The organism is Bacillus sp. JK62 (assembly GCF_053663455.1).
In genome coordinates this window covers 568,252-625,922 of record NZ_JBSJQA010000006.1, presented here as the reverse complement: position 1 = coordinate 625,922, position 57,671 = coordinate 568,252, and the positions used below count along the sequence as shown (strand labels likewise).

General features: G+C 48.5%; 56 protein-coding genes and 1 riboswitch (2 of these 57 only partly in view). Of the genes, 54 read left to right on the top strand and 2 right to left on the bottom strand.

What is annotated here, in order from left to right:
- The 21 genes from ileS to ACWJJ4_RS16280 all read left to right on the top strand — a co-directional run.
- Window positions 1-317: the final stretch of an isoleucine--tRNA ligase gene (gene ileS, locus ACWJJ4_RS16380; RefSeq protein WP_024085284.1), read on the top strand. It extends 2,449 nt beyond the left edge of the window; 317 of the gene's 2,766 nt are visible here — the last part of the coding sequence; the start codon falls outside the window, past its left edge; it ends in the stop codon at window positions 315-317.
- A 149-nt stretch (window positions 318-466) separates the two neighbouring features.
- Entirely contained in the window at window positions 467-838 is a 372-nt protein-coding gene (locus tag ACWJJ4_RS16375) for a TraR/DksA family transcriptional regulator (RefSeq protein WP_042635176.1), read from the top strand.
- Between the two features lie 101 nt (window positions 839-939).
- Window positions 940-1,401, top strand: a complete 462-nt coding sequence (gene lspA / locus ACWJJ4_RS16370; protein ID WP_003154398.1) for a signal peptidase II — start codon at window positions 940-942, stop codon at window positions 1,399-1,401.
- Between the two features lies 1 nt (window position 1,402).
- A complete protein-coding gene (locus tag ACWJJ4_RS16365) occupies window positions 1,403-2,317 on the top strand; it encodes an RluA family pseudouridine synthase (protein WP_003154395.1) in 915 nt (304 codons plus the stop codon).
- A 188-nt stretch (window positions 2,318-2,505) separates the two neighbouring features.
- Window positions 2,506-3,051 (top strand): bifunctional pyrimidine operon transcriptional regulator/uracil phosphoribosyltransferase, encoded by a 546-nt coding sequence (pyrR, locus tag ACWJJ4_RS16360; RefSeq protein ID WP_003154392.1) that lies wholly within the window; start codon window positions 2,506-2,508, stop codon window positions 3,049-3,051.
- A 154-nt stretch (window positions 3,052-3,205) separates the two neighbouring features.
- Entirely contained in the window at window positions 3,206-4,516 is a 1,311-nt protein-coding gene (pyrP, locus tag ACWJJ4_RS16355; protein ID WP_007409727.1) for a uracil permease PyrP, read from the top strand.
- A 141-nt stretch (window positions 4,517-4,657) separates the two neighbouring features.
- Window positions 4,658-5,572, top strand: coding sequence for an aspartate carbamoyltransferase catalytic subunit (locus tag ACWJJ4_RS16350; RefSeq protein WP_070081798.1), 915 nt, complete (start codon window positions 4,658-4,660; stop codon window positions 5,570-5,572).
- Entirely contained in the window at window positions 5,556-6,842 is a 1,287-nt protein-coding gene (locus ACWJJ4_RS16345; protein ID WP_367069894.1) for a dihydroorotase, read from the top strand. Before ACWJJ4_RS16350 ends, ACWJJ4_RS16345 begins: the two co-directional genes overlap by 17 nt.
- A complete protein-coding gene (locus ACWJJ4_RS16340; protein WP_007409730.1) occupies window positions 6,839-7,933 on the top strand; it encodes a carbamoyl phosphate synthase small subunit in 1,095 nt (364 codons plus the stop codon). Before ACWJJ4_RS16345 ends, ACWJJ4_RS16340 begins: the two co-directional genes overlap by 4 nt.
- Window positions 7,918-11,133 carry a carbamoyl-phosphate synthase (glutamine-hydrolyzing) large subunit gene (gene carB, locus ACWJJ4_RS16335; RefSeq protein ID WP_107994398.1) on the top strand — a complete coding sequence of 1,072 codons (3,216 nt, stop codon included), beginning with the start codon at window positions 7,918-7,920 and terminating at the stop codon, window positions 11,131-11,133. Before ACWJJ4_RS16340 ends, carB begins: the two co-directional genes overlap by 16 nt.
- Entirely contained in the window at window positions 11,130-11,900 is a 771-nt protein-coding gene (locus ACWJJ4_RS16330) for a dihydroorotate dehydrogenase electron transfer subunit (RefSeq protein WP_102422460.1), read from the top strand. The genes carB and ACWJJ4_RS16330 overlap by 4 nt, the downstream gene beginning before the upstream one ends.
- Window positions 11,900-12,835, top strand: a complete 936-nt coding sequence (locus ACWJJ4_RS16325; protein WP_003154377.1) for a dihydroorotate dehydrogenase — start codon at window positions 11,900-11,902, stop codon at window positions 12,833-12,835. The genes ACWJJ4_RS16330 and ACWJJ4_RS16325 overlap by 1 nt, the downstream gene beginning before the upstream one ends.
- The gene (gene pyrF, locus ACWJJ4_RS16320) at window positions 12,804-13,523 is read left to right on the top strand and encodes an orotidine-5'-phosphate decarboxylase (RefSeq protein ID WP_102422461.1); all 720 of its coding nucleotides are present in this window, start codon (window positions 12,804-12,806) and stop codon (window positions 13,521-13,523) included. Before ACWJJ4_RS16325 ends, pyrF begins: the two co-directional genes overlap by 32 nt.
- On the top strand, window positions 13,520-14,152 hold the full coding sequence (pyrE, locus tag ACWJJ4_RS16315; RefSeq protein ID WP_454021810.1) for an orotate phosphoribosyltransferase: 633 nt from the start codon (window positions 13,520-13,522) through the stop codon (window positions 14,150-14,152). Before pyrF ends, pyrE begins: the two co-directional genes overlap by 4 nt.
- 101 nt (window positions 14,153-14,253) lie before the next feature.
- Window positions 14,254-14,358: riboswitch (SAM riboswitch) on the top strand.
- Between the two features lie 126 nt (window positions 14,359-14,484).
- Entirely contained in the window at window positions 14,485-15,186 is a 702-nt protein-coding gene (locus ACWJJ4_RS16310; RefSeq protein WP_003154369.1) for a phosphoadenylyl-sulfate reductase, read from the top strand.
- A 12-nt stretch (window positions 15,187-15,198) separates the two neighbouring features.
- Window positions 15,199-16,263, top strand: coding sequence for an inorganic phosphate transporter (locus ACWJJ4_RS16305; RefSeq protein ID WP_003154367.1), 1,065 nt, complete (start codon window positions 15,199-15,201; stop codon window positions 16,261-16,263).
- A gap of 48 nt (window positions 16,264-16,311) precedes the next feature.
- Window positions 16,312-17,460 carry a sulfate adenylyltransferase gene (gene sat, locus ACWJJ4_RS16300; protein ID WP_024085289.1) on the top strand — a complete coding sequence of 383 codons (1,149 nt, stop codon included), beginning with the start codon at window positions 16,312-16,314 and terminating at the stop codon, window positions 17,458-17,460.
- Window positions 17,461-17,473: 13 nt separating this feature from the next.
- Window positions 17,474-18,067: an adenylyl-sulfate kinase gene (gene cysC / locus ACWJJ4_RS16295; RefSeq protein ID WP_003154363.1), complete on the top strand. Its 594-nt coding sequence runs from the start codon at window positions 17,474-17,476 to the stop codon at window positions 18,065-18,067.
- A gap of 124 nt (window positions 18,068-18,191) precedes the next feature.
- Complete coding sequence (gene cobA / locus ACWJJ4_RS16290; protein ID WP_070081802.1) at window positions 18,192-18,965, top strand: uroporphyrinogen-III C-methyltransferase; 774 nt, start codon at window positions 18,192-18,194, stop codon at window positions 18,963-18,965.
- Window positions 18,966-19,751: a sirohydrochlorin chelatase gene (locus tag ACWJJ4_RS16285; RefSeq protein ID WP_171463503.1), complete on the top strand. Its 786-nt coding sequence runs from the start codon at window positions 18,966-18,968 to the stop codon at window positions 19,749-19,751.
- Window positions 19,732-20,220, top strand: coding sequence for a precorrin-2 dehydrogenase/sirohydrochlorin ferrochelatase family protein (locus ACWJJ4_RS16280; RefSeq protein WP_156735063.1), 489 nt, complete (start codon window positions 19,732-19,734; stop codon window positions 20,218-20,220). The genes ACWJJ4_RS16285 and ACWJJ4_RS16280 overlap by 20 nt, the downstream gene beginning before the upstream one ends.
- A 422-nt stretch (window positions 20,221-20,642) precedes the next feature.
- Here the strand turns inward: ACWJJ4_RS16280 and ACWJJ4_RS16275 are convergent, their stop codons facing one another.
- Complete coding sequence (locus ACWJJ4_RS16275; protein ID WP_146283538.1) at window positions 20,643-22,349, bottom strand: Rqc2 family fibronectin-binding protein; 1,707 nt, start codon at window positions 22,347-22,349, stop codon at window positions 20,643-20,645.
- Window positions 22,350-22,468: 119 nt separating this feature from the next.
- Between ACWJJ4_RS16275 and ACWJJ4_RS16270 the strand changes: the two genes are divergently transcribed.
- From ACWJJ4_RS16270 to spoVM, 17 genes are all read left to right on the top strand, one after another.
- Entirely contained in the window at window positions 22,469-25,141 is a 2,673-nt protein-coding gene (locus tag ACWJJ4_RS16270; RefSeq protein WP_353574944.1) for a calcium-translocating P-type ATPase, SERCA-type, read from the top strand.
- A gap of 81 nt (window positions 25,142-25,222) precedes the next feature.
- On the top strand, window positions 25,223-26,098 hold the full coding sequence (locus ACWJJ4_RS16265; protein ID WP_025851329.1) for a YicC/YloC family endoribonuclease: 876 nt from the start codon (window positions 25,223-25,225) through the stop codon (window positions 26,096-26,098).
- A 76-nt stretch (window positions 26,099-26,174) separates the two neighbouring features.
- Entirely contained in the window at window positions 26,175-26,444 is a 270-nt protein-coding gene (gene remA / locus ACWJJ4_RS16260; RefSeq protein WP_003154355.1) for an extracellular matrix/biofilm regulator RemA, read from the top strand.
- Between the two features lie 7 nt (window positions 26,445-26,451).
- Window positions 26,452-27,066 (top strand): guanylate kinase, encoded by a 615-nt coding sequence (gmk, locus tag ACWJJ4_RS16255; protein ID WP_025851320.1) that lies wholly within the window; start codon window positions 26,452-26,454, stop codon window positions 27,064-27,066.
- Window positions 27,067-27,069: 3 nt separating this feature from the next.
- On the top strand, window positions 27,070-27,273 hold the full coding sequence (rpoZ, locus tag ACWJJ4_RS16250; RefSeq protein WP_003154346.1) for a DNA-directed RNA polymerase subunit omega: 204 nt from the start codon (window positions 27,070-27,072) through the stop codon (window positions 27,271-27,273).
- A gap of 90 nt (window positions 27,274-27,363) precedes the next feature.
- Entirely contained in the window at window positions 27,364-28,584 is a 1,221-nt protein-coding gene (gene coaBC, locus ACWJJ4_RS16245) for a bifunctional phosphopantothenoylcysteine decarboxylase/phosphopantothenate--cysteine ligase CoaBC (RefSeq protein WP_326998316.1), read from the top strand.
- Entirely contained in the window at window positions 28,581-30,992 is a 2,412-nt protein-coding gene (gene priA / locus ACWJJ4_RS16240; protein ID WP_014304990.1) for a primosomal protein N', read from the top strand. The genes coaBC and priA overlap by 4 nt, the downstream gene beginning before the upstream one ends.
- A gap of 24 nt (window positions 30,993-31,016) precedes the next feature.
- Entirely contained in the window at window positions 31,017-31,499 is a 483-nt protein-coding gene (gene def, locus ACWJJ4_RS16235; RefSeq protein ID WP_003154343.1) for a peptide deformylase, read from the top strand.
- 4 nt (window positions 31,500-31,503) lie between these two features.
- Window positions 31,504-32,457, top strand: a complete 954-nt coding sequence (fmt, locus tag ACWJJ4_RS16230; RefSeq protein WP_094246950.1) for a methionyl-tRNA formyltransferase — start codon at window positions 31,504-31,506, stop codon at window positions 32,455-32,457.
- A complete protein-coding gene (gene rsmB / locus ACWJJ4_RS16225) occupies window positions 32,444-33,787 on the top strand; it encodes a 16S rRNA (cytosine(967)-C(5))-methyltransferase RsmB (protein WP_128574591.1) in 1,344 nt (447 codons plus the stop codon). The genes fmt and rsmB overlap by 14 nt, the downstream gene beginning before the upstream one ends.
- A gap of 3 nt (window positions 33,788-33,790) precedes the next feature.
- Window positions 33,791-34,882 carry a 23S rRNA (adenine(2503)-C(2))-methyltransferase RlmN gene (gene rlmN, locus ACWJJ4_RS16220; RefSeq protein WP_003154339.1) on the top strand — a complete coding sequence of 364 codons (1,092 nt, stop codon included), beginning with the start codon at window positions 33,791-33,793 and terminating at the stop codon, window positions 34,880-34,882.
- A gap of 5 nt (window positions 34,883-34,887) precedes the next feature.
- The gene (locus tag ACWJJ4_RS16215) at window positions 34,888-35,649 is read left to right on the top strand and encodes a Stp1/IreP family PP2C-type Ser/Thr phosphatase (RefSeq protein WP_071391846.1); all 762 of its coding nucleotides are present in this window, start codon (window positions 34,888-34,890) and stop codon (window positions 35,647-35,649) included.
- Window positions 35,643-37,586 carry a Stk1 family PASTA domain-containing Ser/Thr kinase gene (gene pknB / locus ACWJJ4_RS16210; RefSeq protein ID WP_077722187.1) on the top strand — a complete coding sequence of 648 codons (1,944 nt, stop codon included), beginning with the start codon at window positions 35,643-35,645 and terminating at the stop codon, window positions 37,584-37,586. The genes ACWJJ4_RS16215 and pknB overlap by 7 nt, the downstream gene beginning before the upstream one ends.
- A gap of 14 nt (window positions 37,587-37,600) precedes the next feature.
- Window positions 37,601-38,491, top strand: coding sequence for a ribosome small subunit-dependent GTPase A (gene rsgA / locus ACWJJ4_RS16205; protein ID WP_007409752.1), 891 nt, complete (start codon window positions 37,601-37,603; stop codon window positions 38,489-38,491).
- Window position 38,492: 1 nt separating this feature from the next.
- The gene (gene rpe, locus ACWJJ4_RS16200) at window positions 38,493-39,146 is read left to right on the top strand and encodes a ribulose-phosphate 3-epimerase (RefSeq protein WP_003154331.1); all 654 of its coding nucleotides are present in this window, start codon (window positions 38,493-38,495) and stop codon (window positions 39,144-39,146) included.
- A 65-nt stretch (window positions 39,147-39,211) separates the two neighbouring features.
- The gene (locus tag ACWJJ4_RS16195; protein WP_031378749.1) at window positions 39,212-39,856 is read left to right on the top strand and encodes a thiamine diphosphokinase; all 645 of its coding nucleotides are present in this window, start codon (window positions 39,212-39,214) and stop codon (window positions 39,854-39,856) included.
- 86 nt (window positions 39,857-39,942) lie between these two features.
- Window positions 39,943-40,023, top strand: coding sequence for a stage V sporulation protein SpoVM (spoVM, locus tag ACWJJ4_RS16190; protein ID WP_003154329.1), 81 nt, complete (start codon window positions 39,943-39,945; stop codon window positions 40,021-40,023).
- Between the two features lie 77 nt (window positions 40,024-40,100).
- Here spoVM and rpmB read toward each other — a convergent pair whose 3' ends face one another.
- A complete protein-coding gene (rpmB, locus tag ACWJJ4_RS16185; protein ID WP_003154328.1) occupies window positions 40,101-40,289 on the bottom strand; it encodes a 50S ribosomal protein L28 in 189 nt (62 codons plus the stop codon).
- A 258-nt stretch (window positions 40,290-40,547) separates the two neighbouring features.
- Between rpmB and ACWJJ4_RS16180 the strand changes: the two genes are divergently transcribed.
- The 16 genes from ACWJJ4_RS16180 to ffh all read left to right on the top strand — a co-directional run.
- Window positions 40,548-40,910: an Asp23/Gls24 family envelope stress response protein gene (locus ACWJJ4_RS16180; RefSeq protein ID WP_003154327.1), complete on the top strand. Its 363-nt coding sequence runs from the start codon at window positions 40,548-40,550 to the stop codon at window positions 40,908-40,910.
- Between the two features lie 15 nt (window positions 40,911-40,925).
- Window positions 40,926-42,593 carry a DAK2 domain-containing protein gene (locus tag ACWJJ4_RS16175; RefSeq protein WP_070081813.1) on the top strand — a complete coding sequence of 556 codons (1,668 nt, stop codon included), beginning with the start codon at window positions 40,926-40,928 and terminating at the stop codon, window positions 42,591-42,593.
- 142 nt (window positions 42,594-42,735) lie between these two features.
- Window positions 42,736-43,398, top strand: coding sequence for an L-serine ammonia-lyase, iron-sulfur-dependent subunit beta (sdaAB, locus tag ACWJJ4_RS16170; protein ID WP_003154325.1), 663 nt, complete (start codon window positions 42,736-42,738; stop codon window positions 43,396-43,398).
- Window positions 43,399-43,418: 20 nt separating this feature from the next.
- A complete protein-coding gene (gene sdaAA / locus ACWJJ4_RS16165) occupies window positions 43,419-44,321 on the top strand; it encodes an L-serine ammonia-lyase, iron-sulfur-dependent, subunit alpha (protein ID WP_003154324.1) in 903 nt (300 codons plus the stop codon).
- Window positions 44,299-46,347: an ATP-dependent DNA helicase RecG gene (recG, locus tag ACWJJ4_RS16160; RefSeq protein WP_063636633.1), complete on the top strand. Its 2,049-nt coding sequence runs from the start codon at window positions 44,299-44,301 to the stop codon at window positions 46,345-46,347. The genes sdaAA and recG overlap by 23 nt, the downstream gene beginning before the upstream one ends.
- Window positions 46,348-46,453: 106 nt before the next feature.
- Window positions 46,454-47,020 carry a transcription factor FapR gene (gene fapR / locus ACWJJ4_RS16155; RefSeq protein ID WP_003154320.1) on the top strand — a complete coding sequence of 189 codons (567 nt, stop codon included), beginning with the start codon at window positions 46,454-46,456 and terminating at the stop codon, window positions 47,018-47,020.
- 13 nt (window positions 47,021-47,033) lie between these two features.
- Window positions 47,034-48,032, top strand: coding sequence for a phosphate acyltransferase PlsX (gene plsX, locus ACWJJ4_RS16150; protein WP_003154319.1), 999 nt, complete (start codon window positions 47,034-47,036; stop codon window positions 48,030-48,032).
- A gap of 18 nt (window positions 48,033-48,050) precedes the next feature.
- Window positions 48,051-49,004 carry an ACP S-malonyltransferase gene (fabD, locus tag ACWJJ4_RS16145; protein WP_003154316.1) on the top strand — a complete coding sequence of 318 codons (954 nt, stop codon included), beginning with the start codon at window positions 48,051-48,053 and terminating at the stop codon, window positions 49,002-49,004.
- Window positions 48,997-49,737 carry a 3-oxoacyl-[acyl-carrier-protein] reductase gene (gene fabG, locus ACWJJ4_RS16140; protein WP_003154312.1) on the top strand — a complete coding sequence of 247 codons (741 nt, stop codon included), beginning with the start codon at window positions 48,997-48,999 and terminating at the stop codon, window positions 49,735-49,737. Before fabD ends, fabG begins: the two co-directional genes overlap by 8 nt.
- 84 nt (window positions 49,738-49,821) lie before the next feature.
- Window positions 49,822-50,055: an acyl carrier protein gene (gene acpP / locus ACWJJ4_RS16135; protein WP_003154310.1), complete on the top strand. Its 234-nt coding sequence runs from the start codon at window positions 49,822-49,824 to the stop codon at window positions 50,053-50,055.
- Window positions 50,056-50,193: 138 nt separating this feature from the next.
- Entirely contained in the window at window positions 50,194-50,943 is a 750-nt protein-coding gene (gene rncS / locus ACWJJ4_RS16130; RefSeq protein ID WP_003154303.1) for a ribonuclease III, read from the top strand.
- 101 nt (window positions 50,944-51,044) lie between these two features.
- Complete coding sequence (smc, locus tag ACWJJ4_RS16125; RefSeq protein ID WP_454021809.1) at window positions 51,045-54,605, top strand: chromosome segregation protein SMC; 3,561 nt, start codon at window positions 51,045-51,047, stop codon at window positions 54,603-54,605.
- 19 nt (window positions 54,606-54,624) lie between these two features.
- Complete coding sequence (ftsY, locus tag ACWJJ4_RS16120) at window positions 54,625-55,614, top strand: signal recognition particle-docking protein FtsY (RefSeq protein WP_003154301.1); 990 nt, start codon at window positions 54,625-54,627, stop codon at window positions 55,612-55,614.
- An 84-nt stretch (window positions 55,615-55,698) separates the two neighbouring features.
- Complete coding sequence (locus ACWJJ4_RS16115; protein WP_025851293.1) at window positions 55,699-56,469, top strand: phosphotransferase family protein; 771 nt, start codon at window positions 55,699-55,701, stop codon at window positions 56,467-56,469.
- 121 nt (window positions 56,470-56,590) lie between these two features.
- On the top strand, window positions 56,591-56,923 hold the full coding sequence (locus ACWJJ4_RS16110) for a putative DNA-binding protein (protein ID WP_003154299.1): 333 nt from the start codon (window positions 56,591-56,593) through the stop codon (window positions 56,921-56,923).
- Window positions 56,924-56,936: 13 nt separating this feature from the next.
- A protein-coding gene (gene ffh / locus ACWJJ4_RS16105) for a signal recognition particle protein (protein WP_014417759.1) crosses the window boundary here: on the top strand, window positions 56,937-57,671 show its 5' portion. It continues 606 nt past the right edge of the window; only the first 735 of its 1,341 coding nucleotides appear in the window; its start codon is at window positions 56,937-56,939; the stop codon falls past the right edge of the window.

Genomic DNA, 57,671 nt, shown 5'->3' with positions numbered 1-57,671 from the left:
GTAACGAAAAAATTATCGGAAGATCATTGGAAGCGAGCCTGACTTTGTATCCGAACAAAGAAAACCGCGACCTCTTGTCATCCATTAAAGAAAACATCGCGCAGCTGTTTATCGTCTCAGAACTGACAGTAAAAGACGAAAGTGAAGCGCCGGAAAACGCGCAAAGCTTCACAACAGGAAAAATGACCGTAGAAAAAGCGGAAGGCCAGATGTGTGAGCGTTCCCGCGTAATTTCTAAAGATGTCGGAGCCAATCCGAAATATCCGACATTATCACTGCGCAATGCGGAAATCGTTGAAAAATATTATCAAAAATAATAAATGAGAAAGCGCCCGGTGTCAGCCGGGCGCTTTTTTACATGCCAGCAATGTCATCGATTAGAACGGCAGGAAAATTCTTATGGGCTTCAAATGGCGCTCTGAGGGCAACAATAAAGCTATAACATCAAGAGCAGGAGTTGTGATGAATGAATGATCAACTGACCGCAATCCACACGGAGCTTCTCATGATGAAAGAAGAACTTCAATCAAGATTATTCGAATATTCTTGCTTTCAAATGTCAGCATCTGTTGAACCTTCAATGAACGACCAAGAAGCAACTCTGATCTATCATATAAAAGAAGAACTTCAGGATGTTCTTCTTGCCCTGTCTAAGTTTGAAAACAATACGTACGGTTATTGTGAAAAAACAGGCGCCCCCATTCCGATTGAAAAACTTGCGGTGCTGCCGACGGCCAGAACCGCTGATGATTTTTATTATCCCGCTCAATTTGAAAAGAAAACCCTTCCATACTGGGTACCCGGAGATTATGCATATGATCAGGCGCTGTATGAGTGACAGCGTCTGTTTGCATACGCTTATGATCTGCCTTTACTCTGGCATCTTTTACTGATAAAATTCATAAAGGATAAAAGTAACTGTATACTGGAGGAACGTGTGTGCTTTATTATCTTATCGCTCTTTTTATTATTATTGCCGACCAATTGACCAAATGGCTTGTCGTCAGCCATATGGAATTGGGACAAAGCATACCTGTCATCGACCAGGTGCTTTATATCACATCTCATCGCAACACGGGAGCGGCGTGGGGGATTTTAGCCGGCCAAATGTGGTTTTTCTACGTCATTACCATCGCCGTGATTATCGGAATCGTTTATTACATACAGCGTTATGCAAAAGGGCAGATGTTACTCGGAATTTCTCTCGGCTTAATGCTGGGAGGTGCGGCCGGAAACTTTATTGACCGGGCGGCGCGCCAGGAAGTGGTGGATTTTATTCATGTCATCATCGTGGATTATCACTATCCGATTTTTAATATCGCGGACTCCTCACTGTGCGTCGGTGTAATACTTTTATTTATTCATATGCTGTTTGACAGCGGGAAAAAGAAGGAGCAATAACATGAATCAATTTGAGATAACCGTTCAGCCTGAACAAAAGAGCGAACGGATTGATAAATTTTTGGCTTCAACGGGAGAAAACTGGTCACGCACTCAAGTGCAGCAATGGGTAAAAGAGGGACTGGTATCCGTTAACGGCAAATCCGTAAAAGCGAATTATAAAATGCAGCCCGGCGATCAGGTAAACGTCACTATTCCTGAACCGGAAGAATTGGACGTGCTTGCAGAGCCGATGGATTTGGACATTTACTATGAAGACCAGGATGTCTTGGTTGTGAACAAACCGCGGGGCATGGTCGTACACCCGGCGCCCGGCCATGTGACAGGGACGCTCGTAAACGGACTGATGGCTCACTGCAACGATCTTTCAGGCATTAACGGCGTCATGCGCCCGGGAATCGTCCACCGGATTGATAAAGATACCTCCGGCCTGTTAATGGTCGCCAAAAATGATATGGCGCATGAATCACTCGTTAATCAGCTCGTCAATAAAACCGTGACGAGAAAGTACACAGCGGTTGTCCACGGGTTGATTTCACATGATGACGGAACGATTGACGCTCCGATCGGGAGAGATAAGAAAGACCGTCAAAGCATGACCGTAACAAGAGAAAGCAGCAAAAACGCCGTCACGCATTTCCACGTGCTTGAGCGGTTTCAAGACTTCACGCTCGTAGAGTGCCGTCTTGAAACCGGAAGAACGCATCAGATCCGTGTTCATATGAAATATATCGGATTTCCTTTGGCAGGCGACCCGAAGTACGGACCGAGAAAAACCATTGATTTCAACGGTCAGGCGCTTCATGCCGGAATATTAGGTTTTGACCATCCGCGGACGGGCGAATACATGGAGTTTGAAGCGCCCCTTCCTGAAGATATGAAAAAACTCATTGAACATTTGAGAAATAGCCATTGACAGCGAGTTTCTTTTCTGGAATAATAAAAACAAGCTGAATAGATTCTTTAACACAGTCCAGAGAGGCTGAGAAGGATAACGGATAGGACAGAAAAGATACATGTGTGTCTTCGTCCTGGAAAGGAACCCCTCTATGCTCTGGCAGGAGGGGTTTTTTCTTCTTATATACGAATGGAGAGGTGTCACGAGTGAATCAAAAAGCTGTTATTCTCGACGAACAGGCGATCAGGCGGGCGCTGACAAGGATAGCCCATGAAATGATCGAACGGAATAAAGGAATGAATGACTGCATTCTTGTAGGGATTAAAACAAGAGGTATTTATTTAGCGAAGCGGCTGGCCGAGCGGATCGAACAGATTGAAGGAAATCCGGTCACCGTCGGGGAAATCGATATCACCCTTTACCGTGACGATCTCACAAAAAAAACGAGCAATGAAGAGCCGCTTGTAAAAGGCGCGGACATTCCGGCCGATATCACAGACCAAAAGGTCATTGTGGTTGATGATGTGCTTTATACCGGCCGGACGGTGAGAGCTGCGATGGATGCTCTCGTTGATGTCGGGCGGCCGTCATCGATACAGCTTGCCGTGCTTGTCGACAGAGGACACCGGGAGCTGCCGATCAGAGCGGACTATATCGGGAAAAACATTCCGACCTCAAAAGCTGAAAAAGTGATGGTTCAGCTGAGCGAAGTTGATCAGACTGATATGGTCGCCATTTACGAAAATGAATAATCACCCTTTTTAAATGCATTCCAGAGAGTTTGCAAAGAGGATTTTAAAACACAAAGCCGGGCGGATCGACGCGGCCGGGCTTTGTATGCCTCTTTGCGCAAAAAGCAAAGAGGTTTTTTTATACCATTTGAAAGTCAACCGGGAGGAAAACGCCATGAGTAAGAAAAAAGTAAACCTGGGAGTCAGGGACGTCCCCAATCCATTGTCCTGGCTGTCATTCAGCCTGCAGCATTTATTCGCCATGTTCGGTTCAACCATACTCGTGCCGAAACTGGTCGGAATGAGCCCGGCAGTGGCGCTTGTCACGAGCGGAATCGGGACACTCGCCTATCTCTTGGTGACAAAAGGCCAGATTCCCGCTTATCTCGGCTCATCATTCGCCTTTATATCACCGATTATCTTGGTGAAGGCGACGGGAGGGCCGGGGGCTGCCATGGTCGGCGCTTTCCTGGCGGGGATTGTGTACGGCCTGATCGCACTGCTCATCAGGCAGCTTGGAACGGGGTGGCTGATGAAGCTGCTGCCCCCCGTGGTCGTCGGGCCGGTCATCATCGTCATCGGCCTCGGACTGGCAAGCACAGCCGTCAATATGGCAATGTATGCTGATCCGAATGCGAAGGAACTCGTCTACAGCCTGAAACATTTCAGTGTAGCCGGCGTCACTTTGGCCATCACCATTATCTGCGCCATCTTTTTACGGGGATTTTTAAGCTTGATTCCGGTATTGATCGGCATTATAGGCGGATATCTGTTTGCGCTGACACAGGGCATCGTCAATTTTCAGCCGGTCATTGATGCAAAATGGTTCGCCGTTCCTGAATTTATCATCCCTTTCAAAGACTACACGCCGTCAGTGACATTGGGCATTGCCGCTGCGATGGTGCCGGTCGCTTTCGTGACGATGTCAGAACATATCGGCCACCAAATGGTGCTGAGTAAAGTTGTCGGACAGGATTTCATTAAAAAGCCGGGACTGCACCGCTCCATAATGGGGGACAGCGTAGCGACGATCATCGCTTCGTTAATCGGCGGCCCGCCGACGACAACATACGGCGAAAACATCGGTGTCCTGGCAATTACGAGAGTTTTCAGCGTCTTTGTCATCGGCGGCGCGGGAGTGATTGCGCTGTGCTTCGGATTTATCGGCAAAGTTTCAGCGCTGATCAGCTCTGTTCCGTCCGCGGTTATGGGAGGCGTTTCCTTCCTGCTCTTCGGAATTATCGCCTCCAGCGGCTTAAGAATGCTGATTGACAACAACATTGATTATGAAAACAAGCGGAATTTAATTATCACATCCGTCATCCTCGTGATCGGCGTCGGAGGGGCTTTTATTCAAGTATCAAAAGGCGGGTTCCAAATATCCGGCATGGCGCTTGCGGCAATCGTCGGAGTCATCCTGAACCTTATCCTGCCGCATGCAAATGAAGAAGACGCGATTGCATCAGAAAAACAAAATCATATGTAAACCTTTTAAAGAAAGTCCAGAGAGGCTTGGAAGGGTTATAACGGGAAGAAGCTGTACGGCTCTTCTCTCTTTAACCGCACCCCGAGTCTATAGACCGGGGTGTTTTTTACGGCCTTCAAGCGGAAACGGAGGAGAAAAAACATGAATCATTTAACGGCGATGTCTGAACTGAGCGCGGCTGAAATTACAGAACTGCTGCGAGAGGCAAAAGCGATAAAAGAGGGTGCAGTCCGTCCCGATCTCGCGGGAAAATTCGTTGCGAATCTGTTTTTTGAACCGAGCACGAGAACGCGGTTCAGCTTTGAAGTGGCGGAAAAGAAACTCGGGATGAACGTGCTCAGCTTAGACGGCACGAGCACAAGCGTTCAAAAAGGCGAGTCCTTATACGACACGGTCAAAACACTGGAATCAATCGGAGCGGATGCCTGCGTCATCAGGCACAGCACGGATGAATATTACAAAGATCTGACCGGCAGAGTCAATATTCCGATCTTAAACGCCGGCGACGGCTGCGGCCAGCACCCGACTCAGTCATTGCTCGATTTAATGACGATTCAAGAGGAATTTGAGACCTTTCAGGGCCTGACGGTTTCCATTCATGGCGATATCAAACACAGCAGGGTGGCAAGGTCAAATGCCGAGGTGCTGACAAGGCTCGGCGCACGTGTGCTGTTTTCCGGGCCGCCGCAGTGGCAGGATGAGAAAAACGCCTTCGGCACCTGTGTTCAGACGGATGAAGCCATACAAGCTTCAGATGTCGTCATGCTGCTCCGCATCCAAAATGAAAGGCATCAGACAGAAGCCGACCAAAAAGGCTACCTGGAAGCATACGGGCTGACCGCAAAGCGGGCGGAGAGCATGAAGCGGCATGCCATCATCATGCATCCCGCACCGGTGAACAGAGGAGTCGAAATTGACACAACATTAGTGGAATGCGGAAAATCAAGAATCTTTAAACAAATGGAAAATGGTGTGTATATCAGAATGGCAGTCTTAAAAAGAGCACTGCAAACCAATGTGAAAAGGGGAGAAGCGGCTTATGTCTTATCTCATTAAAAACGGCTGGATATTAAATGAACAGGGAGAAAAAGCGGTACAGGATATCCGGGTAACGGGTGAATTCATTTCGGAAACCGGGCTTCTGACAGCGAAAGACGGAGAAACGGTGATCGACGCTGAGGGACTGTTCGTTTCACCTGGGCTCGTAGACCTTCATGTCCACTTCAGAGAACCGGGCGGGGAGAAAAAAGAAACCATTGAGACGGGCTCTAAAGCCGCGGCGCGCGGCGGTTTTACCACAGTCGCCGCCATGCCGAATACAAGGCCCGTGCCGGATACGAAAGAGCAGATGGAATGGCTGCAAAACAGGATCAAAGAAACCTCATCTGTCAGGGTCCTTCCTTACGCATCGATTACGATCAGACAAACCGGGGAAGAAATGACAGATTTTGAGGCGCTTCATGAAGCGGGCGCATTCGCCTTCACCGATGACGGCGTCGGCGTTCAGACGGCCGGAATGATGTATGAAGCCATGAAACGGGCGGCTTCAATAAATAAAGCGATTGTCGCTCATTGTGAGGATAACTCGCTTATTTACGGCGGAAGCGTGCATGAAGGATCTTTTTCAAAAGCGAACGGCCTGAACGGCATACCTTCCATTTGTGAAGCGGTACATATTGCCCGTGACGTCCTGCTGGCGGAAGCGGCGGGCTGCCATTACCACGTGTGTCATATCAGCACGAAAGAATCCGTCAGAGCCGTAAGAGACGCAAAAAAAGCGGGAATCCGCGTGACGGCGGAAGTATCGCCGCACCACCTGCTGCTTTGTGACGAAGATATCCCGGGACTTGATACCAATTTTAAGATGAATCCGCCGCTTCGCAGCAAAGAGGACAGAGAGGCGCTGATCGAAGGGCTTTTAGACGGCACGATTGATTTCATCGCCACTGACCATGCGCCGCATACAGAAGAAGAGAAAAACACGGACATGAAGCTTGCGCCTTTCGGTATTGTCGGGTTAGAAACTGCCTTTCCCCTTCTGTACACACATTTTGTGAAAAACGGGGCGTGGACGCTGAAGCAGCTGGTTGATTTCATAACGGTAAAACCTTGCGAGGCATTCGGTCTTCCGTACGGAACGCTTGCACCGGGGGCGCCGGCTGACATCACCCTGATTGATCTGGAAAAAGAAGCGGCCATTGACAAAGATACATTTTTATCTAAAGGAAAAAATACGCCATTCAACAAGATGAAGTGCTTCGGCTGGCCTGTTGCAACGATGGCTGCCGGTAAGCTTGCATATGAAGAAGGGAGACTCGTCAAATGAAAAGAAGACTAGTGCTGGAAAATGGAGCGGTATTTGAGGGTGAAGCATTCGGGAGCTTGGAGCATACCGCAGGTGAAGTCGTATTCAACACGGGAATGACCGGTTATCAGGAAATTTTATCAGACCCGTCTTACTGCGGGCAGATCGTGACGCTGACGTATCCTCTGATCGGCAACTACGGAATTAACAGAGATGACTTTGAATCTATCACTCCTTTTGTAAAAGGGCTGATCGTAAAAGAACTGTGCGAGCTGCCTTCCAACTGGCGCTCGGCTTACACGCTTGACGAGTATCTGAAAATGAAAAATATCCCCGGCTTACAAGGGATCGACACGCGAAAACTCACCAGAATGATCCGCACGGCCGGGGCATTAAAAGGAACGTTTGCTTCAAGTGAGGAGAATGTCGGAGAGGTTCTTGCAAGGCTGAAAGAAACGGAACTGCCGAGAAATCAAGTCGCTCAAGTATCGGCGAAAACGGCATATCCGAGTCCGGGCCGCGGCAAACGCATCGTGCTCGTCGATTTCGGTATGAAGCACGGCATCTTAAGAGAGTTAAACAAAAGAAAATGCGATGTCATCGTTGTACCGTACAATGTAACGGCGGAAGAAGTGCTTCAGCTCAAGCCGGACGGCATCATGCTTTCTAACGGACCCGGAGATCCGAAAGATGTGCCGGAAGCCATTGAAATGATAAAAGGCATACTCGGGAAGGTGCCGTTATTCGGAATCTGTCTCGGCCATCAATTATTTGCGCTGGCATCGGGAGCGGAAACGGAAAAAATGAAATTCGGACACAGGGGTTCCAATCATCCGGTTAAAGAGCTTGCGACAGGGAAAGTCGCTTTAACAGCCCAAAACCACGGATATACGGTTTCTTCAATAGATGAGACAGAGCTTGAAGTGACGCACATTGCGATCAATGATCAAACGATCGAAGGACTCAAGCATAAAACATTGCCGGCATTTACGGTTCAGTACCACCCTGAAGCTTCACCGGGACCGGAAGACGCCAATCACTTATTTGACAGATTCATTGACTTGATCGAAACAACTGAGAAAGAAGGGGAAGCGGTATGCCAAAACGCGTAGATATTAAAAAGATTTTAGTGATCGGATCAGGCCCGATTATTATCGGACAGGCGGCGGAATTTGATTATGCGGGCACACAGGCGTGTCTCGCTTTAAAGGAAGAAGGCTATGAAGTCATTCTCGTCAACTCGAATCCGGCAACGATTATGACGGATACGGAAATGGCTGATCGGGTATACATAGAACCGCTGACGCCGGAGTTTCTCACGCGTATTATCAGAAAAGAACGGCCGGACGCCATCCTGCCGACTCTGGGAGGACAGACCGGACTGAATCTTGCCGTCGAGCTGTCTGAACTCGGGGTTCTTGAGGAATGCGGAGTGGAAGTGCTCGGCACAAAGCTGTCCGCCATCCAGCAGGCGGAAGACCGCGACTTATTCCGTACGCTGATGAATGAGCTGAATGAACCGGTGCCGGAAAGTGAGATCATCCGCACTTTACAGGAAGCCGAGGAATTTGTCGGCCGGATCGGGTTTCCGGTTATCGTGCGCCCCGCTTACACATTAGGCGGAACGGGCGGCGGCATCTGCTCGAATGAAGCGGAACTGAAAGAGATCGTCGAAAACGGATTAAAGCTCAGTCCCGTCCATCAGTGCCTTCTGGAAAAAAGCATCGCCGGTTACAAAGAGATCGAATATGAAGTCATGAGAGACAGCAGAGATCACGCGATCGTCGTCTGCAACATGGAAAATATCGATCCGGTCGGCATCCATACGGGCGACAGCATCGTCGTTGCCCCGAGCCAGACTTTGAGCGACCGGGAATATCAGCTTTTGCGCAATGTTTCATTAAAGCTGATCCGCGCGCTCGGCATTGAAGGCGGCTGTAATGTTCAGCTCGCGCTCGATCCCGACAGCTTCCAATATTACATTATCGAAGTGAATCCGCGGGTGAGCCGCTCATCCGCCCTCGCTTCAAAAGCGACGGGTTACCCGATCGCAAAGCTTGCGGCGAAAATCGCAGTCGGGCTTTCTCTTGATGAAATGATGAACCCCGTAACGGGAAAAACATATGCGGCTTTTGAGCCCGCGCTTGACTATGTCGTTTCTAAAATCCCGCGCTGGCCGTTCGACAAATTTGAGTCGGCAAACCGCAGGCTCGGGACGCAAATGAAAGCCACCGGAGAGGTCATGGCCATCGGACGCACCCTTGAAGAATCGCTGTTAAAGGCGGTCCGCTCACTGGAAGCCGATGTCTATCACCTGGAACTGAAGGATGCGGAAGAGATTTCTGACGGGCTTTTGGAAAAACGGATCAGAAAGGCCGGAGATGAACGGCTGTTTTATCTCGCAGAAGCGTTCAGAAGAGGCTACACAGTGGAGCAGCTTCATGAGTTTTCCGCAATTGACGTATTCTTTTTGCACAAGCTCTGTAAGCTGGTCGCTTTTGAAACCGAGCTGAAAGCGGAAAAAGGCAGCCTCGCCGTCCTGCAGACAGCGAAGGAACTCGGTTTCTCCGACAAATATATCAGCCGGGAATGGAATATGCCGGAACAAGAGCTGTATCAAATGCGAAAAGAAGCAGCCATCAAGCCTGTATATAAAATGGTGGATACATGCGCGGCGGAATTCGAATCAGAAACCCCGTATTTCTACAGCACATATGAGGAAGAAAACGAGTCTGAGGTAACATCAAGAAAAAGCGTCGTCGTCCTCGGCTCCGGCCCGATCCGCATCGGACAGGGCGTCGAATTTGACTATGCGACCGTTCATTCTGTCTGGGCCATCAAGCAGGCAGGCTATGAAGCGATTATTATCAACAACAACCCTGAGACGGTGTCCACTGATTTCAGCATATCAGACAAACTGTATTTTGAACCGCTGACGGTAGAAGATGTCATGCACATCATCGATTTGGAACAGCCGGAAGGCGTTGTTGTCCAATTCGGCGGCCAGACGGCGATCAACCTTGCGGAAGAATTGAGCGCCCGCGGCGTCAAAATTCTCGGTACATCACTTGAAGATTTAGACCGTGCGGAAGACCGGGATAAGTTCGAGCAGGCGCTTGAGGCGCTGAATGTGCCGCAGCCGCTCGGAAAAACCGCCGTGTCGGTGAACGAAGCGGTCAAAATCGCTGCATCCATCGGCTATCCGGTACTTGTCCGCCCTTCGTATGTGCTCGGCGGCCGGGCGATGGAAATCGTCTATCACGAAGAAGAGCTGCTTCACTATATGAAAAATGCGGTCAAAATCAACCCGCAGCACCCGGTGTTAATCGACCGTTATCTGACGGGGAAAGAAATCGAAGTCGATGCCGTATCCGACGGCGAAACAGTCGTTATTCCGGGGATTATGGAGCATATCGAGCGGGCCGGCGTCCATTCAGGGGATTCAATCGCCGTCTATCCGCCTCAGTCTTTAAGCGGAGACATTAAGAAAAAAATCGAACAATACACTGTAGCCTTGGCAAAAGGCCTTAACATCATCGGATTGCTGAACATCCAGTTCGTACTGTCGCAAGGTGAGGTGTATGTGCTTGAGGTAAATCCGCGGTCAAGCAGAACCGTGCCGTTCTTAAGCAAAATCACTAAGATTCCGATGGCGAATCTGGCGACAAAGGTCATTCTCGGCCAAAAGCTTGCTGATTTCGGCTATCAAGAGGGGCTGCAGCCAGAACAGCAGGGGGTATTCGTGAAAGCGCCTGTCTTCTCATTCGCGAAGCTGAGAAGAGTGGATATTACGTTAGGCCCTGAAATGAAGTCGACGGGAGAGGTCATGGGCAAAGATTCAACCTTGGAAAAAGCGCTCTATAAAGCGCTGATTGCCTCTGGCATTCAAATCCCGAACTACGGCTCAGTGCTGTTGACCGTTGCTGATAAAGATAAAGAAGAAGGACTGCTGATCGCCAAGCGGTTCCACGCCATCGGCTATAAAATCTTGGCGACGGCAGGAACGGCGGCTTATTTGAAAGACGCTCAGATTCCGGCTCAAGTCGTCGGGAAAATCGGCGAAGAAGGGAAAAATCTGCTCGATGTGATCAGAAACGGCGAAGCGCAATTTGTCATCAATACGCTGACAAAGGGCAAACAGCCGGCCAGAGACGGCTTCAGAATCCGCCGCGAATCTGTTGAGAACGGAGTCGCCTGCCTGACATCTTTAGATACGGCCGAAGCCATTTTGCGGGTATTGGAAAGCATGACATTCCGGGCGGATCATATGCCTGCATCCGAAACCAATCAAAAGGCGGCAGTCACGATATGAAAAAAGCGCATTTGACTGTTCAATCCAACTTAGAAATTGCCGACCGGATTTATAAAATGGTGCTGAAAGGAGAGCTTGTCCGGCACCTTACCGAGCCGGGTCAATTTCTTCATCTGAAGGTGAGTGACGCGGTCACGCCGCTATTAAGAAGACCGCTCAGCATTGCGGACGTTAATTTCGCCGCGGATGAAGTATCCGTTATCTACAGAGCTGACGGTGAGGGAACGCGTCTTTTGTCCGGGAAAAAAGAGGGCGGCAGAATAGACGTTCTCGGCCCTCTCGGCAACGGATTTCCCGTCCGGCGGATTGAACCCGGCAAAACCGCGCTGTTAGTCGGAGGCGGAGTGGGGGTTCCGCCTTTGCAGGAACTGTCAAAGCGCCTGACGGAAAAAGGCGTAAACGTCATTCATGTGCTTGGATTTCAATCAGCAAAGGATGTTTTTTACGAACAGGAATGCCGTGCGTACGGAGACACTTATGTGGCGACGGCTGACGGAACATATGGAGTGAAAGGGTTTGTCACCGATATCATCCGTGAAAAGCAGCTCGAATTCGATGTCCTGCTAAGCTGCGGACCGACACCGATGCTGAAAGCTCTGAAGCAGCAGTACGGCCATAAAGAGGTTTATCTTTCGATGGAAGAGCGGATGGGCTGCGGCATCGGGGCCTGCTTCGCCTGCGTGTGCCGCACGGGTGAAAGCGATACATCCTATGTAAAGGTCTGCCTTGACGGGCCGGTATTTAAAGCTGAGGAGGTGGCGCTGTAATGTTAGAGGTGAATCTGCCGGGTCTCCAATTGAAAAACCCGATCATCCCCGCTTCCGGATGTTTCGGTTTCGGGAAAGAATATGCCGGATTTTACGATTTATCATGCCTCGGAGGCATTATGATTAAAGCAACGACGAACGAAGCCCGCTTCGGAAATCCGACACCGAGAGTGGCGGAGACAAGCGCGGGAATGCTGAATGCCATCGGACTGCAAAATCCCGGCCTTGAGCATGTGCTCAATCATGAGCTGCCTTGGCTCGAACAATTTGACACGCCGATTATCGCAAATGTCGCCGGTTCTCAGGTGGACGACTATAAAGAAGTGGCCGAGCACATCAGCCAAGCGCCGAATGTGCATGCGCTTGAGCTTAACATTTCATGTCCGAATGTCAAAACGGGGGGGATTGCTTTTGGTACTGATCCCGTCATGGCGGCCGAACTGACAAAAGCGGTGAAAGAAGTTTCCGCAGTGCCTGTGTATGTGAAGCTTTCGCCTAATGTCGCAAACATAACCGAAATTGCCAAAGCGATTGAAGCGGCCGGTGCTGACGGTCTGACGATGATTAATACACTCATCGGGATGAGGCTCGACCTCAAGACCGGACGGCCGATTTTAGCAAATAAAACGGGCGGACTGTCAGGCCCGGCGATCAAACCGGTCGCCATCCGGATGGTATACGAAGTCAGCCAGGCCGTTCAAATTCCGATTATCGGGATGGGCGGCGTTCAGACCGCAGAGGATGCATTAGAATTTCTTCTTGCGGGAGCGAGTGCGGTTGCCGTCGGCACGGCAAACTTCGTCAATCCGTTCGTCTGCCCGGAAATCATAGAACAGCTCCCCCGTGTGCTGCGCCAACACGGCTTTCAATCTGTAAGTGAATGCATCGGAAGGAGCTGGAAACATGAAAAACAACCTGCCCATCATCGCGCTTGATTTTGCATCAGGGGAAGAGACTTTAACGTTTTTAGACTTGTTTGAAAAGGAAAGGCTTTTTGTCAAAACGGGGATGGAACTTTTTTATCAGGAAGGCCCCGCCATCATTCACCAATTAAAAGAACGGAACTGTGATATATTTTTAGATTTAAAGCTTCATGATATCCCGACTACGGTCAATAAAGCGATGAAGCGGCTGGCCCGCCTCGGCGTTGATCTCGTCAATGTGCATGCGGCAGGGGGCGCACGCATGATGCGCGCGGCCCTTGAGGGGCTTGAAGAAGGCACGCCGGCAGGCAGAAAACGTCCGTCTTTAATCGCGGTGACTCAGCTGACCAGCACTTCAGAGCAGGTGGCGAAGGAAGAGCTTCTGCTGCAAAAGCCGCTGTTAGAAACGGTTGTGCACTACGGCAAAATGGCGGAAGAGTGCGGGCTGGACGGAGTGGTATGTTCGGTCCATGAAACAAAAGCCATTTATGAAGCGGTCCGGCCTTCATTTCTGACAGTCACGCCGGGCATCCGCACGGCCAGTGACGCAGCTGACGATCAAGTCCGGACGGCGACTCCGTCATTTGCGAAAGAAAACGGTTCGTCAGCCATCGTCGTGGGCCGCTCAATTACAAAAGCGGAAAACCCCGTTAAAGCATATGAAGCAATTAAACTGGAATGGGAGGGCGTTCGCCGATGAAACAGGCTATCGCAAAACATCTATTACACATTGAAGCTGTCTTTTTACGTCCGAATGAGCCGTTTACGTGGGCGAGCGGCATTTTATCACCGATCTATTGTGACAACCGTCTGACATTGTCGTATCCAAAAGTGAGAAATGATGTGGCGGACGGGCTCGGCAAACTGCTGAAGGAGCATTTCCCCGAGGCGGAGATGATCGCGGGCACTGCAACGGCGGGCATTCCGCATGCTGTGCTTCTCGCAGACCGTACAGGCGCGCCGATGTGCTACGTCAGAAGCAAACCGAAAGTGCACGGCAAAGGAAATCAAATAGAAGGCGCCATTAAGAAAGGACAAAAAACAGTCGTGATTGAAGACTTGATTTCTACCGGAGGCAGCGTGCTTGAAGCTGCGGCGGCCCTTCAAAGAGAGGGCGCGGAAGTCCTCGGCGTCATTTCCATTTTTACATACGGACTGCCGAAAGCAAAAGAAGCCTTTAAAAAAGCGGGTCTTCCTTATTACTCGTTAACCGATTATGACACGCTGATTGAAGTCGCGCTTGAAAACGGAACGATTCATTCAGCTGACATTGAAAAACTGAAATCATGGAAACTGAATCCCGAGTCAAAAGATTGGTTTAAAAAATAATGACAATAAAAACAGGCCTCAGGGCCTGTTTTATTATTCCTATCAAAAAACTCGGGTTGACTTCTGTTAGAATTGTGCTAAAATTTAGTACAAATCTAAAAAGCTTATCAAGAGCGGCTGAGGGACTGGACCGATGACGCCCGGCAACCTGCGTGTATTGCAAGGTGCCGCATCCAGAAAAATGCACAGCATTTTGAAGATAAGGGCTATACCGGGTCACTGTCTTTCATTCCGCTGGATTGAAAGTTTTTTATATAAAAAAAGATTGAGGGATAAGACAACCGGCAGAGAACAACAGCTGTTTGATTGTCTCCGGGAGGAGGAAAGAAAAAATGCTAACGTATGACACATGGGAAGAGCCGGCGATTACATTTCCGGAAGACGATTCCTATAAAGGCGCGCTGTCCGTTTTAAAATGGGCATACGGCCACTACGGAGACCAGCTTGTTTACGCGTGCAGCTTCGGGATTGAGGGCATCGTCCTGATCGATTTAATTTCTAAAGTAAAGAAAGACGCGGAAATCGTGTTTCTCGATACGGGTCTTCACTTTAAAGAAACATATGAAACGATCGAAAAAGTGAAAGAACGTTACCCGGGGCTGAACATTATCCTGAAAAAGCCCAGCCTTACTCTTGAGGAACAGGCCGAGGCTCACGGAGATAAACTGTGGGAAAGAGAACCGAACCAGTGCTGCTACATCAGAAAAATTCTGCCGTTAAGAGAAGCACTCGCAGGGCATCCGGCATGGCTGTCCGGCCTTCGCCGGGATCAAGGGCCGAGCCGGGCGAATACGAATTTCCTGAATAAAGACGACAAGTTTCAATCGATTAAAGTATGCCCGCTGATCCATTGGACATGGAAAGACATCTGGAGATATACTTCCAAGCATGAGCTGGATTACAATATCCTCCATGATCAGGGGTATCCGAGCATCGGCTGTGAACCGTGCACTTCACCTGCGTTTACCGCGGAAGATTTGCGGAGCGGCAGATGGAACGGCATGGCGAAAACCGAATGCGGACTGCATGAATAAAGGAGCTGCCCGATGGAATTAGCCGCTATTTTATTCTGCCTGTTTTTTGCCATGAATATCGGAGCCAGCGGAGCCGCGGCATCAATGGGAGTCGCTTACGGGTCCGGCGCCGTTAAAAAGAAAACGTATGCGCTGATCATCTGCGCGGCCGGAGTCCTGTCAGGGGCGGTTATCGGCGGCGGTGAAGTCGTTAAGACGATCAGCGGCGGAATCATTCCCGAACAAACCATTACGCTCACCATTGTCTGCATTATAATCGGAGCGGCGGCGCTATCGTTATTCACGGCGAATGTGCTCGGCATTCCGCTGTCGACGAGTGAGGTCACTGTCGGGGCGATTGTCGGTGTCGGCGTCGCGTACAAAGTATTGTTTTTACAGCATCTTTTGGTCATCGTGATTTTTTGGGTGCTCGTACCGTTCGTCGCGTTCTGTTTCACCTTTCTCGTATCGAAGGTATTCAGTTCTCTGAATATTCGAGTCATTTCGAAACGGAAACAGAAGATTTTAGGGATTGTGCTGCTTTTTGCGGGGTTTTGGGAAGCTTTTTCAGCCGGAATGAACAATGTCGCAAATGCGGTGGGCCCTTTGGTGGCTGCGGGCGTACTCAGCGTGTCAAAAGGAACGCTGTACGGAGGCATCTTTGTCGCTCTCGGCGCTCTGCTTTTAGGACGTAAAGTGCTTGAAACCAACGGGAAAAAGATTACGAGATTTTCAGCCGGAGAAGGCATACTGCTTTCAGGAACCGGCGCGGGGCTTGTCATTATCAGTTCCGTCTTCGGTCTGCCGGTCCCATTGGCGCAAGTCACATCATCATCAATTATCGGTATCGGAATGGCCAAAAACGGGCCGAACGTTTTTCATAAAGAAGTCGTGAAAACGATGCTCAAAGTTTGGGTCGTTTCGCCGTTTTTGTCACTGTCGATTTCGTATCTGCTTGTCTCCCTGCTGTTAAAAGGAGATTACTATTCCATCTTTATGATGGCCAGCGTGCTTTTGGCAGCTGGCGGAGCCGCCAGTCTGATGAAAGCCATCCGAAAAGAGAAACGCTCTGTCCATGAACAAGGCGGGGGCATTTAACTATTAATCTGAGTTTATTTATCTGTTAACTGGGAGGAATCATGTATTATGAGTTTAGCACCGCACGGAGGAACATTAATTAATCGGGTGAATGAGCAGTATGATCTTACATCCGTCCACAAAGAAATTGAGCTTGATTTGATTTCGTTCGCTGATTTAGAGCTGATCGGGATCGGGGGGTACAGCCCGATTGAAGGATTTTTCACAGAAAAAGATTACGTATCAGTCGTTGAAAATATGCGTCTGGCATCAGGGGTTGTCTGGTCCCTGCCGATCACGCTTCCGGTCGATTCAGAAAAAGCGGCTGAGCTTGCCGTCGGCGACACGGTGAAACTGACTTACGGCGGAGAAACATACGGCGTCGTCGACATCGAAGATATTTATACGCCGGATAAACAAAAAGAAGCCGTTCACGTATATAAAACCGATGATGCCGCGCATCCGGGCGTGAAAAAATTATTTTCACGCGGCGATACGTATGTCGGCGGGCCGATCACATTAATTAAAAAAGCGTCAAAGCAGTTTCCTGAGTTTACATTTGAACCTGCCGATACAAGACGAAGCTTCGAAGAAAAGGGCTGGAAAACCATCGTCGGTTTCCAAACGAGAAATCCGGTCCACCGCGCCCACGAATATATCCAAAAAACCGCGCTTGAGACGGTTGACGGCCTGTTTTTGAACCCGCTCGTCGGTGAAACAAAATCAGATGACATTCCGGCGGATGTCAGAATGGAAAGCTACCAAGTGCTTCTCGATCATTATTATCCGAAAGACCGCGTTTTCCTCGGCGTGTTTTTGGCGGCTATGCGGTATGCGGGGCCGAGAGAAGCCATTTTCCACGCGCTTGTCCGCAAAAACTACGGCTGCACGCATTTTATTGTCGGCCGCGATCATGCCGGCGTCGGTGATTACTACGGCACATATGAAGCGCAAGAGCTGTTTGATCAATTTACAGCGGATGAACTCGGGATTACACCGATGAAATTCGAGCACAGCTTCTTCTGCCAGAAATGCGGCAACATGGGAACGGCCAAAACATGCCCTCATGACAGAGAAGACCACGTCATTCTGTCAGGAACAAAGGTCAGAGAAATGCTGCGAAGCGGCGTCATGCCGCCGGCGGAATTCAGCCGTCCTGAAGTTGTCGAGGTGTTGATTAAAGGGCTGAAAACGAAAGAAGAAGCAGGCGTTTCTTAAGGAGGAAAATAGAGTGACAAATCGTGATATCGTATGGCATGAAGCCTCAATAACGAAAGAAGAATACCAGCAGAAAAACAAGCATAAAAGCTCTATCCTCTGGTTGACGGGCTTAAGCGGTTCAGGGAAATCCACAATTGCAAACGCCGCAGCGCGCGAGTTGTTTGAACAGGGCTATCAAGTCATTGTGCTTGATGGTGATAACATCCGCCACGGCTTAAACAAGGACTTAGGTTTTTCCGATGATGACCGCAAGGAAAATATACGCCGCATCGGGGAAGTGGCGAAGCTTTTCGTTCAGCAGGGAACCATCGTCATCACGGCTTTTATTTCTCCCTTCCGTGAGGACAGAGATCAGGTGAGAGAGCTTGTGGCAGAGGGCGAATTTAATGAAATCTACGTGAAATGCGACCTCGATATATGTGAAAAGCGCGATCCGAAAGGTTTATATAAAAAAGCAAGAAATGGTGAAATTCCGTTCTTTACGGGGATCGACTCACCGTATGAAGAGCCGAAAGCGCCTGAGCTCGTACTTGATTCAGGCAAATTTGAACGTGAAGAATGCACCGGAAGACTGGTTGACTTTGTGAAAAACAGCTTAGCATAATAGGTCCAAAAAGGCCGCGCAATCAGCCGGATATCCCCCGCAATGGCGGGATATGGTAAAATAGCTGAAGTGCGGCCTCGCGGCTGTTCTGGGAAGATTTCAAAACGGATCGGGGAGACATGCTATGGGGAAAGTATTTATCGTTGGAGCCGGTCCGGGAGATCCGGACTTATTAACGGTGAAGGCAATGAAAGCCATACAGAAAGCGGACGTTATATTATATGACAGATTGGTAAACAAAGAGATTTTACAATATGCCGGCGAAGAAGCGGATCTGATTTACTGCGGCAAGCTCCCGGATTTTCACATTATGAAACAGGATACGATCAACCGTTTCCTTGTGAAGTATGCGAAAAAGGGGAAAACCGTTGTAAGGCTCAAGGGGGGCGACCCGTTTGTTTTCGGCCGCGGAGGCGAAGAAGCGGAGGCTCTCGCACAAAACGCCATTCCGTTTGAGATCGTTCCCGGCATTACATCAGGAATCGCGGCTGCTGCTTATGCCGGCATTCCGGTGACGCACAGAGAGGCGAGCTCCAATGTTGCATTCGTTACGGGGCATTATAAACAAGAAGACGACTTTGAAGAAAAATGGAAAGCGCTGGCGACGGGCATTGATACGCTGGTGATTTATATGGGAATTAAAAATATCCGGCAGATTGAAAGAATGCTGCTGGAAAACGGCAGAGACGGCGGCACTCCGGCAGCCTTTATTCATTGGGGAACGACGGACAGGCAAAAAACAGTCGTCTGCACCGTCGGCACGCTTTCAGATACAGTGATAAAAGAAGAAATCAAAAACCCGAGCTTAATTGTTATCGGTGATGTCGTCAATTATCACTGCAAACTGGACTGGTATGCATCTGAACAGAAAAATCCGGATTTGAGCGAGGCGTTGTAAATGAAGCAGGCGATTTTATACATCGGGCACGGAAGCAGGCTGAAAAAAGCGCAGACAGAGTCGGCGGCGTTTTTAAAAGGATGCATGCCGCACGCTGACGCTCCCATTCAGGAAATCTGTTTTTTAGAACTGCAGGAACCGTCTATTGAAGCGGGATTTGAAGCTTGTGTCAGACAAGGCGCCACTCATATTGCGGCCGTGCCTTTGCTGCTGTTGACCGCTGCCCACGCAAAACATGACATTCCGGCTGAAATCGACCGTGCGGCGGCCCTGCATCCCGGTATAAAAGTGACATATGGTGTTCCGATCGGAGTGGACGATGAAGTCGTAAAAGCGGTCCATCATCGCATTGAAGATACCGGAGTGCCCATTGAGCAGGCGAAAGTGGTGCTGATCGGAAGAGGAAGCACAGATCCGGCCGTTAAAAACGCAGTCAGTGAGATTGCCGGAAAACTTGAGGCGATTACACCTGTTAAAGAAGTCATCCCTTGTTTTTTAACAGCATGTGACCCGCACTATAAAGAAGTGTTTGCCGGCCTTGAAGAGGATGACGGAGCACCCGTTTTTATCGTTCCATATCTTCTGTTTACCGGGCTTTTAATGACCGAGATTGAACGGGAAGTTCAAAAGCTTCAAACGATCAATCAAAATGTTCATCTCGCTTCATACTTAGGTTTTCACCCGCATATTAAGCAGGCGTTTTTGAACCGTGTGACAGAAGCTGTCCGAAACCCCGGCGGTCAGTTTGATTTTAAGGGGGGACAGTATGCTGCCTCTGCACATTAATTTAAGCGGAAAAAGAATTATCATCGCGGGCGGAGGCAATGTTGCCTTAAGAAGGCTCAAAACAGTGCTTCCGGAAGGCGCGGATATTACTGTAATCAGTCCCGATGCCCTGCCTGAAATTAAACAGCTGGCAGATGAAGGACGTATCCGCTGGGTTTCCCGTAAAATTGAAATGAAGGATCTCGCGCCCGCTTTTTTCATCATTGCCGCGACAAATGACCGCAGCGTGAATCGGGAGATAGCCGCGGGCGCTTCTGAAACGCAGCTGGTCAATTGTGTAAGCGAGGCTGAACGGGGCAGCGTGTATATGCCGAAGATCATCCGCAAAGGGCGCATTCAAGTATCCGTATCAACAAGCGGCGCAAGCCCGGCACATACGAAAAGACTGGCTGAGGACATAAAGCCTCTCATTACTGCTGATTTGGCTGAAGAAGTGGATCGATTATTTGAGAAAAGAAGAAGACCATAAAAAACACCTTGTCTGTCATCAGGCAGGGTGTTTTTTATACTGTCCTGACAGTCCGCCGAATGTGAAAAATTCAAAACGAAAGCGGTCAGTTTGAATGGTATATGCCGACAAGCGGTCAGGATTGCGAAGTGATGCGGAATATGTATGTGATCCCGATGCCCCCTGAATTCCGCCCGCATACAAAGGAAAGGTCAGAGACCCGCCCGGATGTGCTCAGGTTCGGCGAGGGAAGGTGAAAGTATCCGCCGCCAAATCAGGCGTGACCGTTTTAATCACAGACGGCCCGGCGGATCAGGCAGACATGACGGGAAACTGATCAGATACTGTAAAGATCGGTTCTGACGGCTGGGAGAGCTTCGTCTCTGTTTATACGTAATAAAAAACACCTCAAGCTGAGCGCGGGTTTCAGCTTGGAGGTGCGTTTATTTTTTCAGCCGTATGACAAGGTCGGCATCAGGTGTGACAAATACGGTATGCTGGCTGTCATAGGTGACAAATCCGGGCTTTGCGCCGTTTGGCTTTTTCACGTGTCTGATTTTTGTATAATCAACCGGAACGGAGCCGGAATCTTTCGCTTTGGAAAAATAAGCGGCGATCGCAGCGGCCTCCAGTATGGATTGTTCATCCGGATCGCTGCTTTTAATCACAACGTGGGAACCCGGAATGTCTTTCGTGTGGAACCATAAATCATCCCTTGCGGCAGCTTTTGTCGTTAAGTACTCATTTTGTTTATTGTTTTTGCCGACAAGAATCGTCAATCCCCGTGAAGATTCATATTGCTCCAAAACAGGAACGTGCTGCTTCTGTTTTTTCTGTCCTCTCTGCTGTTTCGGCCGCAGATATTTGCCTTCCACAAGCTCTTCCCTTATTTCGTGAATATCCTTTGTGGAGGCGGAGGAGAGCTGCTGGATCAGCTGATCGAAATAAGCGATTTCCTCCTCGGCCAGACGGATCTGTTCTTTTACCACCTCGACGGAATTCTTCGCCTTTTGATACTTTGTAAAATACATCTGCGCGTTTTCTGACGGTGTTTTGTTCGGATTTAAAGGAATGGTCACCGTCTTACTTTCTTCATCATAATAATTGATGACTTCCGCTTCTTTGTCACCTTTTTTCAGCATATACAAATTCGCCGTCAGCAGTTCGCCGTATAGCTGGAATTCCTTCGCATTCTCTGAGTAGTCGAGCGTCTTTTCCAGCTTTTTTATCTTATTGGCGTTCTTTTTCCGTTCATTTGCGACAAACCGCTCGAGATCCTGCGCCTGCTGTTTGACGCGGTCGCGTTCCGCTTTGCCGAAATAAAACCGGTCCAACAGCTCACTCAGTGAGTGAAAGGTGCGCTCCTCTCCGTTTACATGTGTGAGAGACAGGAGATAAAAGTATTCCTTTCCGCCGGCTGTCGTAATGTTCGGTGTAAACCTGCAATCTTTCACGGCATGGAACATTTCAAGCAGCGTCTTCGGCAGCGTTATTTTGTTAGCGAGACCTGCTCTGTGCACGGCTTCTTTTGCAAACAGCGGAGAAACACCGGAAAAATGTCTGACGATCTGCTGGTCAAGCCGTCCTTCCTGAAAACTGAGATAACGCAAAACGTCCTCTTCATCCGCGGCAAGCGGCGAAATTTTTTCCTGAGCGGGAGGAAGCTTGTAATCATAGCCCGGCAGAACGGTCCGGTAGCTGTTCATCGACGGAGATAAATGTTTCAGCCCGTCGATGATGGCTCCTTCTCCGTCAGTCAGAATAATATTGCTGTGCCGTCCCATAATTTCAACATACAGCGTTCTGACGGTTTCGTCGCCGATTTCATTTCTGCTTTTTATGCGGAATATCATAATCCGGTCTAATCCGGCCTGTTCTATTTTCTCAATAAATCCGCCTTCTATATGCTTTCTGAGCAGCATACAAAACATCGGCGGCTCGCTCGGATTTTCATAGGCCTGGTTTGTCATGTGCACCCGTGAATAGCTCGGATGCGCCGACAATAATAATTTGTGGTTTTTTCCGTTGGCGCGGATATGGAATATCACATCGTGCTTAAAAGGCTGATGGACTCTCGTGATCCGTCCTCCGGCGATCCGGCTGTTTAATTCATGTGTCATTCCGTATGTAAACATGCCATCAAAAGACATATAAAACACCCTTTCCTTCTTCCTGCATTCGATAATTATAGCATGAAAAGGGACGAGTCAGAATAAGCTTGTTTACAGAGTGACATCTCTAAAGCGAGGCAGGGGAGTGGACGAGAAGAATGAAGTTTCATGAAATGGGACAAACCGATTTGCTGAAAGCAACAAATACGTCCATTAAACAGGGGTTGACCGAAAAAGAGGTGAAAAAACGCCTTGAAAAGCACGGGCCGAACGAGCTTCAGGAGGGCAAGAGGACACCGGCGATCGCCGTGTTTTTCGCCCAATTTAAAGATTTTATGGTGCTCGTGCTGCTGGCGGCAACCTTAATATCCGGGTTTTTAGGCGAATATGTAGATGCCGTAGCGATTATGGCGATTGTATTTGTCAATGGGGTTCTCGGTTTTTTTCAAGAGCGGCGTGCGGAAAAGTCATTACATGCACTAAAAGAGCTGTCAACGCCGTATGTGTCAGCGTTGCGGGACGGGAGCTGGAAGAAAATTCAGTCCAAGGAGCTCGTTCCCGGCGATATCATGAAATTTTCAAGCGGCGACCGGATTGGCGCGGATGTGCGGATCGTTGAAGCGAAAAGCCTTGAAATTGAGGAATCGGCGCTGACCGGGGAATCAATTCCGGTGGTTAAACAAGCCGATAAACTGAGAAAGCCGGATGTTTCGTTAGGCGACATCAGCAATATGGCGTTTATGGGTACGATCGTAACGCGCGGCAGCGGTGTCGGCGTTGTCGTCGGTACAGGAATGAATACGGCAATGGGGAAAATCGCCGATATGCTGGAATCCGCCGGCAGCCTTTCAACACCGCTGCAGCGAAGACTTGAAGAGCTCGGCAAAATTTTAATTATCGTCGCGCTCCTTTTAACGGTATTGGTCGTTGCAGTCGGCGTCTTACAGGGACATGATCTTTACAGCATGTTTTTGGCCGGGGTGTCATTGGCCGTCGCCGCGATTCCGGAAGGGCTTCCCGCCATTGTTACGGTGGCATTATCAATCGGCGTCCAGCGCATGATCAAACAAAAATCAATTGTCAGAAAGCTCCCGGCGGTTGAAACATTGGGCTGCGCCTCTGTCATTTGTTCTGATAAAACCGGCACGCTGACACAAAACAAAATGACCGTCACCCATATGTGGTCAGGCGGCAAAATTTATAAAGTGTCAGGCATCGGCTATGAGCCGGAGGGCGTTTTCACCCGAGATGAGCGGGAAATCAAGCCGAAAGATGAGAAGATTCTTGAACAGATGCTGGTTTTCGGCGCGTTGTGCAACACATCTGAAATCGCACTGAAAGACGGCCGTTATGTACTCGACGGTGATCCGACAGAAGGAGCGCTGCTGACGGCTGCAAGAAAGGGCGGCTATTCAAACGATTGGCTCAGCGGGCAATACCGCGTGGTTGCCGAGTTTCCGTTTGACTCCGTCCGCAAAATGATGACCGTCATTGTAGAGGATAAGGAAAAAAAGCAGTTCGTCATCACTAAAGGAGCGCCCGATGTGCTGATTGACCGCTCGTCACATCTGATGCACGGCGCAAGAAGTACGCCTTTTTCAGGAGAAAAGAAAGCAGAAACGGAAGCGGTTCTGAAAGAGCTGGCGTCGCAGGCTTTGCGTACGATCGCGATTGCTTATAAACCGCTTAAGGCCGGAGAAAAGCCGACAATGGAGCAGGCGGAAAAAAATCTGACGATGCTCGGCTTGTCAGGCATGATTGATCCGCCCCGTCCGGAGGTCAGACAGGCCATTAAAGAATGCCGTGAGGCCGGCATTAAAACGGTTATGATCACAGGGGATCACGTCGAAACGGCAAAGGCCATTGCAAAAGATTTGCGTCTTCTTCCGAAAAAGGGGCGTGTGATGGACGGCAAGACGCTGAATGAGCTTACGGACAAAGAACTTATCGAAACGGTCGATGATGTCTACGTCTTCGCACGCGTGTCACCTGAACATAAATTGAAAATCGTCAAAGCGTTTCAGGAAAACGGACACGTCGTCGCCATGACGGGAGACGGGGTTAATGACGCGCCGGCCATAAAGCAGGCAGATATCGGTGTTGCCATGGGCGTGACGGGAACGGATGTGGCAAAGGAAGCCTCTTCTCTCATTCTGGTGGATGATAACTTTGCTACGATTAAATCAGCCATAAAAGAGGGACGGAATATCTATGAAAATATAAGAAAATTCGTCCGGTATTTGCTCGCCTCCAACGTCGGTGAAATTTTAGTGATGCTGTTTGCGATGCTTCTCGCTCTGCCGCTGCCGCTCGTCCCGATCCAGATATTGTGGGTGAACTTAGTCACTGACGGGCTGCCGGCGATGGCCCTCGGTATGGATCAGCCGGAAGGAGACCTGATGAGGCGGAAGCCGCGGCATCCGAAAGAAGGAGTGTTTGCGAGAAAACTGGGCTGGAAAGTCGTATCAAGAGGGTTTTTAATCGGAGCCGCAACCATTTTTGCGTTTATCATCGTCTATCACCGCAATCCTGAAAATCTGCCCTACGCACAGACCGTTGCATTCGCGACTCTTGTCCTGGCTCAGCTTATACACGTGTTTGACTGCCGGAGCGAAACGTCTGTTTTCTCCCGGAATCCGTTTGAAAATATTTATCTGCTCGGCGCCATCATTTCTTCTGTCTTCCTGATGGTCATCGTCATCTATTATCCGCCGCTGCAGCCGATTTTCAAAACAGTGCCGATTACGCCGGGCGATTGGATGCTGATTATCGGGATGTCTGGCATACCTACTTTTTTGCTGGCGGGTTCACTTTTGACAAGAAAAAAATAATTCCATATGATATAATCTTAGGGGTAATAGCATGTCTATTGCCCTTTTATTTTGATAACGGGAAAGAATTGGGTGTTTCATATGATACGGAGTATGACAGGCTTCGGCAGCGCAAGCAGCACAAAAGGCGATCTCTCGGCAACCGTTGAATTGAAATCCGTCAATTACCGGTTCAAAGAAGTGAACGCCCGCCTGCCACGGCCTTTGCTATATGTAGAGGATAAGCTGAAACAAACGATATTGCAGCATATACAGCGCGGAAGAGTAGAGCTGTTTCTCACTGTAAACAGTGACGCGCTTATAAAAAGAAGCCTGAACATCGATTGGGAGCTCCTTGATGAATATGTGAGCGCCGCACGCGTCATGAAAGAGCGCTACAGCCTGGCCGCAGAACCCGATGCAATGGATTTCTTTAGATTTGAACACATTGCGCAGATTCACGAAGAACAGATGCGTGATGACAAGCTTGAAGAAGTCATCAGGGAAGCCGCTGAGCTGGCTGTAAAGGAACTTTGTGACATGAGGAAAAAAGAAGGCCGGCTTTTGGCGGAAGACTGTTTTCTGCACATTGAGCGGCTTGAGACGCTGTCCGAACAGGTGAAAGAGCGCGCTTCGGCCGTTGTTATTCAATACCGCGAGCGTCTTTACGCCCGAATGAAGGAATGGACGGAGGACGCGCTCGACGAAAGCAGGCTGATCACGGAATGCGCCATTTTCGCCGATCGTTCTGATATAACGGAAGAAATTACCAGATTAAAGAGCCATTTTGTTCAATTCCGTGATATATTAAAAGAAGGCGGGGCAGTCGGCCGCAAACTTGATTTCCTTGTTCAGGAGCTTAACCGGGAAGCGAACACGATCGGCTCAAAAGCCAATGATCATCAAATCACAAAGCTTGTCGTTGAAATGAAAAGTTCTATTGAAAAATTGAAGGAACAAGTGCAAAATATAGAATAGCGACTGTGCGTATTGTTTACAGACGGTCTCTTCAGGTTACACTAGAGACGTCTATTTTACAGGGGGAACGTAGAAGATGACGATTAAACTGATTAATATCGGATTTGGCAATATCATCTCCGCCAATCGGATGATTTCGATTGTCAGCCCGGAGTCTGCGCCAATAAAGCGAATGATCCAGGATGCAAGAGACCGCGGAATGCTAATAGACGCTACATACGGACGAAGAACCCGTGCAGTTGTCGTCATGGATAGTGATCACATTATCTTATCTGCCGTCCAGCCTGAGACAGTTGCACACAGACTTTCTGTGAAAGAAGAAATTATGGATGAAGGGCAGGGGTAATTGCCGCATGAAAGAAAGAGGGTTATTAATCGTTCTCTCAGGTCCCTCCGGAGTTGGAAAAGGAACGGTTCGGCAAGCAATATTTTCACAACAGGACACGAAATTTGAATACTCAATTTCAGTCACGACGAGAAACCCGAGAGAGGGCGAGGTCGACGGCGTCGATTATTTCTTTAAATCCAGAGAAGAATTCGAACGCATGATTGAAAACAACAAACTGCTTGAGTGGGCAGAATATGTCGGCAACTATTACGGAACGCCCGTTGATTATGTCGAACAGACGCTTCAAGAAGGAAAAGACGTCTTCTTAGAGATTGAAGTGCAGGGCGCGCTCCAAGTGCGGAATGCATTTCCGGAAGGCCTGTTTATCTTCTTAGCGCCGCCGAGTCTTTCTGAGCTGAAAAACAGAATCGTGACAAGAGGGACTGAAACCGACGATTTAATCGAAAACAGAATGAATGCCGCAAAAGCTGAAATCGAAATGATGGACGCGTATGATTATGTCGTTGAAAACGACGATATCCAAACGGCTTGTGATAAGATTAACGCAATCGTTCTCGCCGAGCACTTAAAACGTGAACGCGTCGCTCCGAGATATAAGAAAATGCTGGAGGTAGAATAACTTATGTTAGATCCGTCAATTGACTCTTTAATGAATAAATTAGATTCTAAATATACGCTGGTGACTGTGTCTGCAAGACGCGCGCGTGAAATGCAGATCAAAAAGGACCAGCAGATTGAACATACCATTTCTCACAAATATGTAGGCAAAGCTTTAGAAGAAATTGACGCGGGCCTGCTTTCGTTTGAAAGAGAAGACAGCGAATAACAAGCACACGTAGCAACCTATCTCTACATAGGTTGTTATTTTTTTCCGTTTGGGATTTGTCCAATGCTTTCATAAAGGGGAGAAGACTTCATGAAAAACCGAAACATTTTGCTATGCGTAAGCGGAGGAATCGCCGTTTATAAAGCTTCCGCACTCACGAGCAAGCTGGTTCAGGCCGGCGCAAATGTCAAAGTGATTATGACTGAGTCCGCGCGTGAGTTTGTTTCTCCGCTGACATTTCAGGCGCTGAGCCGGAATGAAGTGTATACAGATACATTTAATGAACAAAATCCGAAGGTGATTTCTCATATTGATGCCGCTGACTGGGCGGATTTAATTATTGTCGCGCCCGCTACGGCAAATATCATCGGCAAGCTTGCCAACGGAATTGCTGATGATATGCTCACAACGACGGTGCTGGCGGCTGAGGCCCCGGTCTGGGTGGCGCCTGCGATGAATGTCCATATGTATGATCATCCGGCGGTGAAACGGAACATCTCTGTGCTTTATCAGGACGGGGTCCGCTTTATCGAGCCGAGTGAAGGCTATTTGGCATGCGGATATGTCGGCAAAGGAAGGCTGGAGGAGCCGGAGCTTATTGTTGAGCGTGTCAGAGAGCATTTTAAGGAGCCTGAAGACGATGCGCCGCTGAAAGGAAAACATATTGTCATTACAGCCGGTCCGACGCGCGAAGCCGTGGACCCTGTCCGCTTCTTCACAAATAAATCCACCGGCAAAATGGGCTACGCTGCTGCTGAAGCCGCCGTCCGTCTCGGGGCGCGGGTGACGCTGATTTCAGGCCCGGTGTCAATAGAGCCGCCAGTCGGGCTGTATCAGTTTCTTCCTGTGCAATCGGCAGCTGATATGAGAGAAGCCGTGCTTTCTGTGTTTGATTCATGCGACATGGTGATTAAGACGGCGGCCGTGGCCGATTTTACGCCGGCGGCTGTTTCTGATCACAAAATGAAGAAGAAAGACGGTTCGCTCGTGATCGAATTCAACCGTACAGTAGACATACTGAAAGAACTCGGCGAACGGAAAACACACCAGCTGCTGGTCGGATTTGCGGCTGAAACGCAAGACGTCGAACGCTATGCGCGCAGAAAACTCGAACAGAAAAACCTTGATATGATCGTTGCGAATGATGTGAAAGCGGAAGGGGCCGGATTTGGCACGGATACGAATGTCGTCACCTTCTATTTCCGGGACGGAAGAAAACGGGAGCTTGCGCTTATGTCTAAACTTGACGTTTCCTTTGAAATGCTGAAGGAAATGACCGCTTTGAAAGCCGAGGACCGAAAACCCGTATGAATGTAGCAGAAGTCATTGTCGATGTCAGCTCCAAAAACATTGACAGACCCTTTGATTACAAAATTCCCGATCATTTAAAAGGGATGATCGAAGTCGGCATGCGGGTGATTGTCCCGTTTGGCCCGCGCAAGCTTCAAGGATTTGTGACCGGTTTGAAAGATTCGTCCGAATTAAACGGCGGCTCAATGAAGGAAGTCGAGAAGCTTCTTGATTTGACGCCAGTTCTGACTGAGGAACTGATGCAGCTGTCTTCATGGCTTTCTGACAAAACGCTGTCGTTTAAAATCACGGCGCTTCAGGCAATGCTGCCCGCCGCACTGAAGGCGAAGTACGAGAAAGAGCTGAAAGTCGTTGACGAAGAAGCGCTGACCCCGGACATCAAACAGCTTTTCAGGAATCAAAAAAGTCTTCTGTACTCGGATATTACCGATGAAAGCATTCTTTCGTCACTTCAGAAATTCGTGCGCAAAGGAAGCATTGATGTCACATATAAAGTCGCCCAAAAAACGAATAAAAAAATGATCCGCATGATCGAAGCGGGGGCAGACAAAGAAGAACTCGCCCGGCACGCAGATTCATTGACAAAGCAGGCTTCTAAACAGCTCGCCGTGCTTACTTATTTTATCGGCGGGGGAGAAAAGATTTCCGCGGCCGAGCTTTGCAAAAAGACCGATTCCAGTTCCGCGACGCTGAAAACGCTTCTTAAAAAGGGGCTCCTTACGGAAAGCTTCGAGGAGGTTTACCGCGATCCTTATCAGGACAGAATGTTCAAAAAAACAGAGCCGCTCTCTCTTACAGAAGAGCAGCAGGCCGCTTTTGAGCCGATTAAACAAGCCGTAGCCGACCATGTCCACCACGTCTTTCTGCTTCACGGCGTCACGGGAAGCGGCAAAACGGAAATTTACCTGCAATCCATTGAAAAAGTGCTGGCAAAAGGACAAGAAGCCATCGTGCTCGTTCCGGAAATCTCGTTGACACCGCAAATGGTCAACCGTTTTAAAGGCCGCTTCGGCTCACAGGTTGCGGTCATGCACAGCGGATTATCCACAGGTGAAAAATACGATGAATGGCGGAAGATTCAGCGCAAGGAAGTCCGGCTTGTCGTCGGAGCCAGATCGGCCATCTTTGCCCCGTTTGAAAATCTCGGCATGATCATTATTGATGAAGAGCACGAATCTTCCTATAAGCAGGAGGAAATGCCGCGGTATCATGCAAAGGACGTAGCCATCCGCCGGGCCGAGCATCACAGCTGTCCGGTCGTCCTCGGGAGCGCCACGCCGACATTGGAGTCATTTGCGCGGGCGAAAAAAGGCGTTTATGAGCTGCTTCCGTTAAAACATCGCGTAAACCGCCAGCTCATGCCTGACGTTTCTCTCGTTGATATGAGAGAAGAACTGAGAAACGGCAACAGATCAATGTTCTCAAGAGAGCTGATGGAACAGCTGGAAGAGAAGCTCGCAAAAAAAGAGCAGGCCGTCCTTTTTCTGAATAAACGGGGGTATTCCTCGTTTGTGATGTGCCGGGATTGCGGTTATGTGCCGCAATGTCCGCATTGCGACATTTCCATGACTTATCACCGCTACGGACAAAGGCTGAAATGCCATTACTGCGGCCATGAGGAACCTGTCCCGGGAACATGCCCGGAATGCGGCAGCGAACATATCCGCTTTTTCGGCACGGGAACGCAGCGTGTGGAGGAGGAGCTTACCAAAGTGCTGCCTCAGGCGCGCGTGATCAGGATGGATGTGGATACCACTTCAAGAAAAGGCGCCCATGAAAAACTGTTGTCAGCGTTCGGTGAAGGGAAGGCGGATATCCTGCTCGGTACGCAAATGATCGCAAAAGGGCTTGATTTTCCGAACGTGACGCTCGTCGGAGTATTAAGCGCAGATACGACGCTTCACATCCCAGATTTCAGGGCCGCGGAGAAGACATTCCAGCTGTTGACGCAGGTAAGCGGACGGGCCGGGCGGCATGAAAAGCCGGGAACGGTGGTCATTCAAACGTATACACCGTCTCATTACAGCATTCAGCTGACGAAAACGCACGACTATGAAACTTTTTTTCAGCAGGAAATGGCGCACAGACGGGCCCAGTCATACCCGCCGTATTATTACGTGGCGCTGGTGACCGTTTCTCATGAAGAAGCGGCAAAAGCCGCGGTCACCGCAGAAAAGATTACAAACTATTTAAGAGCGGGATGCGGGCCTGATACGAAAATTCTCGGGCCGGCGGCTTCCCCGATTGCCAGGATCAAAGATAGATATCGCTATCAATGCGTGATAAAATACAGACAGGAAAACGAGTTGCAGATTCAGTTGAAAAAGATACTGGAGCACTATAAACGCGACATTGCGCAAAAGCATGTAATGATTTCAATCGATATGAATCCGTACATGCTGATGTAACATTAGTTTTTGGAGGGCAAAATTTTGGCTGTGAAAAAAATCGTCACACACCCGGCGGAGGTTCTGGAAACACCCGCCGATGAAGTGACAGTGTTTGATAAAAAATTAAAAAAACTGCTTGACGATATGTACGATACGATGCTCGAAATGGATGGCGTCGGTCTCGCCGCGCCGCAAATCGGCATTTTAAAAAGAGCGGCCGTCGTGGACATCGGTGAAGAAAGCGGCCGTATCGACCTTGTAAATCCGGTTATTCTTGAAAAGAGCGGTGAACAGACCGGAGTCGAGGGCTGCTTAAGTTTTCCCGGGGTTTTCGGCGATGTCACCCGCCCGGATTACGTAAAGGTAAAAGCCCACGACCGTAAAGGAAAACCGTTTATTTTAGAAGCGGAGGGTTTTTTGGCCAGAGCCGTTCAGCATGAAATGGATCATTTAGACGGCATTTTATTCACATCAAAAATTACGGCTTACTACACTGAAGAAGAACTGGCAGAAATGGAAGGATGATTGGATGACAAGGATCGTTTTTATGGGAACGCCCGACTTTTCAGTTCCCGTCCTGCGCACGCTTATTGAAGACGGGTATGAAGTGGTTGGTGTCGTTACGCAGCCTGACCGCCCGAAAGGCAGAAAAAAAATCATGACGCCCCCTCCTGTAAAGGCTGAAGCTGAACGTCACGGCATTCCCGTGCTTCAGCCCGAAAAAGTAAGGCTCGAAGAAGAAATAGAAAAAGTGCTCAGCCTGAAGCCGGACCTGATTGTTACAGCGGCATTCGGACAGATCCTGCCCAAGCAGCTGCTGGACGGCCCGACATACGGCTGTATCAACGTACACGCGTCACTATTGCCTGAATTAAGAGGCGGAGCGCCGATACATTATTCGATTCTCCAAGGCAAGAAGAAAACGGGCGTGACGATCATGTATATGGTTGAAAAGCTTGATGCGGGCGATATGATTTCTAAAATCGAAGTGGAAATTGATGAAACGGATAACGTCGGCACGTTGCACGACAAATTAAGCATAGCGGGGGCAAAGCTTTTGTCAGAGACCGTCCCGAACGTCATTTCCGGAAATATTAAACCGATCAAACAGGACGAATCAAAAGCGACTTACGCGCCTAACATTAAGCGTGAGCAGGAGCGGATTGATTGGGCAAAGCCCGGAGAAGAGATCTACAACCAGATCAGAGGTTTAAACCCTTGGCCTGTCGCCTATACAACTTTGAACGGTCAAACTATTAAAGTATGGGCTTCTGAAAAAGTTGCGGCAAAAACTGAAGCTGCGCCCGGAACAGTCATCCGCACGGAGCAAAACGGCATTGTCGTCGCATCAGGAAACAGCACCGCCCTTTTAATCACTGAGCTGCAGCCGGCGGGAAAAAAACGGATGAAGGGCGAAGATTTTGTAAGAGGCAAAAATGTGCAGCCCGGTGACGTGTTAGGAGCAGCAAATGAAGAAAATTAATGTCCGGGAGCTCGCCCTTGAAGCGCTTGAGAAGCTTGAGCAAAATCAGGCATACAGCAACCTGCTTCTTACATCGGTTATCAAAACGAACACGCTCAGCGATCAGGACAGAGGACTGCTGACAGAGCTTGTCTACGGAACGCTGCAAAATAAAATCGCCTTAGACTATATGCTGAAGCCTTTTATCCGCAAGCCGAATAAGGTGAAGCCGTGGGTGATTCAGCTGCTTCGTCTGTCCGCGTATCAAATGGAGTATTTAGAAAAAATTCCGGATCGCGCCGCCATCCATGAAGCGGTTGAAATCGCCAAAAAACGCGGGCATAAGGGCATTGCGTCCTTTGTCAACGGCATTCTCCGCTCCCTGCAGCGTGAGGGGGCGCCGTCATTCGCTGAAATTGAAGACCCGGTTCTCCGTCTTTCTACAGAGACAAGCCATCCCGAATGGCTCGTAAAAGAGTGGGTCGAGGCGTACGGCTTTGAGGCGGCTGAAAAAATCTGCCGGATTCATCTCATTCCGCCGAAGCAGACGCTCCGTGTCAATCACATAAAGAGCGACAGGGAAACGGTGCTGAATGAGATGGAGAATGCCGGTCTGGAAGCGGAAGCCGGAGACCTTTCTCCTGATGCGATTAAGCTTTTGAAAGGAAGCATCGCGAACACGACATTTTTCCAAAACGGCCGGGTATCCATACAGGATGAAAGCTCAATGCTTGTCGCGCGGGCGCTGGACCCGAAGCCGGGCGAAACCGTTTTAGATGCATGCGCCGCACCGGGCGGAAAGTCGGCTCACATTGCGGAACTGATGGAGAACGAGGGGAGCCTCACATCGCTTGATCTTCACCGCCATAAAGTGAAGCTGATTAAAGAGGGCGCAGAACGGCTCGGACTTACGATCATCGACGCGCAAACGATGGATGCGCGAAAAGCGGGAGAGGCCTTTGGCGCAGAACGGTTTGACCGTATTCTCGTTGATGCGCCTTGCTCAGGTTTCGGTGTCATCAGAAGAAAACCCGATATGAAATATACGAAGACGCCGGAGGACAGCAGACGGCTGTCAGAAATCCAGCTCGGCATTTTAAGGGAAATCGCCCCATTAGTAAAAAAAGGTGGCACACTCGTATACAGTACGTGTACAATGGATCGGACAGAAAATGAAGAAGTTATGCATGCGTTTATACAAGAACACCCTGAGTTTGAACCCGATTTGTCTCTTGAAAAGCGGCTGCCTGAAAAGGCGAGACCCTTTGTTCAGGATGGAAGCCTTCAAATTCTTCCGCATTATTTCGGAACAGACGGTTTCTTTATTAGCAGCATGAGAAAGAAGGGATAAAAAATGACACAATTAAAAAAGACAAGCGTACGGAAAGAGCTGCGGACTGAGCAGCCGTCCATTTACTCTTTTGAATTAGATGAAATCAAACAATGGCTGACCGAGAATGGCGAAAAGCCGTTCCGCGCAGCACAGATTTTTGAATGGCTCTATGAAAAGCGGGTTTCTTCATTTGATGAAATGACAAACCTCTCAAAAAGCCTGCGTGAAAAACTCGAGAGCAATTTTGTGCTGACAACGCTGAAAACGGCTGTAAAACAGACATCTCAAGATGGCACGATGAAATTTTTATTTGAGCTTCATGACGGTTATACGATCGAAACGGTTTTAATGAGACACGAGTATGGTAATTCTGTATGTGTAACGACACAGGTCGGCTGCCGGATCGGCTGCACATTTTGCGCGTCAACACTCGGCGGACTGAAACGGAATCTTGAAGCGGGAGAAATCGTCGCTCAAGTCGTGAAAGTGCAAAAGGCGCTTGATGAAACGGATGAACGCGTCAGCTCAGTCGTCATCATGGGAATCGGAGAGCCGTTTGATAATTTCAATGAAATGCTCGCTTTCTTAAAAATCATTAACCACGATAAAGGGCTGAACATCGGAGCGCGTCATATCACAGTTTCCACCAGCGGAATCATTCCGAAGATTTACGATTTCGCCGATCAAAAAATGCAGATCAATTTCGCGATTTCTCTGCATGCTCCGAATACGGAAATCAGAAGCCGTCTGATGCCGATTAACAAAGCCTATAAGCTTCCTGACCTTATGGAGGCCGTCAAATATTACATCGAGAAAACAGGCAGACGGATCAGCTTTGAATACGGGCTGTTCGGCGGCGTAAATGATCAGGTCGAACATGCAGAAGAGCTTGCAGAACTGTTAAAAGACGTGAAATGCCATGTCAATTTAATTCCGGTAAACTATGTGCCTGAACGGGATTACGTCCGCACACCGAGAGATCAGATTTTCGCATTCGAAAAAACGTTAAAATCCCGCGGTGTAAATGTCACGATCAGAAGAGAGCAAGGCCATGACATTGACGCGGCCTGCGGTCAGCTTCGCGCGAAGGAGCGTCAAGACGAGACGAGGTGAAGAGGTTGATTACAGCCTTGAAAACAGATACAGGTAAAGTCCGCCGGCATAATGAAGATGCGGCGGGCATTTTCACAAAAGAAGACGCGGTGCTTGCGGTTGTCGCCGACGGCATGGGCGGTCATCTTGCCGGAGATGTAGCGAGCAGGATGGCGGTTGCGGCGATGGAAGAGCAGTGGAACCGGACCGAAACGGTTCCTTCTCTGCCGTCCGCTTGCGAGGATTGGCTGAAAGACCGGATTCATGAGGCGAATGTCAAAGTACATGACCACGCTAAAGCGAATGAAGAATGCCGGGGAATGGGCACCACCATTGTCTGCGCCTTATTCACGGGGAAGTTTGTCACTGTGGCTCATATCGGAGACAGCCGGTGCTACCTGCTTCAAGAGGGGGAATTCACTCAGCTGACTGAGGACCATTCGCTTGTGAATGAGCTGGTCAAGACGGGGGAAATTTCGAAAGAGGACGCCGAGCACCATCCGCGGAAAAATGTATTGACGAGAGCGCTGGGGACAGATGAAACCATCAGCCCCGACGCCCGTTCTTTTGAACTGTCTGACGGCGATCAGCTGCTTTTATGCTCTGACGGACTGTCAAATAAAATAGAAGATCACGAGATCAAACAAATGCTTCAAGCCGAATCTGATCCTCAGGAAAAAGTAGACCTTCTCATCAGCAAAGCGAATCAAAACGGCGGCGAAGATAACATCACGGCTGTGTTGATTGAGTTTTCCGCAGATGAAAAAGAGGGTGAAGACAAGTGCTAACCGGCAAGCGGATCAGCGGGCGTTATCATATCCTCCGGCCCATTGGCGGCGGCGGAATGGCAAACGTTTTTTTAGCTGAGGACATCATTCTCGAACGTGAAGTCGCAATTAAAATTCTGCGGTTTGACTTTGTGAATGACATTGATTTTATCAGGCGTTTCAGAAGAGAAGCACAGTCGGCATCAAGCCTCGATCATCCGAATATCGTCAGTATTTACGATATCGGGGAGGAAGGCGATATTTATTACATTGTCATGGAATATGTGGAAGGCATGACATTAAAGGAATACATAACCGCACACGGACCGCTCCATCCGAAAGAAGCGCTGTCCGTTATGGAGCAGATCGTCTCGGCCATCGCCCATGCCCATCAAAACCATATCGTGCACCGGGATATTAAACCGCACAATATATTGATAGATCATTTAGGGCATATCAAGGTGACGGATTTCGGCATCGCCACAGCGCTTACATCTACGACAATCACACATACGAATTCTGTGCTGGGCTCGGTTCATTATTTGTCTCCGGAGCAGGCGAGAGGCGGCCTGGCAACGAAAAAATCAGATATTTACGCGCTCGGCATCGTGCTGTTTGAGCTTTTAACAGGCAAAATCCCTTTTGACGGAGAATCAGCCGTCAGCATAGCGCTAAAGCACCTGCAAACAGAAACGCCTTCCGCCAGAAAGTGGAACCCTTCCATTCCGCAGAGCGTTGAAAACATTATTTTAAAGGCAACCGCTAAAGATCCGTTTCACCGCTATGAAAGCGCCGAAGACATGGAGGCGGACATCAGAACGGCTTTTGACGCCGGCAGGCTGAATGAACAAAAATTTTCCGTGCAGGATGATGAGGAAATGACAAAAGCCATTCCCGTTATTACTGACGGCGCAAAAGCCGCTCCTCAGGCGGAAACGCCGGGGGAGACGGATGATAAGGAACAGCAGCCAGCCAAAAAGAAAAAACGGAAATGGCCGTGGGTTTTGCTGGCCGTCTGTTTCATTTTCATTATGGCGGCTGTTCTTGCGGTCACCGTGTTCCCGTCTTTATTTATGCCTAAAGATGTAAGCGTCCCCGACGTACGGGGCATGAAGTACGAAAAAGCGGAAGCCCTGCTTGAAAAGAACGGGCTCCGGGCTGATCCTGATATAACGGACATTGAAGATGAAAAAATAGAAGAGGAATTAATGGTCAAAACGGACCCAAAAGCGGGGTCTACCGTTAAAGAAGGTTCTTCTGTAAAACTGTACAAAAGCATCGGAAAACCGAAAACCCAGCTGATCGACGTGAAAGGACGGCAGATCGGCGACGCAAAAAAAGCGCTGAAGGAAAAAGGCTTCAAACATGTTAATGTAAAAGAAGAAAACGATGACAGCGAGGCCGGCACCGTAATTGATCAGGACCCGTCAGCCGGCACCGATATGGTCGCAAGCGACGATGAAGTCAATCTAACGGTCAGCCTCGGCCCGGCGGACGTTACGCTGAGGGACTTAAAGACTTACAGCAAAGAAGCGGCTTCAGGGTATCTTGAAGATAACGGCCTGCAGCTTGTTGAAAAACAAGCCCATTCAGATGACGTGCCGGAAGGACAAGTCATGAAACAAGAGCCGTCAGCCGGCACTGCGGTTAAGCCGGGAAGTAATGTTGAAGTGACGTTCTCGCTCGGACCTGAAGAAAAACCGGCGAAAACGGTAAAAGAAAAAATCAGCATTCCTTACGAACCTGAACATGAAGGGGACGAGCTTGAAGTGCAAATCGCCATCGATGATAAGGACCACAGCATCTCTGATACGTATGACTCATTTAAAATAAAAGAGCCGACTGAAAAAACAATTGAACTGAAGATTGATCAGGGACAGAAGGGGTATTATCAAGTGATGGTCGATCATAAAGTGGTCAGCTACAAAACGATTGAATACCCGAAAGATAATGACTGACAAGGAGGGACCCTATGCCTGAGGGCAAAATTATAAAAGCGTTAAGCGGATTCTATTATGTCTTGGATGAATCACAGGACAAGATCATTCAATGCAGGGGCCGGGGCATTTTCAGAAAAAATAAAATAACGCCCCTGGTCGGCGATTATGCCGTTTATCAGGCTGAAAATGATAAAGAAGGCTACCTGCTGGAAATCAAAGAACGAACAAATGAGCTGATCAGGCCGCCGATTTCAAATGTCGATCAGGCCGTTCTCGTCTTTTCTGCCGTTCAGCCGGCGTTCAGCACGTCTTTATTGGACCGTTTTCTCGTCCTTGTGGAAGCCAACGGCATTCACCCGATCATCTGCATAACCAAAATGGACTTAGCTGCAGACGGGGAATCGAAAGAGGCGATACTTTCTTACGTGAAAGACTATCAGGCGATCGGTTATGACGTATATGTGACGTCATCAAAAGAAAACAGCGGCTTAACAGGCATTGTGAAACACTTCGAGAACAAAACGACGGTGTTTGCCGGTCAGTCGGGAGTCGGAAAATCTTCGCTTTTAAATGCGATCAGCCCGGAGCTTGAGCTGAAAACAAACGAGATTTCCGCGCATTTGGGACGCGGAAAACATACGACGCGCCATGTGGAGCTCATTCATACATCAGGCGGTCTGGTTGCGGATACTCCGGGGTTCAGTTCGCTTGAATTTACCGGCATTGAGGAAGAAGAGCTGGGCAGCACGTTCCCTGAGATCAGAGAAATAAGCGCCTCTTGCAAATTCAGAGGCTGTCTGCATCTTAAAGAACCGAAATGCGCGGTAAAGCAAGCGGTGGAAGAAGGAGAGATTCAGCCGTACCGCTATGAGCATTACAAAGAATTTATGCAGGAAATAAAAGAGAGAAAGCCGAGGTATTAATATGATTAAGGTTGCGCCATCAATTCTTTCCGCCGATTTTGCTTCACTGGGCGAGGAAATTAAAGACGTGGAAAAAGGAGGGGCGGACTATATCCATATTGATGTCATGGATGGCCATTTCGTCCCTAACATTACAATCGGGCCGCTTATCGTTGAAGCCGTCCGTCCGGTGACTGATCTGCCGCTGGATGTCCATCTTATGATTGAAAACCCGGACCGCTACATCCCGGCATTCGCAAAAGCCGGTGCGGACATCCTTTCCGTTCACGCTGAAGCGTGTCCGCATCTTCACCGGACTATTCAATTGATAAAAGAGCAAGGGGTAAAAGCGGGAGTTGTGCTTAATCCGCATACGCCCGTCCAAATGATTGAACATGTGATCGAGGAGCTTGACCTTGTGCTGTTAATGACGGTTAACCCCGGTTTTGGCGGACAGCGCTTCATTCATTCGGTTCTGCCGAAAATCCGTCAGGTCAAACAGCTGGCTGAGGAGAAAGGCCTGTCTGAGCTTTTAATCGAGGTGGACGGAGGCGTTAATAAAGAAACAGCCCCTTTATGCGCTGAAGCGGGCGCCAATCTGCTTGTTGCCGGGTCTGCCGTATATAATCAGCCGGATCGGAAAAAAGCCATCGCCGACATCCGAAACGCATCATAAACATGCTGAAAAAGAGCCCGGTGAAAGCCGCCGGCTCTTTTCGCGTCTAAGAGAGAGGATAGCATATGAAGACAATCAATATCGTTGCGGGCGGCCCGCGGGAGCTTATTCCCGATCTATCCGAATACACAGACGGAGATACGACGTGGGTCGGAGTTGATAAAGGGACGGTTGCTCTTTTGGAGGCCGGAATCATTCCGCAGGAAGCTTTCGGTGATTTTGACAGCATTACGGAAGAGGAGCTCATGCAGATTCAAAAAGCGGCGCCGGCCCTCCATGTGTATCAGGCGGAAAAAGATTATACCGATCTTGAACTCGCTCTTGACTGGGCTTTACAAAAAGAACCGGAAAACATTCGGGTATTCGGTGTGACGGGCGGAAGAGCCGATCACTTTTTAGGGAACATCCAGCTGCTGTATAAAGCCTTACATAAGCATACCGATGTCGAGCTGATCGACCGGCAGAATGACATTCAGATGTTCGGGCCCGGCCGTTATACAATTGAAAAAAAAGCGCGCAGACGCTATATTTCTTTCATTCCGTTTACGGAAGCGGCAGACGGCCTGACACTCGACGGTTTTAAATATCCCCTTGATAATTGTCATATTCCTCTGGGTTCCACACTATGTATTAGTAACGAACTCATTCATTCACGAGGTACTTTTTCGTTTGCAAAAGGCATATTAATAATGGTAAGGAGCGCGGATTAGAAAAGCGGCTTCTGCCATATGCGGAAAAAACCATGAATCCTAAAGTGATGAACGCAGCGGATACGGGACTTATAGGAGGGGACAAAATGAAATTTTATACCATTAAATTGCCGAAGTTTTTAGGAGGAATTGTCCGGGCGATGCTGGGCTCATTTAGAAAAGAGTAAGCCCAAGAAGCTGAAATTGCCCTCTTTGAACGCATAAAAAACGCCTGCCGCATAAAAGGGCAGGCGTTCATTTTTGCTTATACACGCTCAACTTTACCGGATTTTAAAGCCCGGGCAGATACATACACTTTTTTAGGTTTGCCGTCAACGAGGATGCGGACCTTTTGAAGGTTGGCGCCCCAAGTACGCTTAGAAGCGTTCATTGCGTGAGAACGGTTGTTTCCGGCTTTTGTTTTTTTACCTGTAATAAAACATTTACGTGCCATTTGTTTCCCTCCTAACTGCGCGAAACATCTTTTTAAACATAGTGTCTCAGATGCTTTCGTTATACAATACTTTAAATAATTTACCACAGCTAAAAACCGTTTGCAACTATTGTTTCCCTTACTTTCAAGAAAAATCACTTGACATGTAAAACCAATCACATTTCCGCGCTGAAGGCCGCTGTCTGTATCTTTTCTTTTCATAATGGGATACATATAGTAGAATAATGATAACTCTATGCATCTGAAGGAGGAACCTGTGTGTCCATTGAAATGAAGACAAAATACGGACAGATTGATATATCCAACGAAGTCATCGCAATGGTTGCCGGAGGCGCTGCCATTGACTGTTACGGAATAGTGGGGATGGCCTCAAAAAACCAGATTAAAGACGGTTTGTCTGAAATCCTCCGGAGAGAGAACTTCGCAAAAGGCGTACATGTCCGTCAGGAAGCCGAACAAATACATATCGACATGTACATTATTGTCAGCTACGGCACTAAAATATCCGAAGTAGCCCACAATGTTCAGACGAAGGTAAAATACACAGTAAATCAAACAATCGGACTTGCAGTTGATTCTGTAAATATTTATGTCCAAGGCGTACGAGTAACGAACCCGTAGTGAGGAGGATGAGTATTGTCTAGACGAAACTTAGATGGGAGAGCTTTTGCGGCAATGATTCTGGCGGGGGCTGAGACATTGTCTCAAAACGCATCCGCGGTGGATGCGCTGAACGTGTTTCCCGTGCCTGACGGCGATACCGGAACAAATATGAATTTATCGATGTCATCCGGTGCAAGAGAGGTAGAGCACATTGACTCACCCGACATCGGCAAAGTCGGCATCGCCCTGTCAAAAGGCCTGCTTATGGGAGCGAGAGGAAACTCAGGGGTGATCTTGTCCCAATTGTTCAGAGGTTTCACAAAGAGCATTGAAAACAAAAACCAAATAGATGCCCGAGAGTTTGCCGCAGCACTCCAAGCGGGAGTGGATATGGCATATAAGGCGGTTATGAAACCGGTTGAAGGAACGATTTTAACCGTGGCCAAGGATGCGGCTAAAAAAGCGGTCGCCTCGGCCAAAGAAGAAACCGATATTATTTCGGTCATGGAGGCCGTTATTGAAGAAGCGGAAGCGTCGCTCAACCGCACGCCGGATCTGCTTCCTGTTTTAAAGGACGTCGGTGTCGTTGACAGCGGCGGAAAAGGTCTGCTTTGTGTATATGAAGGCTTTTTGGCTGCTTTAAAAGGAGAGGCCGTACCGAAAAAAGCGGTTCTTCCGGCACTCGATGATATGGTGAATGCCGAGCATCATAAAAGCGCGCAGAGCATGCTGAGTACAGAAGACATTGAATTCGGATTTTGTACGGAAGTGATGGTGAGGCTGGATCAAGATAAACGGACGTTCAAGGAAGAGGCGTTCAGAAACGAACTGAGCCGTTTCGGCGATTCATTGCTGGTCGTGGCTGATGATACGCTGGCGAAAGTTCATATTCATGCCGAAGAACCAGGGAACGTACTCAATCTCGCACAGCGTTACGGCGATTTGATTAAAATTAAAATTGAAAACATGAGGGAACAGCATACTTCAATCATCAGCCAAGAACATGATGAAAAAAAGCCGGCCGGCGTTATGAAAGAAGCCCGTAAGCCTTTTGGCATCGTGACTGTGGCAATGGGAGAGGGCATTTCTGAATTGTTTACGAGCATCGGCGCTTCACACGTAATCGAAGGCGGCCAGACAATGAATCCGAGCACGGAAGATATTGTTGAAGCCGTTCAGTCTGTCAATGCGGAGACGGTTTTCATTCTTCCGAACAATTCCAATATTGTGATGGCTGCCAATCAGGCGGCGAGCGTGGCTGAAGAAAATGTCATTGTCATTCCGGCAAAAACGGTCCCTCAAGGCATGACCGCCCTGCTTGCGTTTAACCCTGACCAGCCGGCTGATGTAAATGAAGCCAATATGCTTGAGGCCATCCGGAATGTGAAAAGCGGCCAGGTGACATATTCAGTCAGAGACACCCATATTGACGGCAAAGATATTAAAAAAGGTGATTTTATCGGCATTTTAAACAGTTCAATTATCGGCAGCGCCGAAGATCGGATAAGTGCGGCGAAATTGCTGCTGGATGAAATGATCGGGGAAGAAGATGAAATCGTCACCATCCTGTACGGAGAGGACGCGCCGGAAGAAGAAGCTGAGAAACTCGCTGAGTATATTGCTAGCGTCTGTGAAGATATCGAGGTTGAAATCCATAACGGCAGACAGCCTCTGTATCCATATATATTTGCGGCAGAATAGAAGGGCTTATCAGGCCCTTCTATTCTTATGCCTTTATTTACCTGCGGCAGTGCGGCAGTGTGCCTGCTTGCCAATTGAGAAATGTTCAATTAGTCTAAAGAAAAGCGCTGAATGAAGTGATGTTAAGGAGGAGCAAACCAGCATGAAGTATAGAAGCGTTTTTGATATTATCGGCCCGGTCATGATCGGTCCGTCCAGTTCACATACCGCAGGCGCCGCCCGGATCGGCAGAGTGGCCAGAAGCTTATTCAGGCGGGAGCCCCGCCGGATCGTTGTGTCTTTTTACGGATCATTTGCAGAAACGTATAAGGGTCACGGCACTGATGTCGCGATTATCGGCGGCCTGCTTGATTTTGATACATTTGATGAACGGATTAAAACAGCGATTCAAATTGCGGAAGAGAAGGGCATATATGTAGAGTTCCGTACAGAGGATGCCGTGCCCGTTCATCCGAATACGGCGCGTATCGTCATTTCTGATGATGAGGGAGAGCTAGCCCTTACCGGTATTTCCATCGGCGGCGGAAAAATAGAAATCACGGAGCTCAACGGCTTTGAGCTGCGACTTTCCGGAAACCACCCGGCTATTTTAGTCGTTCATAATGATAAATTCGGCACGATTGCAGGCGTTGCCAATGTGCTTGCGAAATTCTCCATCAACGTCGGGCATATGGAAGTGGCGCGTAAGGACGTCGGCCAGCTTGCGCTGATGACGATTGAGGTCGATCAGAATATTGAAGAAGAAGTGCTTGACGAACTTTCAACACTTCCTAATATTATACAGGTTACTAAGATAGCTGACTAAAAAGTCAGGAGGAAAATGACATGTTTCGTAATGTAAAAGAATTAATAGAAATCACTCAAGAAAAACAAATTCCGATTTCGGAAGTGATGATCACCCAAGAGATGGAAGTGACGCAAAAAACACGGGAAGAAATCTTTCAAGGAATGGAGCGCAATCTCTCCGTCATGGAAGCAGCTGTTGAAAAAGGGCTGAAGGGCGTCACGAGTCAGACCGGTTTAACAGGCGGAGATGCCGTGAAACTTCAGGCATACATCCAATCGGGAAGAAGCCTGTCGGGCAATCTGATTTTAGACGCCGTTTCTAAAGCTGTGGCGACAAATGAAGTCAATGCGGCGATGGGAACGATCTGCGCTACACCGACCGCCGGCTCTGCCGGGGTTGTGCCGGGAACGTTATTCGCCGTAAAGCATAAGCTGAACCCTACGACAGAACAAATGATCCGTTTTCTGTTTACAGCCGGCGCGTTCGGTTTTGTCGTAGCAAATAATGCGAGTATTTCAGGAGCGGCAGGAGGCTGTCAGGCGGAAGTCGGGTCAGCATCAGGCATGGCAGCGGCTGCGATTGTGGAAATGGCGGGCGGAACGCCTCAGCAATCAGCGGAAGCAATGGCGATTACACTGAAAAATATGCTCGGTCTCGTATGTGACCCGGTCGCCGGATTGGTAGAAGTGCCGTGTGTCAAACGAAACGCAATGGGAGCATCCAACGCGATGATCGCGGCGGATATGGCGCTGGCCGGGATTACAAGCCGTATTCCTTGCGATGAGGTGATTGACGCGATGTACAAAATCGGCCAGACGATGCCGACAGCACTGCGTGAAACGGGACAAGGCGGTTTAGCTGCGACACCGACGGGAAGAGAATTAGAGAAAAAAATTTTCGGAGGAGCGCTGAAATCAAGTGACACACCATCAGCAAACTAGTATAGCGGAAATTAAGGGCATTGGGCCGGAAACAGAAAAAACATTGCACGAACTTGGTATCTATGACATTTCTGATCTTCTGAATTATTTCCCTTACCGTTATGACGACTATGAGCTGAGGGATTTAGAAGAAGTAAAACATGAAGAAAGAGTGACGGTAGAAGGGAAGGTTCATTCAGAACCTTCTCTTACCTATTACGGCAAAAAACGAAACAGGCTGACATTCAGGGTGCTTGTCGGCAATTATTTAATTACCGCGGTCTGCTTTAACCGTCCCTACTTAAAAAAGAAACTGACGTTAGGTTCTGTCGTCACGATATCCGGGAAATGGGATAAACACAGACAGACCGTTTCCGTGCAGGAATTAAAAACTGGTCCTCATCAAGAAGATAAAAGCATTGAGCCTGTTTATTCCGTTAAAGAAAACGTCACCGTAAAAATGATGAGACGGTTTATTAAGGAAGCGCTGCAGCATCATTTGGACAGTGCAGCCGATCCGCTTCCTGAAAAATTGAGAATCCGCTATAAGCTGCCTGATTACAAACATGCCCTGCAGACGATGCATCAGCCTGAAACGAGGGAATCGTTACAGCAGGCAAGACGCCGGTTTGTTTACGAGGAATTCTTATTATTTCAGCTGAAAATGCAGGCGTTCCGTAAAGCGGAAAGGGAACAGTCAAAAGGCATCAGCCATGTGTTTCCTGCTGAAAAGCTCGCCGCTTTCACAGACAGCCTGCCGTTTTCGCTCACGACCGCACAGACGCGCGTGCTTCGGGAAATTACCGCTGATATGACATCCCCTTACCGAATGAACCGTCTGCTGCAAGGTGATGTCGGTTCAGGGAAAACGGCCGTCGCCGCCATCGCTTTGTACGCTGCGATTCTGTCGGGGTATCAGGGGGCATTAATGGTGCCGACTGAAATTCTGGCCGAACAGCATGCAGATTCTCTCGTATCGTTGTTTGCAAATGAAGATGTAAATATCGCGCTTTTGACGAGTTCTGTAAAAGGAAAGCGGCGCAGGGAGCTTTTGGAGCGGCTTGCTCTCGGAGAGATTGATATTTTAGTAGGGACCCATGCTTTAATCCAGGATGAAGTGGAATTCAAAGCGCTGAGTCTTGTTATTACGGACGAGCAGCACCGGTTCGGGGTCGAACAGCGCAAAAAACTCAAGAATAAAGGTCAGGATCCGGATGTGCTGTTTATGACAGCCACCCCGATTCCGAGAACGTTGGCCATTACTGTCTTCGGAGAAATGGATGTTTCCGTGATAGATGAAATGCCCGCGGGGCGAAAACAAATCGAAACGTATTGGGTGAAACACGACATGCTGGAGCGGATTTTGGCTTTTATAGAAAAAGAGCTGAAGCAGGGAAGGCAAGCCTATATTATCTGCCCGCTCATTGAAGAGTCGGATAAACTGGATGTACAGAATGCGATTGACGTATATAACATGCTGTCTGACGTTTACCGCGGTAAATGGAATGTCGGCCTGATGCACGGGAAGCTCCATTCTGATGAAAAAGATCAGGTGATGAGAGAATTCAGCGCCAATCAATGTCAGGTACTTGTGTCAACAACCGTCGTAGAAGTCGGGGTGAACGTGCCGAATGCGACGATTATGGTCATCTATGACGCCGACCGTTTCGGATTATCTCAGCTCCATCAGCTACGCGGCCGGGTCGGGCGGGGAGACCACCAATCTTTCTGCATCTTGATGGCCGATCCGAAATCCGAAACCGGGAAGGAACGGATGAGAATCATGTCAGAGACAAACGACGGCTTCGAGCTGTCTGAAAAGGACCTTGAACTGCGCGGCCCCGGTGATTTCTTCGGAAAAAAACAGAGCGGTATGCCCGAGTTCAAGGTGGCGGATATGGTTCATGACTACAGAGCTTTGGAAACGGCCCGCCAGGATGCGGCCAACCTGGTGTCTTCAGAGGCTTTTTGGAAAGATGACGAATACCGCATGCTGCGCGGTCAATTACTTTCAAGCGGCGTCCTAGAAGGGGAGAAATTAAGCTGATTCTGTAAAATTCGGCGGCTTTCAAAAAACAATCATTGCATTCCAATCTATGAGATTATATACTACTATTAGTACCTAGTCTTAATTGTCCGGATGGTGTTTACAGATGAGAAGAAGCAAGAAAGAACGCCAAAAATTATTGCAGCAGACGATCAAATCGACACCCTTCATCACAGATGAAGAATTAGCGGGGAAATTCGGCGTCAGCATTCAGACGATCCGTTTAGACCGCTTAGAGCTCTCAATACCGGAGCTGAGGGAAAGAATTAAAAACGTGGCAGAACAAACGCTTGATGATGAAGTGAAATCATTGTCTTTAGACGAAGTGATCGGTGAAATCATTGATCTGGAGCTTGACGGCCAGGCCATTTCCATATTAGAAGTAAGACGCGAACATGTCTTCAGCCGCAATCAAATTGCGCGGGGGCATCATTTGTTCGCGCAGGCGAACTCACTCGCCGTAGCCGTCATTGATGATGAGCTGGCGCTGACCGCAAGCGCAAATATCCGCTTTACAAGACAGGTGAAAGAAGGCGAGCGCGTCGTTGCGAAAGCCAAAGTGACGGCAGTCGAAAAAGAAAAAGGCAGAACGGTAGTTGAAGTCAACAGCTATGTGGGAGAAGAAGTCGTGTTCTCCGGCAGCTTTGACATGTACCGTTCAAAACAATCATAAAGGTGGAGCATGCATGAGAATAGCTGTAGATGCAATGGGAGGCGACAACGCACCCAAAGCTGTTATTGACGGAGTAATGAAGAGTATTGAGGCATTTGACGATCTTCATATTACGCTGGTCGGTGACAAGACAACAATAGAATCACACTTGCCAACAACATCAGACCGCATCACTGTGTTGCACGCCGATGAAGTGATTGAACCGACTGATGAACCGGTCCGCGCCGTACGCAGAAAGAAAAACTCTTCTATGGTGCTGATGGCGCAGGAAGTGGCTGAAAACAGAGCGGACGCCTGCATCTCAGCGGGGAATACAGGCGCACTCATGACAGCGGGACTGTTTATTGTCGGCAGAATTAAAGGAATCGACCGGCCTGCGCTTGCGCCGACGCTTCCGACCGTTTCAGGCGACGGTTTCCTTCTTTTGGACGTGGGAGCCAATGTCGATGCCAAACCGGAGCATCTCGTCCAGTACGGAATTATGGGATCTGTATATGCCCGGCAGGTTCTCGGAATCAGCTCGCCCCGCGTCGGCTTGTTAAATGTCGGCACGGAAGAAAAGAAAGGAAATGACCTGACAAAAAAGACGTTTGAATTATTAAAAGAAACAAACGTGAATTTTGTCGGAAACGTTGAGGCGAGAGACTTGCTCGAAGGCGCTGCTGACGTCATCGTCACAGACGGCTTTACGGGCAACGTCACGTTGAAAACATTGGAAGGTTCAGCGTTATCGATTTTCAAAATGCTGAAAGATACACTGACTTCAAGTTTTGTTTCTAAGCTCGCAGCGGGAGTGCTGAAGCCGAAGCTGATGGAAATGAAACTGAAAATGGACTATTCTGAGTACGGCGGGGCGAGTCTTTTCGGTTTGAAAGCGCCCGTCATTAAAGCGCACGGCTCTTCTGACGCACGCGCTGTTTACCATGCGTTGCGCCAGGCGAGAGAAATGGTCAGCCAAAACGTGGCCGCATTTATAGAAGAAGAAGTAAAAGAAGAAAAAACAGATGAGTAGTCTGGAGGTTACCGCATCATGAGTAAGATTGCATTTTTATTTCCCGGACAGGGATCACAATATATCGGTATGGGAAAAGACCTGTACGAACGCGAAGAAGCGTCAAAACGTATTTTTGATGAAGCGGATGAAACGCTTGAAACAAAGCTGAGCTCGCTCATTTTTGAAGGTGACGCTGAAGAATTGACCCTTACATACAATGCGCAGCCCGCGCTGTTGACAACGAGCATCGCCGTATTGGAAAAGTTTAAAGAATCAGGCATCACCCCTGATTTCACCGCCGGCCACAGCCTCGGAGAATATTCGGCGCTTGTTGCGGCGGGAGCGATGACATTTAAAGATGCCGTTTACACGGTAAGAAAACGGGGAGAATTCATGAATGAAGCCGTGCCGGCCGGAGAAGGCGCCATGGCAGCTATTCTCGGAATGGATGCGGAGTCCTTGAAAAAGGTGACGGATCAAGTGACGGAAAACGGTCATCTCGTACAGCTTGCAAACCTGAACTGCCCCGGCCAGATCGTCATTTCCGGAACGGCAAAAGGCGTGGAGCTGGCTTCAGAGGAAGCGAAAAACAACGGAGCAAAACGGGCGATCCCATTAGAAGTAAGCGGACCGTTCCATTCTGAATTAATGAAGCCGGCAGCGCAAAAACTCGAGGAGGTGCTCAGCGCCTGTGAGTTAAAAAATGCGGCTGTTCCCGTGATTTCAAACGTTTCGGCTGACGTTATGACAGAAAAAGACGATATCAAGAAAAAACTGATCGAACAGCTGTATTCGCCTGTTCGCTTTGAAGAAACCATTAACAAACTGATTGACGAAGGCGTCACGACGTTTGTTGAAATCGGGCCCGGAAAAGTGCTTTCAGGCCTTGTGAAAAAAGTGAACCGCCGCCTTAAAACAATCTCGGTTTCTGACCATGAAACCATCGAACTGGCGATTCAAACGCTGAAGGAGGAGAATCAGGATGCTTAATGAAAAAACAGCAGTGGTAACGGGAGCGTCCCGCGGAATCGGTCGGGCGATCGCGCTTGATCTTGCGAAAAACGGCTGTAATGTAGTAGTCAACTACTCCGGGAATGAAGCGAAAGCGAACGAAGTCGTAGATGAGATCAAATCTTTGGGCCGAAACGCGATCGCCGTAAAAGCCGATGTATCAAATTCCGAAGAAGTACAAAACATGATGAAAGAGGCTGTCGCTGCATTTTCTTCAATCGACATTCTCGTGAACAATGCGGGGATCACAAAAGACAATCTTCTGATGAGAATGAAAGAAAATGAATGGGATGATGTCATTAACATTAACTTAAAAGGTGTATTCAACTGCACGAAAGCCGTTACAAGACAGATGATGAAACAGCGCTCCGGCCGGATTATCAACGTATCATCAATCGTCGGCGTCAGCGGAAACCCCGGCCAGGCAAACTATGTGGCGGCAAAAGCCGGTGTGATCGGCTTAACGAAGTCATCAGCCAAAGAGCTTGCGAGCCGAAATATTACGGTCAATGCCATTGCTCCGGGCTTTATTTCCACGGATATGACGGACAAGCTTTCTAAAGAAGTCCAAGATGAAATGCTGAAGCAGATTCCGCTCGCGCGTTTCGGTGATCCTTCCGATATCAGCAGCGTTGTTACGTTCCTTGCTTCTGAAGGATCGCGTTATATGACGGGCCAAACCCTTCATATTGACGGCGGAATGGTGATGTAAAGATTTGTTTTTAAAATTTCATCCTAGTTTCTCTAGTTTTTTAAAAACGAATCCTCTATAATACTTGAGGGGAGGTGAATTGCTATGGCAGATACATTAGAGCGTGTAACGAAAATCATCGTAGACCGCCTTGGCGTTGATGAAGCTGACGTCAAACTTGAAGCTTCTTTCAAGGAAGACTTAGGTGCTGATTCCCTAGATGTAGTTGAGCTTGTTATGGAACTTGAAGACGAGTTTGATATGGAGATTTCTGACGAAGATGCTGAAAAGATCGCAACAGTCGGCGACGCTGTGAACTACATACAAAACCAGCAATAAGCTGATGCTAAAAGTCCCGCCTGACAGCGGGGCTTTAGCCCTTTAATCGTTCGGTTACCGGCGTCTGACGCTGTACGCGCTGCTGATTCCGTTTACGGCGGGGAGCGCGGTGAACCTGATGTGCCTATGGAGGTTACTATGTCAAAACACTCACATTTTAAAGATAAAAAAAAGTTCTATAAAAAAATAGAGCAATTTAAAGAGTTCCAAGAACGGATTTCGGTTCATTTTCAAAACGAGAAACTTTTGTATCAAGCATTTACACATTCATCTTATGTGAATGAGCATCGGAAAAAGCCGTATGAAGACAACGAAAGGCTTGAATTTTTAGGTGACGCTGTTTTGGAACTGACGATCTCCCAATTCTTATTTGCCAAATATCCGGCCATGAGTGAAGGAGATTTGACGAAGCTGAGAGCCGCTATCGTATGCGAGCCGTCACTCGTCTCACTTGCCCACGAATTGTCATTCGGCGATCTTGTTCTCTTGGGAAAAGGAGAAGAAATGACGGGCGGCAGAAAGCGTCCTGCGCTTTTAGCGGATGTGTTTGAAGCGTTTATCGGCGCACTGTATCTGGATCAGGGCCTTGAGCCGGTTCAGCAATTCCTGAAAGAGTACGTGTTCCCTAAAATAAACGATGGTGCTTTTTCTCATGTGATGGATTTCAAAAGCCAGCTTCAAGAATTTGTACAGCGGGACGGAAAAGGATCGCTTGAGTACAAAATTCTCAATGAAAAAGGGCCTGCCCACAACCGGGAATTCGAGGCGCTGGTCTCTCTTAAAGGTGAGGCGCTCGGCATCGGGAACGGACGTTCCAAAAAAGAAGCCGAGCAGCATGCGGCACAGGAAGCTCTTGCAAAATTGCAAAAACATCATACGAAACAATAAAATCCCCCTGTATCCCTAGGGGGATTTCAGTATGTCTGCGCCTGATATAAGCGGGTGATTATGATAATATTGAGATACTTATACGATAAGGAGGATCTGGGATGTTCCTCAAACGTTTAGACGTTATAGGATTTAAATCATTTGCAGAACGGATATCCGTTGACTTTGTAAAAGGCGTCACGGCCGTTGTCGGTCCGAACGGCAGCGGAAAGAGCAACATTACCGAAGCCATCCGCTGGGTGCTCGGCGAACAATCGGCCCGCTCGCTTCGGGGCGGAAAAATGGAAGATATCATTTTTGCGGGAAGTGATTCGCGCAAGCGGCTGAACCTTGCCGAAGTCACGTTAACGCTTGATAATGAAGATCAATTTCTCCCGATCGATTATCATGAAGTCAGCGTGACGAGACGGGTGTACCGTTCCGGAGAAAGTGAATTTCTCATCAACAATCAGCAGTGCCGCCTGAAAGACATCATTGACTTATTTATGGACTCCGGGCTTGGAAAAGAAGCATTCTCTATTATCAGCCAGGGGAAAGTCGAAGAGATTCTCAGCAGCAAAGCGGAAGACCGCCGCAGTATTTTTGAAGAAGCGGCCGGCGTGCTGAAATATAAAACACGAAAGAAAAAAGCGGAAAACAAACTGTTTGAGACGCAGGATAACTTAAACAGGGTGGAAGATATTCTCCACGAGCTTGAAGATCAGGTCGAACCGCTGAAAATCCAGGCATCAATCGCCAAAGACTACTTAGAAAAAAAGAAAGAGCTTGAGCATGTCGAAATTGCCCTTACCGCCTTTGACATCGAACAACTGCATGGCAGATGGTCGGGTTTAAAAGACAAGGTGCAGGCTGCTAAAGAAGAAGAATTGGCGGAATCATCGGCTCTGTCCGCAAAAGAAGCGATGATAGAAGAGACGAGAGATAAAATCCACGCGCTTGATGAATCCATCAACGAACTGCAGCAGGTTCTGCTCGTGACAAGTGAAGAGCTGGAAAAGCTGGAAGGCCGGAAAGAAGTGCTGAAAGAGCGCAAAAAAAACGCCGCTCAAAACCGGGAACAGCTAGAGGAATCCGTTACACATTACACGAACAAAGAAGCCGAACTGAAAGCGGACATTGAAAAACAGTCTGCCGTCTATGATAAACTTCGTGCGGAAGTGAAGCGGTTAAACGCCCAGGTGAAAGAAAAACAGCAGGCTCTCAGTCTGCATAATGAAAATGTAGAAGAGAAAATCGAACAATTAAAAAGCGATTACTTTGAATTGTTAAACAGTCAGGCGTCGATTCGCAACGAGCTGCAGCTTTTAGATGACCAGATGTCCCAATCTGCGGTCCAGCAGGCGAGACTGACCGCAAACAATGAAAAATACCTTGAAGAACGTAACGATATTGCAGTCCGCAAAGCGGCGTGCGAAGAAGAATTGGCCGCCGTTGAAGAGGATATTCACAATCAGGTCGTCCGCTTTCGCGAAGTCCAGACAGCATATGAACAGAAAAAACGCCAGTATGAAAAGAAAGAATCAGCGCTGTATCAGGCATATCAATTCGTCCAGCAGGCCAGATCCAAAAAAGATATGCTTGAAACGATGCAAGGCGATTTTTCAGGATTTTACCAAGGCGTAAAAGAAGTGCTGAAGCAGAAAGAGCAGCTCGGCGGCATCCGCGGCGCCGTTCTCGAACTGATTGCCACCGAACAAAAATATGAGACGGCGATCGAGATTGCACTCGGCGCAGCGGCGCAGCACGTTGTCACAGACGATGAGCAGGCGGCGCGGAAAGCGATTCAATATTTAAAACAGAATTCCTTCGGCCGCGCGACGTTCCTGCCGCTTACGGTTATGAAACCGCGCCAGCTCCAAACCCGTGATGAACAGACGGCTTCAAAGCATCCGTCTTTCCTCGGCACAGCGAGCGGGCTTGTCACATATGATGCGGCGTATCGGAATGTCATTCAAAACCTTCTCGGCACCGTGCTGATCACTGAAGATTTAAAAGGCGCGAATGAACTGGCCAAGCTTCTCGGGCACCGCTACCGCATCGTGACGCTTGAGGGCGATGTCGTCAATCCAGGCGGATCAATGACAGGCGGCGCGGTCAAAAAGAAAAACAATTCTCTGCTCGGCAGAAGCCGCGAGCTTGAGACGGTGACTGTGCGGCTTGCCGAAATGGAAGAAAAAACAGCTCTGCTCGAAAAAGAGGTCAAAGCGCTGAAGCAGGCCATTCAAGAGCTTGAACATACGCTGAGCGGCCTCCGTGAAGACGGTGAAGCTTTCAGAACAAAGCAGCAGGATGTAAAAGGCAGGCTGTATGAACTCGAAGTTGCTGAAAAGAACATCAATACCCATCTGGAGCTTTACGACCAGGAGAAAGCATCACTGACGGAAAGCAGCCGGGAAAAAGAAACGCGCAAATCAGCTCTGGAAGAACAGCTGAGTGAGGCATCCGGCCAGCTGAAAGAGCTTGAGGAAGAGATGGAAAGGCTGACAAAACAAAAGCAGACCCTATCCTCAACAAAAGAAACGCTCTCTCATGAACTGACGGAATGTAAAGTGGCCGCTGCGAAAAAAGAACAGGCGTGCTCGAGTGAGGAAGACAACCTCAAAAGGCTGAAAAAAGAGCTTGAAGAAACGCAGCTCGCTCTGAAAGAAACACGGGAAGATTTAAGCCTCCTGACCTCAGAGATGACGTCCAGCACAAGCGGTGAGGAGCAGCTTGAAGAAGCAGCCCATCATAAGCTTCACGATAAAACGAGAACGATCGAATTGATCGCCAGCCGGCGCGATCAGCGTGTGAAGCTACAGCGGGCGCTTGATACGAACGAGCTTGAGCTGAAAGAGATGAAGCGTCTGTACAAGCAAAAAACGGACATTCTGAAAGATGAAGAGGTAAAACTCGGCCGGATGGAAGTTGAGCTTGATAATCTCTTGCAGTATTTACGCGAGGAGTACAGCTTATCCTTTGAAGGGGCAAAAGAACAATATCAGCTTGAACTCGAGCCTGAAGAGGCGAGAAAACGGGTCAAACTGATCAAGCTTTCAATTGAAGAGCTCGGAACGGTCAATCTCGGCAGCATCGATGAGTTTGAAAGAGTAAACGAACGGTATCAGTTTTTAACAGAGCAGAAAAATGACCTGACGGAAGCGAAAAACACACTGTTTCAAGTCATTGAAGAAATGGATTCTGAAATGACGAAGCGATTCCATGAAACGTTTATCCAGATCCGTTCTCAATTCAACGATGTGTTCCGTTCTTTATTCGGAGGAGGACGGGCTGAACTGAAGCTGACTGATCCGAATGATCTTCTTAATTCCGGGGTGGACATTATCGCGCAGCCTCCGGGCAAAAAACTGCAAAACTTAAATCTTTTGTCAGGGGGAGAACGGGCGCTGACTGCCATTGCCCTTTTATTCTCTATTCTGAAAGTAAGGCCCGTGCCGTTCTGCGTCCTTGATGAAGTGGAAGCTGCGCTTGATGAAGCCAATGTATTCAGGTTTGCGCAATATTTAAAAAAATACAGCGGCGACAGCCAGTTTATCGTCATCACCCACAGAAAAGGCACCATGGAAGAAGCGGATGTCCTCTACGGTGTTACGATGCAGGAATCCGGCGTTTCCCGAATGGTTTCGGTCAAACTGGAAGAAACAAAAGAATTCGTTCAGTAACGAGGAAAGAGGTTGAAAGATGAGCTTTTTTAAAAAATTAAAAGAGAAAATCACGAAACAGACAGACTCCGTCTCTGAAAAATTTAAAGATGGTCTTGAAAAAACAAGAAATTCCTTCTCAAATAAAGTGAACGAACTCGTCTCCCGCTACCGGAAAGTCGACGAGGATTTCTTCGAGGAGCTTGAGGAAGTGCTGATTGGCGCTGACGTAGGTTTTACAACCGTCATGGAGCTGATTGATGAGCTCAAAAAAGAAGTGAAGCTGAAAAACATCCAGGATCCTCAGGAAGTGCAGTCCGTCATTTCTGAAAAGCTTGTCGACATTTATAACAGCGGCGACGAACAGATTTCTGAATTAAATATTCAGGACGGGCGCCTGAACGTTATTCTGCTTGTCGGGGTAAACGGTGTCGGAAAAACGACAACGATCGGAAAACTTGCCCATAAGCTGAAGAATGAAGGCAAATCCGTTGTGCTCGCTGCCGGAGACACCTTCAGAGCCGGGGCGATTGAACAGCTTGAAGTGTGGGGAGAGCGTACAGGCGTGCCTGTCATTAAGCAGGCTGCCGGAAGCGACCCTGCGGCGGTTATTTATGATGCCGTACACGCGGCTAAAGCAAGAGGAGCGGATGTGCTGATTTGTGACACGGCCGGCCGCCTTCAGAATAAAGTTAACTTAATGAAAGAGCTTGAAAAGGTCAAACGCGTCATCGAACGCGAAGTGCCTGAGGCCCCGCATGAGGTTCTCCTTGCGCTTGACGCGACGACAGGCCAGAATGCGATGGCGCAGGCGAAAGAATTCTCCAAAGCGACGAATGTGACGGGTATCGCATTAACGAAGCTTGACGGCACCGCAAAAGGCGGTATCGTCCTGGCGATCCGCAATGAGCTTCACATCCCTGTGAAACTGGTCGGCCTCGGAGAAAAGGTTGACGATCTCCAGCGGTTTGATGCAGAATCTTACGTATACGGTCTCTTTTCGGATTTAGTTGAAAAAGCCGAAGATTAATGAATAAAAAACGAGTATAAAATGGACGGTTTTATACTCGTTTTTTTTATACGCATTGATAGATCGGAATGGAGGGGGCAGTTGTTGGACAAATGGCTGAAAGCTGAATTGGAAAGTAAGATCGGTGCGATAAACCATATGTCGCTGCTGGATGAACAGGGAGGCACTTCAACCGTTCGAAAAATAGTGACCGGTCAAGACGCATTTTTGCTGAAAAGTTCTTTTCAACAGAAGTATCGGGAATGGTTAATGAGAGAAGCCTTCGTTTTACAACAACTGACGGAAACTCGTCGTCTGCCTGTTCCTATTTACTATGGGATGATACAGGAACAGCATGCCAGCCATATCATCATGTCATTTGAGGATGGAATCACCCTGACTTCGGCTTTAAGAAAAGCCAAAGGGGATACTGAAAAGAAAAAGCTGATCAAAAGTTTCGGCCAGTTTCTGCAGCGGCTGCATGAAACCGAAATGGTCTCTGGTTTACAGCCGGAAACAGACTGGCTCGATCTGCAAATCAAACGAGCCGGGGAATATGTCAAAAAAGGACAAGCTGAAGGAAGTGCAGAGCTATTGAAGGAATTGGACAGGTACAGGCCTGTTCCTGTTCAGCAGACAATGATTCACGGTGACTGCACGACTGATAATGTGCTGGTGAGAGACGGAGAGGTCTATCTGTTTATCGATGCTGCGGGAATATCGGCGGGAGATCCGCGTTATGATGAATCATTAGCGATCAGTCGTTTTGTCACAAATGAATCATGCCTCAATGCTTTTTACGAAGGCTATTGCCGCTATCGTGTATCAAAACAAGAATTCGAGTATTTTAACGACGGTCTGTATGAATTTTTTTGAAAACACTTATTATGTAAAAAGAGCATCATGCTTTGACAAGATAAAAACTTGACACACGCTCTGAAACCATGTAAACTAAGTTTTTGTAAAGGGATTTGACTTAACAAAGGGGAGAGCTCAAATGTCGCTCGAAAAAACGACGAGAATGAACTATTTGTTTGACTTCTATCAGTCGTTGCTGACGTCAAAACAAAAGAGCTATATGTCGCTTTATTATCTGGACGATTTCTCCCTTGGTGAAATAGCCGAAGAGTATGACGTTTCAAGGCAAGCCGTTTACGATAACATCAAACGGACTGAAGCGATGCTTGAACAATATGAAGAAAAACTGCTCCTTTTTAAAAAGTTTCAGGAGCGTAAAGAAATGTTTACAAAGCTGAAAGAGCTTGCTTCCGGCTTGCAGGAAGAGGAAAAAATGACGGCTCTGATTGAAGCGCTTGAGAAATTAGATTAGGAGGCGGCAAACAATGGCATTTGAAGGATTAGCCGACCGACTGCAAAAGACGATTTCAAAAATCCGCGGAAAAGGAAAAGTCAGCGAACAAGACGTAAAAGAGATGATGCGTGAAGTCCGTCTTGCGCTTCTTGAGGCTGACGTTAACTTTAAAGTCGTAAAGGATTTTGTGAAAAAAGTAAGTGAACGGGCTGTCGGGCAGGACGTCATGCAGAGTCTGACACCCGGTCAGCAGGTTATTAAAGTCGTAAAAGAAGAGCTTACCGAGCTGATGGGCGGCGAAGAAAGCAAAATTGCCGTCGCCAAACGCCCGCCGACCGTTATTATGATGGTCGGGCTCCAAGGTGCCGGTAAAACGACAACCACGGGGAAGCTTGCCAACCTGCTGCGCAAAAAACATAACCGCAAACCGCTGCTCGTGGCTGCGGATATTTACCGCCCCGCCGCGATTAAACAGCTGGAAACACTGGGGAAACAGCTTGATATGCCGGTCTTTTCGCTTGGCGATCAGGTCAGCCCGGTGGAAATTGCCAGACAGGCGATTGAAAAAGCGAAGGAAGAGCATCATGATTATGTGATTTTAGATACCGCCGGACGGCTGCACATCGATCATGAACTGATGGATGAGCTCTCCGGTGTAAAGGAAGTCGCAAATCCTGAGGAAATTTTCCTTGTCGTCGACTCAATGACCGGTCAGGATGCGGTAAACGTCGCCAAAAGCTTTAATGACCAGCTCGGTTTAACGGGC

Excerpts from the sequence above, each read along its gene's own strand:
- ACWJJ4_RS16375 (WP_042635176.1), top strand. The coding sequence starts at position 467 with ATGAATGATCAACTGACCGCAATCCACACGGAGCTTCTCATGATGAAA.
- ACWJJ4_RS16365 (WP_003154395.1), top strand. The coding sequence starts at position 1,403 with ATGAATCAATTTGAGATAACCGTTCAGCCTGAACAAAAGAGCGAACGG.
- pyrP (WP_007409727.1), top strand. The coding sequence starts at position 3,206 with ATGAGTAAGAAAAAAGTAAACCTGGGAGTCAGGGACGTCCCCAATCCA.
- ACWJJ4_RS16350 (WP_070081798.1), top strand. The coding sequence starts at position 4,658 with ATGAATCATTTAACGGCGATGTCTGAACTGAGCGCGGCTGAAATTACA.
- ACWJJ4_RS16345 (WP_367069894.1), top strand. The coding sequence starts at position 5,556 with ATGTCTTATCTCATTAAAAACGGCTGGATATTAAATGAACAGGGAGAA.
- ACWJJ4_RS16340 (WP_007409730.1), top strand. The coding sequence starts at position 6,839 with ATGAAAAGAAGACTAGTGCTGGAAAATGGAGCGGTATTTGAGGGTGAA.
- carB (WP_107994398.1), top strand. The coding sequence starts at position 7,918 with ATGCCAAAACGCGTAGATATTAAAAAGATTTTAGTGATCGGATCAGGC.
- ACWJJ4_RS16330 (WP_102422460.1), top strand. The coding sequence starts at position 11,130 with ATGAAAAAAGCGCATTTGACTGTTCAATCCAACTTAGAAATTGCCGAC.
- ACWJJ4_RS16325 (WP_003154377.1), top strand. The coding sequence starts at position 11,900 with ATGTTAGAGGTGAATCTGCCGGGTCTCCAATTGAAAAACCCGATCATC.
- pyrF (WP_102422461.1), top strand. The coding sequence starts at position 12,804 with ATGAAAAACAACCTGCCCATCATCGCGCTTGATTTTGCATCAGGGGAA.
- pyrE (WP_454021810.1), top strand. The coding sequence starts at position 13,520 with ATGAAACAGGCTATCGCAAAACATCTATTACACATTGAAGCTGTCTTT.
- ACWJJ4_RS16310 (WP_003154369.1), top strand. The coding sequence starts at position 14,485 with ATGCTAACGTATGACACATGGGAAGAGCCGGCGATTACATTTCCGGAA.
- ACWJJ4_RS16305 (WP_003154367.1), top strand. The coding sequence starts at position 15,199 with ATGGAATTAGCCGCTATTTTATTCTGCCTGTTTTTTGCCATGAATATC.
- sat (WP_024085289.1), top strand. The coding sequence starts at position 16,312 with ATGAGTTTAGCACCGCACGGAGGAACATTAATTAATCGGGTGAATGAG.
- cobA (WP_070081802.1), top strand. The coding sequence starts at position 18,192 with ATGGGGAAAGTATTTATCGTTGGAGCCGGTCCGGGAGATCCGGACTTA.
- ACWJJ4_RS16285 (WP_171463503.1), top strand. The coding sequence starts at position 18,966 with ATGAAGCAGGCGATTTTATACATCGGGCACGGAAGCAGGCTGAAAAAA.
- ACWJJ4_RS16280 (WP_156735063.1), top strand. The coding sequence starts at position 19,732 with ATGCTGCCTCTGCACATTAATTTAAGCGGAAAAAGAATTATCATCGCG.
- ACWJJ4_RS16275 (WP_146283538.1), bottom strand. The coding sequence starts at position 22,349 with ATGTCTTTTGATGGCATGTTTACATACGGAATGACACATGAATTAAAC.
- ACWJJ4_RS16270 (WP_353574944.1), top strand. The coding sequence starts at position 22,469 with ATGAAGTTTCATGAAATGGGACAAACCGATTTGCTGAAAGCAACAAAT.
- ACWJJ4_RS16265 (WP_025851329.1), top strand. The coding sequence starts at position 25,223 with ATGATACGGAGTATGACAGGCTTCGGCAGCGCAAGCAGCACAAAAGGC.
- remA (WP_003154355.1), top strand. The coding sequence starts at position 26,175 with ATGACGATTAAACTGATTAATATCGGATTTGGCAATATCATCTCCGCC.
- gmk (WP_025851320.1), top strand. The coding sequence starts at position 26,452 with ATGAAAGAAAGAGGGTTATTAATCGTTCTCTCAGGTCCCTCCGGAGTT.
- rpoZ (WP_003154346.1), top strand. The coding sequence starts at position 27,070 with ATGTTAGATCCGTCAATTGACTCTTTAATGAATAAATTAGATTCTAAA.
- coaBC (WP_326998316.1), top strand. The coding sequence starts at position 27,364 with ATGAAAAACCGAAACATTTTGCTATGCGTAAGCGGAGGAATCGCCGTT.
- priA (WP_014304990.1), top strand. The coding sequence starts at position 28,581 with ATGAATGTAGCAGAAGTCATTGTCGATGTCAGCTCCAAAAACATTGAC.
- fmt (WP_094246950.1), top strand. The coding sequence starts at position 31,504 with ATGACAAGGATCGTTTTTATGGGAACGCCCGACTTTTCAGTTCCCGTC.
- rsmB (WP_128574591.1), top strand. The coding sequence starts at position 32,444 with ATGAAGAAAATTAATGTCCGGGAGCTCGCCCTTGAAGCGCTTGAGAAG.
- rlmN (WP_003154339.1), top strand. The coding sequence starts at position 33,791 with ATGACACAATTAAAAAAGACAAGCGTACGGAAAGAGCTGCGGACTGAG.
- rsgA (WP_007409752.1), top strand. The coding sequence starts at position 37,601 with ATGCCTGAGGGCAAAATTATAAAAGCGTTAAGCGGATTCTATTATGTC.
- rpe (WP_003154331.1), top strand. The coding sequence starts at position 38,493 with ATGATTAAGGTTGCGCCATCAATTCTTTCCGCCGATTTTGCTTCACTG.
- ACWJJ4_RS16195 (WP_031378749.1), top strand. The coding sequence starts at position 39,212 with ATGAAGACAATCAATATCGTTGCGGGCGGCCCGCGGGAGCTTATTCCC.
- spoVM (WP_003154329.1), top strand. The coding sequence starts at position 39,943 with ATGAAATTTTATACCATTAAATTGCCGAAGTTTTTAGGAGGAATTGTC.
- rpmB (WP_003154328.1), bottom strand. The coding sequence starts at position 40,289 with ATGGCACGTAAATGTTTTATTACAGGTAAAAAAACAAAAGCCGGAAAC.
- sdaAB (WP_003154325.1), top strand. The coding sequence starts at position 42,736 with ATGAAGTATAGAAGCGTTTTTGATATTATCGGCCCGGTCATGATCGGT.
- sdaAA (WP_003154324.1), top strand. The coding sequence starts at position 43,419 with ATGTTTCGTAATGTAAAAGAATTAATAGAAATCACTCAAGAAAAACAA.
- fapR (WP_003154320.1), top strand. The coding sequence starts at position 46,454 with ATGAGAAGAAGCAAGAAAGAACGCCAAAAATTATTGCAGCAGACGATC.
- plsX (WP_003154319.1), top strand. The coding sequence starts at position 47,034 with ATGAGAATAGCTGTAGATGCAATGGGAGGCGACAACGCACCCAAAGCT.
- fabD (WP_003154316.1), top strand. The coding sequence starts at position 48,051 with ATGAGTAAGATTGCATTTTTATTTCCCGGACAGGGATCACAATATATC.
- fabG (WP_003154312.1), top strand. The coding sequence starts at position 48,997 with ATGCTTAATGAAAAAACAGCAGTGGTAACGGGAGCGTCCCGCGGAATC.
- acpP (WP_003154310.1), top strand. The coding sequence starts at position 49,822 with ATGGCAGATACATTAGAGCGTGTAACGAAAATCATCGTAGACCGCCTT.
- rncS (WP_003154303.1), top strand. The coding sequence starts at position 50,194 with ATGTCAAAACACTCACATTTTAAAGATAAAAAAAAGTTCTATAAAAAA.
- smc (WP_454021809.1), top strand. The coding sequence starts at position 51,045 with ATGTTCCTCAAACGTTTAGACGTTATAGGATTTAAATCATTTGCAGAA.
- ftsY (WP_003154301.1), top strand. The coding sequence starts at position 54,625 with ATGAGCTTTTTTAAAAAATTAAAAGAGAAAATCACGAAACAGACAGAC.
- ACWJJ4_RS16110 (WP_003154299.1), top strand. The coding sequence starts at position 56,591 with ATGTCGCTCGAAAAAACGACGAGAATGAACTATTTGTTTGACTTCTAT.